Source organism: Arthrobacter sp. TJ-240, from assembly GCF_058269195.1.
On the sequence record NZ_JBZCNG010000003.1, the window covers coordinates 455,179 to 509,925 of the forward strand.

Below are 54,747 nucleotides of genomic sequence, written 5' to 3' on the forward strand. Positions count from 1 at the left end.
AGTTGGTGGTTCCGAGGTCAATACCTACTGCACGTGACATGCAATTTCCTTTCGACTGCCCGGGATTTGCGAGGCGCTCATCCGCCGGGCGCGTGGATTGAGCGTTCTGCACTCAAGTATAGTCGCGGCACGTCGAGGAGCAAAATGAAGTTGAGTCCCCTTGACTCAACCCCTGCTCCTCAGGTAGCGGGGACGGCAGTGATGAGGCCCTCCCGGAAGGCGTCGACGAAGAGGGCGTGATCCTGCCGCACCGTCTCCGCGTAGGCCTCGCCGAACCCCACGATGTCCTCGATGAACCCGTCACGGGAGTTCCCGACGGCGGCGAGGATGGCGGTCTCCGTGCGGAACGGCACGAGGTCGTGGTCGCTGTCCTCGTCCGTGGAGCAGTGGATCTTCGCCGTGGCCTGGCCGAGGGCCTCGAGCACGGGGGCCATCTGCTCGGGCTCGGTGAGGTCCTCCCAGGAGAGGTCGCGCTTGTACGGGGAGAGCTCCGACACCACGTAGGAGACGCCGCGGATCGAGGTGTAGCCGAGGAACGGGTCGGTGTGGGTCTGCAGCGAGCGCTGGCTGACGACGGCGCGGTGTCCGTCGTCGTCGAAGAAGCCACGCACGCGTTCGTCCTCCACGATGCGGCTGGGAGCGGCGATGTTCGACTGCTTCAGGGTGAGGATGATGTCGTTCTCCTGCGCCTCGTCGAAGCCCTCGATGAGCACGTTGTACGTGGGCAGCCCTGCGCTGCCGATCCCGAAGCCCTTCTTCCCGACGATCCCCTTGACCCGGTAGAAGACGCGGCGGCGTGAGCGCTCACCGTCGGGGATCGTACCGAGGTAGCGCCCGAAGGCGTCGGACACCTCCGCGTACTCGTCCTCGTCGAGGGGTCGGATGGAGCCGTCGTCGCGGAACCGGCGCTCGTAGTCCTCGATCTGTGTCAGGGAGTCGAGCAGGCGCGTCCGCCGTGCGGCGCGGGCCTGCTGCAGCACGCGGTGGATGGCGCCGTCCGTGTTGTCGAGCCCGAAGGCGAAGGCCGACTGCTCGTCCTCCACATAGTCCCCGACCCGCCCGAGGTAGGCCTCGAGGTACGTGCGCGCCAGCCCGCGGACCGCCTGTGACGGCAGGGCCTTCTGCCAGCACAGCAGGGTCAGCGAGGCGACGAACCGGCGCAGGTCCCAGGAGAAGTGGCCCACGTACGCCTCGTCGAAATCGTTGACGTCGAACGTGAGCCGGCCCTGGTTGCTCATGTAGGTACCGAAGTTCTCGGCGTGCAGGTCGCCGTGGATCCACACCCGGCTCGTGCGCTCGTCCGCCCAGTCGTCCTCGAGCTCGGCCATGTCGGTGTAGAACAGGGACGCACTGCCGCGGTAGAAGGCGTAGGGATCCGCAGCCATCTTCCGGAATCGTGCACGGAAGGCGAGGGGGTCGGCGACCATCAGGTCCTGATGGGCCTCGACGAGGGTCCGGACGATGTGCTGCTTACGGGAATCGGTGGCTGCCATCCGCCCACGGTACGCCTTCCCTCTGCACGGCTCCGGGCGCCCCGACCGCCTCAGCGCAGGGCCGGGACCGCATGCAGCGGCGCCGCGACGGAGGCCCGGCGTGCCTTCAGGAAGCCGTCCACCACGTCCCAGGCCGCGATCAGCACCGTCACGGCCGTGACGATGGCGGTGACGGTCCAGCCACTGCCGGTCGCAACCGCCGGATCCCAGCCGACGGCGTCGACGAAGTCCGGGTTGAGCAGTCGCCCTTCGGACCACAGGAGGATCGCCGGGACCGCGAAGGCGACATTGAGAAGGACGTTCACGACGGCGGCGCGCCAGGACCAGCCCCGCAGGTACAGCCAGACGGCGAACCCGGCCTCGAGGACGATCAGCGCCAGGAACCACGGGAGCCAGAAGGACCACAGGGCGGGGTCGAGCAGCGGGATCGCGCTGCCGTCGTCCGCACGGGCGACGGACCGGACCTGCTGCCACAGGATCGCCCCGGCGAAGAGCGCGAGGAAGACGAGGGAGGCGACGAGCTCGGCCAGGCGCCCGTCGCGCGTGCGGTCCGGCAGCTCGGGAAGGCGCTCGACCGTCCATTCCATGCCGGTGTCGGCGGTGCCGCTGCGTTCGAGGACCACGAAGAGCAGTGTGGTCCAGAAGCCGATGTGCACGGTCGTGGTGATCGCCGTCGACACCGCGCTGCCGATCGCTCCCCCGATGCTGCCCGAGGTGAGGAGCTGCACCACCAGCACTGCGACGGCGGTGATGGGGACCACGATGGCGACGAGCGTCCTGAGGAGCCGCAGCCAGTCGAGGTAGTAGCGCGGTCCGATGAGCGTGAGGGGCCGATCCACGTAGTCCGCCGCGAGACGCTCCGGGTCCCCCAGCTGGACCAGTGCCGAGCGCTCCGCGGCGGCAGGGTCCTCGCCGGAGGCGAGGCGGGCGTCGACGGCGTCGCCGATCATCTCCCTGATCTCGGGGTCGAGGCCGGAGCGCTGGGACTCCGGGACGGTCCGCATGGCGGCCCACACATAGCGATCGGTCAGCGTGGTCATGGCACTTCCCCTTCGGCGAGGCGATGGAGCGAGGTCGTCAGCCGATCCCAGTCGGCCGTGAGGGTGGTGGCGAGGTCGTCACCGGCCGGGCTCGTCCGGTAGAACTTCCGCGGACGGGACTCGGCAGTGTTCCACTCACTCGTCAGCAGGCCCTGCTTCTCCAGGCGCCGCAGGAGAGGGTAGAGCGTGTTCGCGTCGACCTGGATGCCCAGGCCGTCGAGCGCTTCGAGGAGCGCGTACCCGTAGTCGGGGGTGCGCAGCCGGGTGAGGCATGCGAGGACGACCGTCCCGCGCCGCAGTTCCTGCAGGTGTCCGGCAATCAGGTCGTCGTTGTTTGCCATGCGCGAAACTATAGTGTGCGACACACACTATAGCAACAGGCACAACGGTGTAGCGCGCTGCGATGAGATCGGCCCACCCGCGACGTCCACCCGTCATCGCATCGAACCAGGAGGCAGCCATGGACCCCCGGACCACAACGCCGACCGGCGGATCTCCCCCGCCGGCGCGGGCCATCCCCCGGGAGGAACTGGCCCTTCCGGGCAGCAGGACGCGCCGCTTCGACGGCGGGTCCTTCGGCTCCGCCATCTCCTACTTCTCGGTGGACAACGACCCGGGCGACACCGTGGCCCTCCATCGCCACCCGTACACCGAGACGTGGGTGGTTCTCGACGGGAACGTGCGCTTCACCGTCGGCACCGCGGTTCTCGAGGGGACGGCGGGTGACACCGTCGTGGCGCCGGCCCGCGTCTGGCACGGCTTCACGAACGACGGCGACGGCCCGCTGCGGATGCTGTGCATCCACGCCTCACCCCGCATCATCCAGGAGTGGAAGAACGACGGCGAGCCCGCGTAACAGCGAATCCGCCGCCACGACCGGGGCGCCGGGTGACATACTGTCCGGCATGGACCTCGAGGAATGGTGGAACGGCGTCACGCAGCAGACGCGGGACTGGCTGATGGCCCACAACGGTGAGGCACTGAGTCCCGAGGTGGTGGCGGACATCAGCAGGGCGGGCGGCCTCGTGGCGACCGAGTCCTGGTGGATGGGTGGGCGCGGGCCCGACGGCGTGTTCCTCTCGGACGCGGCGACGGACTGGATCGAGGAACGTGCCAACGCCGAGGAGTAGCCGCCCGCCGACGCGATCTGAAGGGGTAGCAGGGCCTCCTCCCGTTCCACGGAGCCGCACCATGGCTGCGGTGTGCCGGTCCTGTACCGGGGCTGGGCCTCAAGGTGCGCGGTCCTCCGTCGTCCCGGGTGCCGGGCCAGCGCTCGAACCCGGCCGCCTCGTACGCCTGGCGTGCCGGCCGGTGGCCCGGATCGTCGCCGGTCTCGACGAGGACCATCCGCATCCCGGCCTCCCGCCCCCGATCGAAGGAATGGCCCATGAGGGCCCTGGCCACACCCCGGCGCTGGAACTCCGGGTCCACGGCCAGCACGTAGATCTCGCTCATGCTGTCCTCGGGATGGAACCGCGTGCACACCCAGCCCACGGGCCGGCCCTCCTCGAAGGCCACGGCGACGTTCTGCGGTTCGCCGTCGAGCACTGCCGCCAGATCGCGTATCTGGCGTTCCCGCCATCCGTCCGGATAGAAGGACTCGTAGGCGAACGGCGCCATCGCCTCGCGGAACAGCGGGAACACCGGCTCCCAGGCCCGTATCGAGAGCGCGAGCAGCGCCGCCCGGTGGGCCGGCTCGTACTGCACGATCTGCATGGAAGGACCGTAGCGCCCGCAGGCGTCCGGCGCAGCCTTCGGCGGGCTCGCTTCCCTGCAGCGGGGAGGTGCCCGGCACGGCACGGACCGCTGCGTGCCCGCGTCACGGATGTGTCGGTCGGGGTTGCTAGTATCGTCGGGCGGGCAACCGCTCGTCGATAAGGGCAAACCCGGTGCGAGCCGGGGACGCAAAGCCACGGGACCCACGAGGTCAGCCGGGCCGCCGAAGAGAACAGGTCCACGAGTATGTCTCGGACAGTCCAATTCAATACAACTCCCGGATCGGCCGAAGGCGCTGTGCTCAGGCCCACCTCCCCCGCCACGCGGAATCATCGTGGGACGCCCCGCTATGAGTAGCTCCGGACCCGGCGAGGTCCGGGCGGCCGTCGTCATCGAGGACGATCTCGACATCCGCAACCTGGTCTCCGCCATCCTCGCCCAGGGGGGCTTCCAGGTGACCGGCGCGGCCACCGGCCGTGAGGGCGTCGACATAGTGCGCCAGGAGCATCCGGTCGTGGTGACCCTCGACATCGGGCTGCCCGACATCGACGGGTACGAGGTCCTCCGGCGGATCCGCTCCACCACGGACTGCTACGTGATCGTCCTGAGCGGTCGCGGGGACGAGCTGGATATCCTGACCGCCCTCCAGGCCGGCGCCGACGACTACGTCCTGAAGCCCTTCCGCCCACGGGAACTGCGGGCGCGCATCGACGCGATGCTCCGCAGGCCCCGCGCCGGCCAGATGGCACAACATGCGTCCGCACCGTCCGCGCAGTCCGCGCCGTCCGGGATTCCCGCTGCAGCTCCCGTCCTGTCCGGGGACGCGAGCCAGGAATCGTCCGACACGCTCCTGCGGAACGGAGTCCTCGTGGTGGACAGCGACGCCCGCACCGCGAGTTGCGCCGGCGTCGAGCTGCCACTGACGAAGACGGAGTTCAACCTCCTGCACGAACTGATGCGGAGCAACGGCGCGGTCCGGACCAAGGAGGAGCTCGTGCGGGTCTCGCGGGGTCGCGACTACCGCGGCTACAACTTCGTGAGCCGGACGGACGAACGGGCCATCGAGGTGCACATCGCCAACCTCCGCCAGAAACTGGCGCGGACCAAGGGTGACCCGGACCTGATCGTGACGGTCCGAGGCGTCGGCTTCCGGATCGTGCCGCGGAGCGCCACCTCGCGCTGAATCGGCATCAGGGGTGTTCGGAGGGCTCCTGAAGCGTCCGGACGGTGTCGTCGGCGCAGCCGCGCAGCAGGGTGAGGGTGCGCCTGGCGCCCTCCAGGTCGCCGGTCGTGATCAGCCGGAGGGTTGCGCGCCCGGCCTGGCCGAGGCGCAGTGCGCCCACCATCGCCGCGGAGGCCGTCACGCTGAGCACGGCGTCCTCGGCTCCCGCCGCGTCCCCCTCGGCGAGCCGGAGGTCCAGCCTGTCGATCTTCCCTGGCAGATCGACGCAGAAATCCCGCGCGAACTGCCGAACGGTCGCCGCGTCGGAGAAGTCCCGCCGCATGTCCCGGAGGACCGCCGGGTCCAGGAGCTGCGCTGTCTTCCCGGGCGCGACCGGGACCGTGACGGCTCCGACCCCGAGGGGTGCAGGGCCGTGGTCCTGGTGCTGGCCAGGGGAGGGCGGGGTGGAATGGATGGGCACGCTTCAAGGGTAGTGACGGTCCGCCCACCCGGAGGTGTCCCTCGATGTTATTGCGCAAAGCTTGCGGAAGGATGACATCTCGTGGTCGGGACAGCCCTGACCGGCCGCGGTCGCGGCCGATCAGCCTTGTGCGCCGGAGCTGCTGAGGGGCAGGAGAGGTCCTCCCCGAGCGGCCTCTCTAGGCCTTCAGCTCGTCCTTCAGTACCGCCGCCGTCCGCCACCCGGCACTGTAGTCGGCGTGTCCGGCCCACGGTAGCGCCAGCAGTCCGAGGACCTCCGCGCGCTGCTGGGCGTCGAGTTCGGCGACCGCGTACCGGAGGAGCTCCCGCTTGGCCCGGCATTCCGCGAGGACCCGCTGGGGGTCGAACCAGCCGCCGACGCCCCACACTTCCTCGGGCAGGCTTCCCCTGCGGGCCGCCTTCTCGTCCTCGGAGATACGTGCGTCAAGAAAGGCGGCGATGTCGTTCATAGGTAGAGAGTAGCGACCTTCAGCCCTCATGGGACCCCGCGCCACGGGCTCGGACGAGCCTGCATCCGGTCGAGCCGGAAGAGACACCGGTCGTCGCGCTCGAGGTCATAGGCGATGAGGTACCAGTACTGCTGCCTCCGCGGCGCGCACCTCCACGGGCTCGTCGGGCAGGTCGAGACTCCAGGAGTACCCGGCGCCGCGACGCGGGGAACGCTCGTCGTCTCGATCACGAGCCCGGTGAGGTCGACGTCGGACACCTCACCGGGCTGGCCCTCGTCCGAACGGGCGAACAGCAGGAGGTCCTCGACGAGGGAGGACATCCGCTTCGACTCGCTGTCCACGCGTTCGAGTGCGGACCTGCCGGACGGGCCCACCGTGGGTCACCGCGGGGACGGCACCTTCCCCAGTGCCGATGGCCACCAGATCCTCGGGCCGATGTCGTAGGCGAGCGCCGGGATGAGCAGCGAGCGCACCAGGAGGGTGTCCAGCAGCACGCCGAATGCCACGATGAACGCGATCTGCGCGAGGAACAGGATCGGGATCACGCCCAGCGCGGCGAAGGTCGCCGCCAGCACCACGCCGGCCGAGGTGATGACGCCGCCGGTCACGCCGAGTCCGCGGAGGATGCCGGGGCGCGTGCCGATGCGGAGGGACTCCTCCCTGACCCGGGTCATCAGGAAGATGTTGTAGTCCACCCCCAGGGCCACGAGGAACACGAAGCCGAACAGCGGCACCGACGCGTCCGCCCCCTCGAACCCGAAGATGTTGTTGAACACCAGCGCCGAGACGCCGAGGGCCGTCGCGTAGGAGAGCGCCACGCTGGCCACGAGGAGCACGGGCGCGAGCACCGAGCGGAGCAGGACGATCAGGACCACGAGGATGACGGCCAGGACGATCGGGATGATCTTGACGAGGTCGGCGAGTGCGGTGTCGTTCGTGTCGATCGCCACCGCCGTGACCCCGCCGACCAGCGCGTCTCCTCCGCCGGTCTCGTCGAGCGCCGTGCGCAGTTCACGCACCACGTCCTCGGCCTGCTCCGAGTCGGCCTGGTAGCCGAGCGTGCCGCTGATGAGGACCCGCCCGTCCTCGACGACGGCGGCGCCGCCCGGGTCCGTGGTCAGGGCTGCGTCGGAGATGCCCTCCTGCGCCGTGACGACGTCGAGCACCGCCTGCTGGTCCGCCTCGGGCGCGACGACGTAGACCGGACTTCCCGAGCCCGCGTCGAAGTGGCGGCCGAGCGCCTCCTGGCCGTCGACGGCGTTGGAGGGCGTGAGGATCACGGCGGACTGGGGGACGCCGTTCGCCTGCAGTTGGGTCAGCCCGAGGGCGCCGGCGACCAGGATGAGCAGGGACGCTGTCCACAGCACCCGCGGGCGGCGGGCCACGAGCAGCGCCACCCCCCGCCAGAGGCCCCTGAGCCCTTCGAGTCCTGTCTCCGGCCCGGCGCCGGTCGGCGCCGCGTGCTTGCCGTGGTGCGGGGCGACGACGGCGCCCGCCGCCGGGTTGAAGCGCGGGACCAGGGGCCAGAAGGCCGCCCTGCCCAGGAGGAGCAGGAGCGCGGGGAGGAGCGTGAGCGCTGCAGCGAGCGAGAAGGCGATGCCGATGGCGGCGATGGGTCCGAGGCTCCGGTTCGAGTTGAGATCCGAGAAGAGCAGGCACAGGAGGCCGAGGATCACGGTGGCGCCGGAGGCGAGGATCGGCTCGAACGAACCGCGGAAGGCCACACGCATGGCCTCCCACTTCGTCTCGTTCCCGACGAGTGCCTCCCGGAATCGGGCGACGAGCAGCAGCGCGTAGTCCGTGGCCGCACCGATCACGAGGATCGAGAGGATGCCCTGGCTCTGGCCGCTGAGCTGGATCAGATCGAGCTTCGCGAGAGCGAAGATCAGCAGGATCGACGTCGCCAGGGCGAACACCGAGGTCAGCAGGACGAGGAACGGCAGCACGATGGACCGGTAGACGGCGAGGAGGATGACGAACACGGCGCCGAGCGCGACGGCGAGCAGGATGCCGTCGATCCCGCCGAAAGCCTCCACGAGGTCGTTGGTGAGCCCTGCGGGGCCGGTCACGTAGCCGGTGACGCCGTCGGGCAGTTCGTCGTCGAGGATGGTGCGCAGTTCGCCCACCACCTCGGCGAGTTCGGCGTCGGAGGAGACGAACGCGACGTACTGGACCGCGAGACCGTCCTCGGACGGGATGGGCCCGACGACCGGCGGAGCACCCTCGGCCGCCGGCTCGAGCCCCTCGACCTCCCCGAGCATGGCGGCGAGATCCTCGTAGGGTCCGAGGTCCCGCGGGTCGATCGCGGTCTCCGATTCGGCCACGATGATCGCCGGGACGGCATCGGAGTCACTGAATCGCTGCTGCATCTCGCCCGCCTCCGTGGACTCGGCGCTGGCGGGCAGGAAGGACGCCTGGTCGTTGCTCGAGACCTCCTCGAGCCGCCCGAACGTAGGACCACCGACCGCCGCCCCGATCAGCCAGATCAGCACCACGACCGCGGGCAACAGCACCCTCAACCATCTGTTCTTCATGGAGTTCCTTACCCACTCGTACTTATCTCTGCAGTAGAGTATATCCATGGTGGAGATAATGTGCACGGGCTTAAACTGAAGGGAAAGGAGGCGAGGACCCATGGCCGCGAGGGAAGAACTCATGGCACTGCTGCGGCAGTTCACGGTCGAGACCGACCGCTATGTCGACGTCGCGAGCGAGCGGGACAGCCTCTACCGCACCGACCTCCATGCCCTGAGCATCATGATGGGCGCCGCTCGCGCCGGACTCACGGTGACCCCCGGATTCCTGCGGGAGGAGCTCAACCTGAGCTCGCCGGCCACCACGGCCCTGGTGGACCGCCTCGATTCGGCGGGCCACGTGACCCGGCGGCGCAGCGACGTCGACCGTCGGCAGGTGCACCTCGAGATGACGGAGAAGGCACGCTCCACGGGGGCGATGCTGTTCGCTCCCCTCGCCCGCCACATCGACGCCGTCTTCGACAGGTATTCCGAGGAGCAGCTGGAACTCCTGCGCGACATGCTCCAGGACGTCACCGATGCCACGGTCGCCGCGCGTGACGTGGCGCTGGACGGCGGCTGAAATGCTGACTGATGGGCCTCCCGCCGGTTAGCCTTCGGAGCATGAACGACGAGGTCTACTCCCACGGACACCATCCGAGCGTCACGGCGGCGCATGCAGCGCGGACCGTCGCGTCGTCGGCCGCCTACCTCGAGCCCTTCCTCGAAGCCGGCCTGGACGTGCTGGACGTCGGCTGCGGCCCCGGCAGCATCACGGCAGGGTTCGCGGATCTGGTGGCACCGGGCTCGGTGACGGGCATCGACAGCTCGGCGGACGTCGTCGCGCAGGCCGCGGAGGCGCACGCCGACCTCGCGAACGTCGAGTTCCGCGAGGGCAACGTGTACGACCTCGACGCCGCCGACGAATCCTTCGACCTGGTCCACGCACACCAGCTCCTGCAGCACCTGGCCGACCCCGTGGCGGCCCTCCGCGAGATGCGCCGCGTCGTCCGGCCGGGCGGGATCGTGGCGGCCCGCGAGGCCGATTTCGGTGCGATGACCTGGTTCCCGGCGGTCGAGGAACTCGACGAGTGGCGGGAGCTCTACCGCACGCTGGCACGCGGCAACGGCGGGGAGCCCGACGCCGGGCGCCGCCTCCCCGGGTGGGCGGCGGCGGCAGGTTTCGCGGCTATCGAGGTGTCGTCGACGAACTGGGTGTATGCCACTGCCGAGGACCGGCGCCTCCTCGCCGAGTCCTGGGCCGAGCGCGTGCTGCACTCGGCGTTCGCCGGGCAGACCCTCGAGCGCGGCCTCGCCGACCAGCGCACCCTCGACCGGCTGGCCGAGGGGTGGCGCAGGTGGTCGCGGCTGGACGACGGCGTGTTCCTGATGCCGAGCGTGGAGATCCTTGCGCGGGACTGAAGCGCGGTGCACGCGGTGGGGCCCCTCCCATCGTCGATCTGCATCGGCTGGAACGGTGATCCCGGACGAGGTCCGGCCGATCCGGGACGGGCACCGCAGCTAGGCTGGCGTGATGTACCGCATCGTCACCGTCTGCACAGGGAACATCTGCCGCTCCCCCATGGCCGAACTCATGCTGACCCACGCGTTCGGCCGGGCAGGCCTGGGGGACGACGTCGTCGTCGACTCCGCGGGCACCACGGACTGGGAGGCAGGCAGGCCGATCGACGAGCGTGCCGCGGCGAAGCTGACCGAGCTCGGCATCGAGAGCCACCTGCACCGGGCCCGGATGTTCGAGCCGGGCTGGTACCGCGAACGCGACCTCATCCTCGCCCTCGACCTGGACCACTACCGTGAGCTGCGCCGGGACGCGCCCGACGACGACGCTCGCGACAGGATCCACCTCCTGCGCGAGTTCGACCCGTCGACCACGGACACGGAGCTCGAGCACCTCGGCATCTACGACCCCTGGTACGGCGATGCGAGCGACTTCGAGGCCACCTGGAAGATGGTCGACGGAGCGGTGGACGGCGTCGTGCGGTTCGTGCGCCACGAGCTCGACGCCGACCGTTCGGACGACTGACGCGCGGCGCATACCATGAACGGGTGAATCCCTCCCTCTGGCTGGCGCTGCTGGGCGCCCAGACGCTCATCAGCTTCATGCCCGGCGCGGGCGCGGTGAACACGATGAGCAACGCGCTGGCCGTCGGGTTCCGCCGCTCCATCTGGGGCATCCTGGGCCAGCAGACGGCCCTGCTGGTGCACATCGGGATCGCCGGCGCGGGCGTGGGCCTCCTCGTCGCGAACTCGCCGCTCGCCTTCAACCTCATCCGGTACATCGGCGCCGCGTACCTCGTGTACCTCGGGGTGCGGAGGTTCCTCGCGAGACCCGACAACAGCGAGGTCCGTGCCCTGCAGGGCAGCGAGGCACCCCTTTCGATGTTCCGCCGCGGCGTGTGGGTGAACCTGCTCAACCCCAAGGCCATCGTGTTCTTCCTCGCGCTCATCCCCCAGTTCATCCGGCTGGAGGAGCCGTTGCTGCACCAGTACGGCGTGCTGACCGCGACCGTGATCGTCATCGACCTGCTCGTCATGTGGTTCTTCTACGCGGGCACCGCGCGGTCGTTCCGGCGCTTCACCGAGGACGAGCGCGGCCAGCGAGTCCTCAACCGCACCTTCGGGTCCCTGTTCGTCGGCGTCGGCGCCCTGCTCGCCCTGGCCTGAGCCGTGCCCGACACCCCCTGCACTCCGGGCAGCGCCGCCGCCCCCCTGCTCATCGCGATCGACGGCCGGTCCGGTGCCGGCAAGACGACTCTCGCCGTGGAACTCGCCGCCCTCCTGCGCGAGCACCACACCGTCGGCCTCTTCCACCTCGAGGACATCTACCCAGGCTGGGACGGGTTCGACGCCGGGATCACCCGCTACGTCGAGCAAGTCCTCACCCCCCTGCGGGCGGGACGGACGGCACGCTGGAGCGCCTGGGACTGGGTGCGGGGAGAGGACGGCGCGGAGCGCAGGACGCCGGCGGCGGAGATCGTGCTCCTCGAGGGCGTGGGTGCGGCAGCGGCGGCGGCGCGCGACCGGCTCGACGCCGTCATCTGGGTGGAGGCCGACGCGGAGGTCCGGCAGCGCACGGCGATCGAGCGCGACGGCGACGCCTACGCCCCGTACTGGCAGCGCTGGGCCCATCAGGAGGACCGCTGGCTCGCGGCAGACGACCCCGGCACCGCCGCGGACGTCGTCGTACAGGGCCACCAGGGGCCGCCGTCGCCGCAGGCCGTGCGCCTCGCGCTCACCGGGCTGCCCTCCTGCACCGTCCTGCTGGCGCCCGAGCGCGCGAGCCGGCGCGGACTGACGCTGGAAGCCGAGCGCCTCGAGGCGGTCCCGGACGCTGCGGCGCTGTTCTCGACGCTCTACGGCGACGCACCCGCGGCTGCCTGGCTGGACAGCTCCGACGCCGTGGTGCACCCCCCGACCGGGGCGCCCGGGTCGCCGACCGGCGAGCGCAACCGCTTCAGCATCATGGCCGACGCCGGCGGGGCCTTCGGGCAACTGGCCCTGCACCGCGGCGGCGTCACGGACATCGTGGCCGGCCCCGTGACCACCCGGATCCGCGAGCCCTTCTTCCGCTGGCTCGACGACGTCTGGGGGCGGCGTGCCGTGCGCGCGCCGGACGGTCTCGCCTGCGACTTCGGGCTCGGCTGGCTGGGGTACCTCGGCTACGAACTGAAGCGCGAGACGGGCGGCGCGGACATCCGGCCTGGGGCTGACCTGCCCGACGCCGCGCTCCTCTTCGCCGGCCGCGCCGTCGTCCTCGACCACGCCGACGGCGCCGTCTTCCTCCTGACCCTCTCCGACGGGCGGCCCGACGCCGACCGGGACGCCTGGCTGACGCGGGCGCGGGCGGCCGTGACCGCGCCCGATCCCCTGCCGGCGCCGCCACGGCTCGCGGTGCCGCGGTTCGGGGCACGGGACACGTGCACCGGGTACCTCGCGAAGATCCGGCAGGCGCAGGCCGAGATCACCGAGGGCAACACCTACGAGGTGTGCCTGACGACGTCGCTCGTGGCGCATCTGGAGGCCGGGGAGGCCCTCGATCCGCTGGACGCCTACCTCCGGCTGCGCACCGTGAACCCCGCACCGTTCGCCCATTTCCTGCGCTTCCCGGGCTTCGCCGTCGCGAGCACCTCGCCCGAGCGCTTCCTGCGGCTCACCACGGACGGGCACATGCGGGCGGAACCGATCAAGGGGACGCGGGGGCGCTCGGCCGACCCCGGCGCCGACGCCGCGTTGCTCGAGGACCTCAGGACGTCGGCGAAGGACCGTGCGGAGAACATCATGATCGTGGACCTCCTGCGCAACGACCTCTCCCACCACGCGGTGCCGGGCTCGGTCACGGTCAGCCGGCTGTGCGCCATCGAGACGTACGCCACCGTGCACCAGATGGTCAGCACCATCGATGCCCGGCTGCGCCCCGGGAGCGCGCGGGCCGGGGTCGTCGCCTCGGCGTTCCCCGCCGGGTCGATGACCGGGGCACCGAAGATCAGCACCATGGCCATCCTCGACCGGCTCGAGCAGGCGCCGCGTGGTCCCTACTCCGGCGCTGCCGGCTACTTCAGTCTCACGGGGGCCACCGACCTCGCCGTCATCATCCGCACCCTCGTGCTGCAGGAGGCCAGGGGTGCGGAGGACGAGGGCGCCACCCGCCTGATGCTCGGGGTGGGCGGGGCGATCACGGCCGATTCCGACCCCGAGGAGGAATGGGCCGAGGTGCGCACGAAGGCGCACGGCGTCCTCTCGGCCCTGGGTGCCGCGTTCCCCGGGCCCGCAGGTCCGAGCCGGTAGCCTTGCCCGAGGTGCCCGGCCCCGGCAGGGCCTCGGGCCCGGAGAGGAGCGCCCCATGACGGGCATCACGGTGATCGGTGCCGGCCTGGCCGGGGCCTCGGCCGCGTGGCGGCTCGCGCAGGCCGGGCACGACGTCGTCGTCCTGGAGCAGGACACCCCGGCCCACCGCCGGGGCAGTTCGCACGGCTCGGCGCGGATCTTCCGCTACGCCTATGCCGAGCGGCTCTATGTGGACCTGGTCCGGGAGTCGGCCCGCGGGTGGGCCGAGCTGGAGTCCGCCGGGACCGCCCTCCTCACGCGGACCGGCGCCCTCGACCACGGCGAGGGCCACGACCCCGTGGGCCTCGCCCGGGTTCTCGCGTCGGCGGGTGTGGAGCATGAGCTGCTCGGCGCCGCCGAGGCGTCCGCGCGCTGGGACCTGGAGTTCACGACGCCCGTACTGTGGCACCCGGGCGCAGGAGTGCTCGACGCCGAGGCCGCCGTCGTCGCCATGCTCGACCAGGCACGCGCCCACGGGGCCTCGCTGCAGCAGGGGTGGCGCGTGACCGGGGTGCGACGGCACGGGCGCGGGTACCGCGTGCACGCCGAGGACGGACGGTGGGTCGACGCCGAGCAGGTGGTCGTCGCGGCAGGCGGCTGGCTCCCCGAGCTGCTCGCCGACCTGGGCCTGCCGGAGGCGTTCGTCGCCGCGCTGCCTCCGCTGGAGGTGCGGCAGGAGCAGGCCTACCACTTCCCGTACGCGGGGGACGGGCACGGCTGGCCCACGTTCATCCACAGGATGGAGGACATGGTCGTCTACGGTCTGCCCGGCGGCAGGGACGCCGGCTGGTCGGGCCAGAAAGTGGCGGAGTACAACGGCGGCCGGCGTATCCGCTCGGCGGGGGCGCAGGACGGTGTGGTCCACGACGAGAACCGGCGGCGCGTGGTCGCCTACGTGGAGCGCCACCTGCCGGGCCTCGTGCCGGAACCGTACGCGGAGACCACGTGCCTGTTCACGAACACCCCCACGGAGGACTTCGTGATCGACCGGGCGGAGGGCGTCACGGTGCTGTCCGCCTGCTCGGGCCACGGCGCGAAGTTCGCGCCCCTGCTCGGCGAGCTGGCCACGGCGCTCGTGGAGGGGCGCGATACGGTCCCGGAGCTGTTCAGGCCCGGCAGGACGTCCTCCGCGCGCGACCGCCCCTGACGTCCTGCGTCAGCCGAGCGGCCCTCTCCAGATCTCCTCCTGGACGAGCTGGGCGAAGGACCGCAGATCGCGGACGTCGTTCTCCGTGAAGTCCCGCGGCTTGTCGTCCATCACGCACAGCGAGCCGATGCGCCACCCGTCGACGGAGGTCAGCGGGTGCCCCGCGTACAGGCGGACCCTCGGGCCGGCCTTGACGAGGGGGTGGTCCCGGTAGGAGGGATGCAGGAGCGCGTCAGGGATCACGAGGGTGCGGTCGGCGGCGACCGTCACTGCACAGAGGGAGAGCTCGAGCGGCAGGTCCTGGCCGATGGGCCCGGCCAGGGACTTGATCACCTGCCGGCCCTCCGCGATGAGGGCGATCGAGGACGAACTCACGTCGAACCATTCCCGGGTCCGCGCGGTCAGGCGGTCGAACCGGGCCTCGGCGCCGGAGTCGAGGAGGCCCGACCGGTAGAGGGCCTGCAGCCGCCGGAACTCCGGATCCTCCTTCAGATCGGCCGATCCGCCCGCCGGACCGCCCGCCGATCCGCCCACCGGCCCGCTGCCGGTCTGGGCGTCGGGCCGGAGCGCGCGGCGGTCGAATCCGTACCCGTCGGGATCGGTGACGAGCGGCCGCAGGTAGTCCTCGAAGCCGGAGGAGGTCGCCGCCCGGTCGGTACTGTAATGCGCACCGTCCGCCATGGACCCGGTGGTGTCGATGATCTCGTTGATGGCATGGGCGATCAGGTCCCGGTCGCGGCGCGGTAGCCGGGTGAGCCCGCGGAGGTACCCCTCCACGTCGAACCCGTCGTGGGTGCCGCCCAGCGCCGTGTAGCCCCTGGCTACCTGCTCGAGCGCTATGCCGGCCGCCCGCGTGGCCTCGAGGGCTGTCCATTGCTGGAGATACGCATCGGTCACTTCCGGTCCTCTTCCGTTCGTGGGCGAGCTCACGACGAGGAGCCATCAGCCGCCCCACGGCTGGCACTCATCGTAGGCCCCCGGAGGCACGGCGCACGGGATCGAGGGCGGCACCCGCGGGAGCTGGACAGGGCGACGAAAGCGCGCATGCCCGCGTCGGGCCCGGCCGGACGGCGGCCGGCCGCAACCTGCCACCCACTTCGATCACCGACGGCGGGGGCGCTGGCGCGAGCGACGACGGTGGGACAGGATGACGTCCATGGGCGAGGAGACCGGAAGGTGGAGCAGGGCGAGCATCTATCCCGACATGTGGGTGGACCCGGAGGACGATCCGCGCAACAGTGACGGGGTCAGCCCCGACGGCGAGGCGGCGACGCTGCGGGACTACCTGACGGACTACCGGCTGACGCTCCTGATGAAGTGCGAGGGCCTGGACGCCGGACAGCTGGCCCGCAGGTCCGTGCCGCCGTCGACCATGTCGCTGCTGGGCCTCCTCCGCCACCTCGCCGAGGTGGAGCGCGACTGGCGCGGCTGGATCACGGCCGATGAGCGGGCGCCCTCCCTGTACGGCGGGGACGGGGCCGATTTCGACGGCGCCGTCGCCGAGCAGGCCGTGGTCGACGCCGCCTACGCGGACCTGGAGCGCGAGCAGGCCGCCACCGACGCGCTGCTCGCCGCGTATCCCGACCTGGGCGAACGCGTGGGCGAGGATGGGATCGCCATCCGCGAACTGCTCGTGCACCGGGTCGAGGAGTACGCGAGGCACTGCGGGCACGCCGACCTGCTGCGCGAATGCATCGATGGCCGCGTGGGCCAGTGAGGCCGCCATCCGAGGCGAGGGTCGGACCATGAGCACCCTCCGACCGGTCACCCTGCGCGGCGCCCGCGTGCTCCTGGAACCCCTCGCTCCCGAACACCACGACGGGCTGGTCGCGGCCGCCGCCGACGGCGAGCTGTGGAAGCTCTGGTACACCTCGGTCCCGACGCCCGAGGGCATGCGGCGCGAGATCGACCGGCGGCTCACGCTGCAGGGCACGGGCTCGATGCTGCCCTTCACCACGAGGCTCCCCGCGGACGACGGCCGGCCCGGCCGGATCATCGGCATGACGACCTACATGAACATCGACCAGGACACTCCGCGGGTGGAGATCGGCTCCACCTGGAACGCCGCCTCCGTACAGCGCACCGGCACCAACACCGAGTCCAAGTACCTCCTGCTCCGCCACGCGTTCGAGGTGTTCGGGTGCCCCGCGGTGGAGTTCCGCACGCACTGGATCAACCACCAGTCCCGCGAGGCGATCGTCCGGCTCGGCGCGAAGCAGGACGGCGTGCTCAGAAGCCATACGCGGGCCAGGAACGGCGAGCTGCGCGACACCGTGGTCTACTCGATCCTCGCCCACGAATGGCCCATGGTGCGCGATCACCTCCTGCACAGGATGTCCCTCCACCCCTGACCGGCGACCCGCCGGGGCGCTGCCCGCCCGCCCCGCCACTGGGCTTTTGTCAACCGGATCCTGGCGATACCGCGCCCCCTCGGGACGGTGCAGGATGAAGGCGTCAGACTGCGGCAGCCACGGTGGGCCGCGGACCGGTTCGACTGAAAGAAGACTCTATGGCGGACATTGGTGGAATGGCTGACAAGGCCAAGGATTATGCACAGGACCATCCCGAGAAGGTGGACTCGGCCAAGGACAAGGCCAAGGGCGCCCTCGACGGCAAGGACAGCGATCAGAAGTAACTGATCCCCTACCGGAAGGCCGGACCGCGACCACGCGGTCCGGCCTTCCGTCTGTCACGGCGGCCGGCAGGGCGCCTGCGCCCGTGGCCGGGCCGGCTCCGACGCGCCGTAGATCGCTACCGGATTGTGGCCCCGAGCCCTTGACCCGCCATTTGTTACCGTTCACAATTGCCGCAGGGCTCCCCGCCCCTGCAGCAACGACGGTGCAGTTGCCCCCTTGCTGTGGTCCCGATTCCCAGGAGGCAGCAGTGTTCAGGAAATCCTTGGTGGCGGCCCTTGCCGCCACAACCCTCGCCCTCACGGCCTGCGGCGGCGGATCCGACTCCGGTGGCAGTGGCGGCAGTGGCGGCGGCGACGACACGATCACCATGGGCTTCGCCCAGGTCGGTGCGGAGAGCGGCTGGCGCACCGCCAACACCAAGTCCGTCCAGGACTCCGCGGAGGCGGCGGGCGTGGACCTGAAGTTCTCCGACGCGCAGCAGAAGCAGGAGAACCAGATCAAGGCCATCCGGTCCTACATCCAGCAGCAGGTGGACGTCATCGCCTTCTCCCCCGTGGTCGAGTCGGGCTGGGACACCGTGCTGAAGGAGGCCAAGGACGCGGAGATCCCCGTCATCCTCACCGACCGGGCCGTCGATTCCACCGACACCTCGCTGTACAGGACCTTCCTCGGCTCGGACTTCGTGGAGGAGGGCAAGAAGGCCGGCGAGTGGCTGGTCGAGGACTCGGCGTCCACCGAAGGTCCGGTGAACATCGTGGAACTGCAGGGGACCACCGGAGCCGCCCCCGCCATCGACCGGAAGGAAGGCTTCGAGGCCGCCATCGCCGCCGATCCGGACCTCACGATCGTCGAATCGCAGACCGGTGACTTCACCCGCAGCGGCGGCAAGCAGGTGATGGAGGCGTTCCTGAAGAACACCCCGGACATCGACGTGGTCTACGCCCACAACGACGACATGGGCCTCGGTGCCATCGAGGCCATCGAGGCCGCGGGCAAGGTGCCGGGCAAGGACATCAAGATCATCACGGTCGACGCCGTGAAGGACGGCATGACGGCGCTCGCGGACGGCAAGATCAACTTCATCGTCGAGTGCAACCCGCTCCTCGGCGAGCAGTTGATGGACCTGGCGGCCAAGGTGGTCGCGGGTGAGGAGGTCCCGGCCCGCGTGGTCACCGAGGAGACCACCTTCACGCCGGAGCAGGCCAAGGAAGTCCTCGCGAGCCGCGAGTACTAGGAACCGGACCCGGCCGTCCCTGCAGGGGACGGCCGGGTCACCAGGAGGCGGGATGCGGCGGGAGGACCCGCCGCATCCCCCGCACAGGAGGGCAGAGCCGTATGAGCGAGACCGTCCCCGTGGTGGACATGCAGGGCATCTCCATCGCCTTCCCGGGCGTGAAGGCGCTCGACGGCGTCGACTTCCGGCTGTTCCCGGGGGAGGTCCACGCCCTCCTCGGCGAGAACGGCGCCGGGAAGTCCACGCTCATCAAGGCGCTCACCGGCGTCTATGCGCTCGACGGCGGCACCATCACCGTCCTGGGGGCACAGCAGAGCTTCGGCACCCCGGCGGAGGCGCAGGCGGCCGGGATCAGCACGGTGTACCAGGAGGTGAACCTGTGCCCGAACCTCTCGGTCGAGGAGAACATCCTGCTGGGCCGCGAACCGCGCCGGCGCGGCGGCATCCACTGGCGGAACGTCCGCCGGAGGGCGCAGGAGGTCCTCGGGCAACTGCAGCTGGGCCACATCGATCCCCGCTCCATCCTGTCCTCGCACTCCATCGCCATCCAGCAGCTCGTCGCCATCGCGCGGGCCATGCAGGTGGACGCCCGGGTCCTCATCCTCGACGAACCCACCTCCAGCCTCGACGCGGACGAGGTCCAGCAGCTGTTCACCGTCATCCGGACGCTGCGGGACCGGGGCGTCGCGATCCTGTTCGTCTCCCACTTCCTCGAACAGGTCTACGAGGTCTCCGACCGCATGACCGTGCTCCGCAACGGCCGGCTCGTGGGTGAGTACCCGACCCGCGACCTGCCGCGCATGGGCCTGATCTCCAAGATGATCGGCAAGGAACTGGATGCCCTGACCGAACTCGAGGAGGCCGAGAGCCGGCGCCACCCGGACCGCACGCAACAGGTGCCGTTCCTGCAGGCGGACGGCCTGGGCAGGAAGGGCTCGGTGCGGGACGTCACGGTCACCGTCCACGCAGGGGAGATCCTCGGCCTCGCCGGGCTGCTCGGGTCGGGCCGCACCGAGACGGCGAGGCTGCTCTTCGGCGCCGATCGCGCGGACCAGGGACAGCTGACCATCAGCGGCACGTCCCGGACGCTGCGCACGCCGCGATCCGCCATCGACCGCGGCATCGCCTTCTCCTCGGAGAACCGGAAGGAGGAGGGACTCATCGGGGACCTGTCGGTCCGCGACAACCTGATCCTCGCGATGCAGGCCGGCAAGGGCTGGTGGCGACGCGTACCGCGCGCCACTCAGGACGAGCTGGCCGAGCGGTTCATCAGGGCCCTCGACATCCGCCCGTCCAACAAGGAATCGCTCATCCGGGACCTCAGCGGCGGCAACCAGCAGAAGGTGCTGCTCGCCCGCTGGCTCATCACCGACCCGAAGCTGCTCATCCTCGACGAGCCGACCCGGGGCATCGACATCGGCGCCAAGACGCAGATCCAGAAGCTCATCAGCAACCTCGCAGCCGACGGCATGTCCGTCATCTTCATCTCGGCCGAACTCGAGGAAGTGCTGCGCCTCAGCGACCACATCGCCATCCTCAAGGACCGGCAGATGGTGGCGGACATCCCCAACGACGGAGTCACCATGGAAGACGTCATGACGGTCATCGCGGGAACGAATCCATGAGCGCGCTGCTGAAGCACCGCCTCACCTGGCCCGTCCTCGCGCTGGTCCTGCTGCTCCTGCTCAACCAGCTCTTCCGCGCGGACTTCCTCTCGGTCCGCGTCCAGGACGGCCACCTGTACGGGAGCCTGATCGACATCCTGCGCAACGGGGCCCCGACCATCCTGATCGCGCTCGGCATGACACTCGTGATCGCCTCCCGCGGCATCGACCTCTCCGTGGGAGCGATCGCAGCCATCGCCGGTGCCGTCTCCTGCATGTACATCTACAGCTCCCCCGATCCCACCTCCCTGCAGACCGCTGCCACCGGGGTGGCGATCGCCGTCGTCGCCGGGCTCCTCCTCGGGGCGTGGAACGGATTCCTGGTCTCGGTCATCGGGATCCAGCCCATCATCGCGACGCTCGTCCTCATGACCGCCGGCCGGGGGCTCGCCCAGCTGGTCACCGACGGGCAGATCATCTCCGTCTCCAACGACTCCTACCGGGCGATCGGCGCCGGCTTCTTCCTGGGCCTGCCCATCTCGATCCTCATCGCGGCGGCCGCCTTCGGCGCCGCCGGCCTGCTCACGCGCCGCACGGCCCTCGGCACGCTCATCGAGGCCGTGGGGATCAACCCCGTGGCCAGCCGGCTCGCCGGGCTCGATGCCCGCACCATCACCTGGACCGTCTACATCTTCAGCGGACTGTGCGCGGCGGTCGCGGGCCTCATGATCAGCTCGAACGTCACCGCCGCGGACTCCAACAACGCCGGCCTCTACATCGAGATGGACGCGATCCTCGCCGTCGTCATCGGCGGCACGTCGCTGGCCGGTGGCCGCTACAGCCTGGTGGGGACGCTCGTCGGGGCGCTCATCATCCAGACCCTGACCACCACCGTCTACACGCTGGGCATCCCGCCCGAGGCGACCCTGGTGTTCAAGGCGCTCGTGGTGATCGCCGTCTGCCTCCTGCAGTCCCCCCGGGCCCGCACCCTCTTCGGGCGACGCAGGCCCCTTGTCCCCGCGCAGCCCCGGGTGGAGGTGGCCGCCTGATGTCCGTCCTCACCCGCACCTCCGCACCGCTCGACCGCTCCCGGATCAGCCGCCTCCAGGGCAAGGCACGGTACGCCCCCACGCTGGCGACCGTGGGCCTGTTCGTCGCGATGTTCGCCGTCGGCGCCGCCATGTACCCCGGGTTCCTGTCCGGGCAGGTCTTCCTGAACCTCCTGATCGACAACACCTTCCTGATCGTGCTCGCCGTCGGCATGACGTTCGTGATCCTCACCGGGGGCATCGACCTGTCGGTCGGGTCCGTCGTCGCACTGTCCATGATGATCGCCGCGGCACTCCTGCAGGCCGGCTGGAACCCGGTCGCGGTGATCCTCCTCGTGCTCCTGACGGGGGCGAGCTTCGGCCTCGCTATGGGCCTGGTCATCCAGGTCTTCGAGATCCAGCCGTTCATCGTGACCCTCGCCGGGCTGTTCCTGGCCCGCGGCCTCTGCTACGTCATCAGCGTCGACTCCATCACCGTGACCGACCCGTTCTTCACGTCGATGGCCCAGGCGAGGATCCCACTGGCGGGGAAGCTGTTCGTCTCTCCCGGCGTCGTGATCGCCCTGCTCGTCGTCGCCGTCGCGTTCTACGTGCTGCACCAGACGCGCTTCGGCCGCACCGTGTACGCGATCGGCGGCGGGGAGTCCTCCGCGGTGCTCATGGGCCTCGCCGTCCCGCGCACCAAGGTGCTCGTGTACGGGATCAGCGGCGTGTGCTCCGCGATCGCCGGGATCCTGTTCTCCTTCTACAGCCTCTCCGGGTACAGCCTGGCGGCCACGGGGCTGGAGCTCGACGCGATCGCCGCGGTGGTGGTCGGCGGCACGCTGCTGACCGGCGGGTACGGGTACGTGCTCGGCTCCCTCGCGGGAGTGCTCGTCCTCGGCATCGTCCAGACGTTCATCTCCTACGAGGGCACGCTGAGCTCCTGGTGGACGCGCATCGTGATCGGCGCCCTGCTCCTCGCCTTCATCCTGCTGCAGAAGCTGTTCACCCGGAAGGTCGGACTCACCTGACGTCGCGGACCCCCCGCTAGGCTGGGGCCCATGACGGTTCTCGTGTTCCTCGACCCCGACCACGACGACGGCAGGATCGCGGACGCCTCGCAGCCGCAGCTGATGATCACCGATCTCGGCGCCACCCGCGGCGACGGCGTCTTCGAATCCATGCTCGCCGTCGAGGGGACGCCCCGCAAGGAGCAGGCGCACCTGGCGCGGCTCGCGTCGTCGGCCGCGGCCCTCGACCTGGTGGTGCCGGAAGCGGACGCCTGGAGCCGTGCCATCCGGACCGCCCTCGGCGAGTTCGCGAGCGCCGAGCCGGACCTGGGCAGCGCCGTCGTGAAGCTCGTGGCCACCCGCGGCGTGGAGAGCGCGGGACGGCCGACGGCGTGGGTGCAGGTGGCGCCCGTCCCGGCGGCCACGCTGGCGCAGCGCGAGGCGGGCGTGAGGGTCCTGTTCCTCGAGCGCGGGTACGACAGCACCGTGGCGCAGCGCGCACCGTGGCTGCTCATGGGCGCCAAGACGCTCTCCTACGCCGTCAACATGGCCGCGATCCGCCACGCGAAGGCGTCCGGCGCGGACGACGTCATCTTCACCTCCTCCGACGGCAAGGTCCTCGAGGGGCCCACGTCCACCGTGCTGCTCGCCTACGTGCGCGACGGGCGGAAGACGCTCGTCACGCCGCAGCTCGAGAGCGGCATCCTGGCCGGCACCTCGCAGGCCGCGCTGTTCGCCGCGGCGAAGGAGCAGGGGTGGGACCTCGGGTACGGGCCGCTCGAACCGCACCACCTCCTCGACGCCGATGCCGTGTGGCTCATCTCGAGCATCCGGCTCCTCGTGCCTGTCCTCTCGCTCGACGGGCAGGAGATCCGCACCTCCTCCGCCCTCACCGGGGAACTGACCGCACTCGTGGACCGGTTCGTGTGAAGTCGGCCACACTCTGCCCGTGAACTGCCGGGATTCCGCGTCAAGGGGCGCAATATCCCCGATCCTGTTTTGACCGGACGCTCCGTGCTGCCCTAGCGTTTTGCTCAAATCAAGAGTTCCAGCCATCGGCCCTGGCCGGCTGGACAGCAACCCTCTCCCGTAGTGGGGTGCTCCAGGTGAAGATTCGGCCGCCGGGTCCAGTCCCCCGGTCGGCAAGTACGGCGTCGTGCGGTCCTTCCCCGGTGTTCGGCCCGGTCCGACCGCCACAGCGCGCACAGCCCAGAACAGCGAGCGTGTAACCCAGCAGCCAGCAGTCCTCCCGCCGGTCTCCGGCGTCCCAGCACCCCACCCAGCGCGCCCGTTCCCGGGCCCGCCACCACGAAGGACACCATGAACCTCTCCCGTAAGGTCCTCACGGCACTGACCGTGCCCCTGCTCGCCCTGACGGTCTCCTGCGGCAGCTCCAGCAGCAGCGAACCCACCGAGACCACCGATGCCCTGGCCGGCAGCGACCAGCAGTCGCTGGACAAGTACACCACCGAGACCACCACCCCGGTCGAGGAGATCGATCCGGCGGACCTCGGCCTGATCACCGACGGCACGCTGCGCGTCGGCACGCTCTCGGACGCCCCGCCGAACATCTTCCTGGAGGACGGTGTCTTCACCGGCTACGACAACGAGCTGCTGCGCGCCATCGGCGACAAGCTGGGCCTCGAGGTGGAGTTCGCGTCCACGGACTTCTCCGCGCTCCTCGCGCAGGTGCAGAACAAGCAGTACGACGTCGGCTCCTCCTCGATCTCCACGACCGAGGCCCGCCGGGAGAACGTCGGCTTCACCAACGGCTACGACTTCGGCTACATGGCCGTCGTCGCGAAGACCGACTCCTCCGTCACCGGCTTCGACTCCCTGTCCGAGAGCACGCGCGTCGGCGTGGTCCAGGGCACCGTCCAGGACGACTACGTCACCAACACCCTGGGCCTCGAGCCCGTGCGCTTCCCGGACTACAACACCGTCTACGCCAACGTGAAGAACGGGCAGGTGGACGCCTGGGTGGCACCGTCGCAGCAGGCCACCGGCCAGGTGAAGGAGGGCGACGACACCACGATCGCCGAGACGATCATCAACACCGAGAACTTCACCGCGTACGCCGTGAACAGCGAGAACCAGCCGCTCATCGACGCCCTGAACGCGGGTCTCGACGCCGTCGTCGCCGACGGCACCTGGTCCGAGCTCACCAAGGAGTGGTACCCGGACCGCGAGATGCCCACCGACTGGAAGCCCGGCAGCAAAGCCGTGGAAGTAAAGTAGCGGTCCCTGCATGGACGCCCTGGAACAACTCGGAAAAACCTTCTTCGACTGGGAGGCGATGGCCGCCGTCCTGCCGGACCTCCTGACCGTCGGCCTGCCGAACACGCTCATGCTCGCGCTGGCCTCGGGGATCATCGGGACGATCGTCGGCATGATCCTCGCGATCATGGGGATCTCCCGCAACCGGGTGCTCCGCTGGATCGCGCGCATCTACACGGACATCTTCCGCGGGCTCCCCGCCGTCGTGATCATCCTGCTCATCGGTCTGGGACTGGGTCCGATCCTCCGGGAGATCACGGGCAGTACCAGTCCGTACCCCCTGGGCATCCTCGCCCTCTCGCTGATCGCCTCTGCCTACATCGGCGAGATCTTCCGCTCCGGCATCCAGAGCGTGGAGAAGGGACAGCTGGAGGCTTCGCGCGCCCTGGGCTTCAGCTACAGCGCGTCCATGCAGCTCGTGGTGGTCCCCCAGGGCGTGCGGCGCGTGCTGCCGGCCCTGGTGAACCAGTTCATCTCGCTGATCAAGGAGTCCTCACTGGTCTACTTCATCGGCCTCGTGGCCAGTGAGCGTGAGCTCTTCCGGGTCGGCAACGACGCGGCGAGCAACACCGGCAACCTGTCACCGCTCATCGCGGCCGGGCTGTTGTACCTGTGCCTGACCATCCCGCTGACGCACCTCGTGAACTTCATCGACAACCGGCTCCGCGTGGGCAGGAAGCAGAAGCCCGAGCCGGACGAACTGGCCGCGAAGATCGGCGAAGGAGCGAAGGCGTGAAGATCCAGGAATCCGGGACCCTGACCGGCAAGGACCTGCACCTGTCCTTCGGCTCCAACCACGTGCTGCGCGGCATCGACCTGCACGTGGACCAGGGCACGACGGCGTCCGTCATCGGCCCGTCCGGCTCCGGGAAGTCCACCCTGCTGCGGGTCCTGAACCGGCTGATCGAACCCGACCAGGGCGACATCCTGCTGGACGGCCGGTCCGTGCTCAAGGACAACCCGGACGAGCTGCGCCGGCGCATCGGCATGGTGTTCCAGCAGTTCAACCTCTTCCCGCACAAGACGGTGCTGGACAATGTCTCGCTGGCCCTCCGCAAGCTCCGGAGGATGTCCGCGGACGAGGCCCGGGAGAAGGCCCTCGCGCAGCTGGACCTCGTGGGCCTGAAGCACAAGGCCGATGTCCGGCCCGGCAACCTCTCCGGCGGCCAGCAGCAGCGCGTCGCCATCGCCCGGGCACTGGCCATGGACCCCGAGGTGATGTTCTTCGACGAGGCCACCTCGGCCCTGGACCCGGAACTCGTGAAGGGCGTCCTCGCGCTCATGGCGGACCTCGCGGCCGGGGGCATGACCATGGTGGTCGTCACCCACGAGATGGGTTTCTCGCGCAATGTCTCGGACACCGTGACGTTCATGGACGGCGGTGTGGTGGTCGAGACCGGACCGCCGGCCGCGATCTTCGACGACCCGCAGACGCCGCGCCTGAGGTCGTTCCTCTCGGACGTGCTCTAGCACTGCGTCGGTTCCACCACGGGGGCCCGCTTCGGCGGGCCCCCGTTCGCGTCTGCCGCGGGTCCCGCCCGGGACGCCGGGCGCTCGGAGAGCCACGGCCCGGGCCGTCCGGTCAGGACAGCAGGAAGCTCCACGTCCCCGCAAGCACGGCCGCCGTCACCGCGCCCGCGGCGATGAGCAGCCCGACGACGGCGACGACGGCGTCGAGGCCCGAGAAGGTGCTCGTCCGGGCCCAGGTGCGGGTTCCGCCGCCGAAGCCGCGCGCCTCCATCGCCGTCGCGAGCCGGGTGGCCCGTCGGATGGCCTGCACGATCAGCCCGAAGGACTGCCCCAGCAGGTTCCGGGTGCGGGCGAGGACGGAGCCGTCCGAGCCGATGCCGCGGGCGTGCCGCGCGAGGCCGAGGGTTTCCCACTGCTCCACGAGGAGGCCCACGAGCCGCAGCGCCGCCAGCCCGCCGAGGACGAAGCGGTGCGGCAGGTGCAGCTTCTGCGCGAGGGCGTCGGCGAGGTCGGTGGGGTCGGTGGTGAGGAGGATGAAGATGCCCGGCAGCGCCAGCCCCAGCCCCCTCAGCCCGACGGCGATGCCCGCGGCCACGGATCCCTCGGTGAACAGGAACGGCCCGACGTCGAGCAGGACCGCCCCGGTCTTCTCGGCGAGCAGGGCGGTTCCGTAGGCGCCGACCCCGGCGGCGACGAGGAGCGGCCAGATGCGCCGGGCGAGGCCTCCGACGCTGATGCCCAGCAGCGGCATGAGGGCGAGCTCGCAGGCGAGGACCACCGCGGCGCTCACCCAGTCGATGCTGGACAGGAGCGCCAGTGTGATCACCGCGGCGGCGAAGAGCTTGGACACCGGGTTGGCCCGCAGGAGCGTCCTGCCCGTGAGGACCGGGGTCAGGTAGTCGCCGCTCATCGGGCCACCAGCCGTCCTGCCCCGCCGGAGATGTGGAGGGTCGCGCCACCGAGGGCGGCGATGAACTCGGCGTCGTGCGTCACCGAGAGGACGGCCACGCCGTCGTCGACGAGTTCGCGCAGCAGCGTCACGAGTTCGGCCCAGGTCAGGGCGTCCTGGCCGAAGGTCGGCTCGTCGAGGATGAGGACGCGCGGGGCCGTGGCCAGCATCGTCGCGACGGACAGGCGCCGCTTCTCCCCGCCGGAGAGCGTGAACGGGTTGGCCTTCAGCAGGTGGGTGAGGCGCAGCCGCTCGGCCACGGACCCGATGCGCGCCGGATCGACGACCCCGGCCTGCCGCGGGCCGAACGCGAGCTCGTCCGCGACGGTCGCGGTGAGGAACTGGTGCTCGGGTTCCTGGAAGACGGTCCCGATCCGCCGGACCAGCTCCGCCGACCGCCACCGGAACGGGTCGCTGCCGGCCGTTCCCGCCAGGGCCGGTGCGGCGGAGAGGTATCCTGCGCGCGGGCGCAGCAGGCCCCCCAGCGTCAGGGCCGCCGTCGACTTCCCGGCACCGTTGGGTCCGGTGATGCTCAGGCCCCCCCCGGACCGCACCTGCAGATCCAGGCCGTCGACGGCAACCGGGCCGCGGCGGGTCCGGGCGACGCCCAGACCCTCCGCCGACAGGAGGGTCCCGCCCCCGGGCCCGGAGGGCATCGTCCCGCCCACGGCCGGTGGCCGCCCGGGCACCCACACGCCGGCCGAGGCGAGGCGCGCCCGGGTGTCCTCCTGCACCAGGACGGTGGCGGGCGGGCCGTCGGCGAGGACGCCACCGTCGGCGTCGAGCACGATCACGCGGTCCACGACGTCCGCCCACACGGCCACGCGGTGCTCGACGACGACGAGCGTCGCACCCGTGCGCTCGAGGACGCGGACCACGGCGTCGCGCACCTCCAGGACGCCGTCGGGGTCGAGGTTCGCCGTGGGTTCGTCGAGCAGGAGCAGGCCGGGTTCCATCGCGAGGACCGAGGCGAGGGCGAGGCGCTGCTTCTGCCCGCCGGACAGCGCGGTGGTGGGGTGGTCGAGCGGGAGGTCGAGGCCGACGTCGTCGAGCGCCCGCCCCACACGCTGCCAGATCTCCTCCCGCGGCATGGCGAGGTTCTCGGCGGCGAAGGCCACCTCGTCGCCCACGCGGGCGAGGACCACCTGCGTCTCGGGATCCTGCAGCACGAGCCCGGCCCTCCCCCGCACCGTGGCGGGGTGGGCGCCGTCGAGCAGCAGCTCGCCCTCCTGCTCGCCCTCGTCGTGGCTGCCGAGCAATCCTGCCAGCCCGTGCAGCACGGTGGACTTGCCCGCGCCGGAAGCACCCAGGAGCAGGACACGCTCGCCGGGCTGGAGCTCGAGGTCGAGATGGCGCGCGGCGAAGGCCCTGCGGCCCGCGTGGCGCCAGCCCCATCCCCGGGCGCGGACATGCACCGCACCCGGGGACGGTCCGTCGGCTGCGGTCACACGTCCGCCGTCCGGCCGGCGGCGAAGGCGGACAGCGCGCCCGTCCTCGCGAGTCCCCGCATGGCCAGCCAGGACAGCAGGCCCGCGATGACGACGCCGGAGATCCCGGCGAACAGCACGTAGAGCAGCTGGAACTCGATGCTCCAGAGCGCGTTGTAGAGGATGTTCTCGCTGATCGCGAGCGCGAGGCCCGCTCCGAGGCCGGCGAGGAGCGCGACGGACAGGTTCCACTTCCGGTAGAGGAAGAGCAGGAAGACGAGCTCCGCCCCCGCGCCCTGGATGGCCCCGGAGAGCAGGACGCTGAGCCCGAACTGCGTGCCGATGAGGGCCGAGACCGCCGCCGCGAGGGTCTCGCAGTAGATGGCCGCGCCCGGCTTGCGGATGATGAGCCCACCGAGCACGCCGGCGATGAGCCAGCCGCCCGTGTACAGGCCACCGAGCGGCGGGAAGCCTGCGGCGAGGATGCTGATGCCGGAGTAGCCGGCGGACCAGACGAAGAACAGCACGCCGACGGCGACGGCGATGACCGAGGCCACCACGATGTCGACGACGCGCCATTGCCTGGTGGGTGTCGGGGTGCCCGGTAGGGCTGTTGATGATGCCATGGGATTCCTCCTGGGATGCAGGAGGGGAGGGTGGCGGGCCTTCGCCGAAGCGACGTCCGTGCACCCTGAGAACTCGACTCCCTTCGCCGGTACTAGCCGGATCAGGTTCGAGGGTCTGCGGCGGTCCGCACTCTCAGCGCCCGCTCCGGCAGCATGCTGCGGATCGGCGCTCCCCTGTCGTTGTTGGTTGAGCGCTACCGATCCTACACCGGCGCGTCGCGCCGCCATGCGCCGGTTCCGCCGGTCGTCCCGACCTGCCGCTCCCTGCGGAAGGGCGCGGAGCACGACTAGGCTAGGGCAAGGACTATTCGGACCAGAAGGAGAAACCATGACCCTGGTGTTCAAGTTGCTCGGCGTCGGCATGAGCGTCGGTGCGGGCTTCGTCGGGACGAAGCTCGTCGACTTCCTATGGGAGAAGATCACGGGGGAGGCACCCCCGAAGAGCAAGGACGGGCTCGAGAACACGTTGCGCTCCGCCCTGATGTTCGCCATCATCTCGGGTGCCGTGAGCACCACGATCCAGGTGCTCACCAACCGCTCCACGCAGAAGGCCATCGACCGGTTCTCGAAGACCCGCGACCTGACCTGATCCGCCGCGTGAAGGGGAGGAGGGAAACCCGCTCCGGGCATCCCTCCTCCCCTTGGTCGTCCTACTCCGCGCCCTCGATGTGCAGCCCGGGTGTCACCGCCTGCACGATGCGGTACAGGCTCATGGCGATCGCGGCGGCCGCACCGAAGGGCACGTCCCGGGTGGACGACTCGTAGGCCGCCGAGGCGAGAGCCTGCAGGCTCTCCTCCGCCGCGCGGAGGGTTGCGGCGTCGTCCTCCTCGACCGTCCAGAGGTCGAGGACATCGCCCACGGCGGTGAAGGCCCGTTGGAGGGACGGCCGGACCGCCGCCGGGATGGGGTGCTCCCGGGACGTCCCATGGAGCCCGTCCTGCAGCATATTGGTGATGTTCAGCGTGTGGGCCGCGACGACCTCGAGGACCTCGACGTGCCGGTAGTCGCGCCGGACGTCGTGAGGGTGGAAGCGCCGCCGCACGTTGCCCTTGCGGCTCTCGTCCGCGTACTGCAGGGCGTCCCGCGCGTTCCGGGCGGACGCCGTGAGGTCGTCCCGCCGTTCCGACCAGCGCGGGTCGTCCGCGTCCCAGCCCTCCTCCAGGGCCTCGCCCATCTCCTGCAGCTGCCGGGCGGCCGTCCTGCGGAGCCGGCTCATCTGGCCCACGGCGTCGTCCAGGTGGAGCGGCGGCAGGATCAGCGCGCTCACCGCGAGCCCGACGCCCACCCCCACCACCGTCTGGACGAAGTAGCCCAGCGAATAGCCGAGGTTGTCGTTGCCGATGATGAGGACGAACAGTCCGGCGGACGCGATCCCCGAGCCGCCGCCCGCCGTCCTCCTCAGGGCTCCCGCGAGCAGCACGCCCACCCCGACGACGAAGGCGATCGTCCCCCAGCTCGGCTCTCCGGCCCAGACCGCGATGTGGGCCAGGACGATCCCGATGGTGAGGCCGATGACCGTCTGCAGACCCGACTTCAGCGTTCCCGCGACCGTCGGATAGATCGCGAGCAGCGCACCGAGCGGCGCGTAGTAGGGGTACCGGGAGGCCTCCCCGGGGATGGCGAGCGCGATGGTCCAGGCGAGGGCGGCGGCGAGGGCTGCCTTCGCCGCGAGCAGGAGCTGGGGGCTGAGCACCGCGGACCGAAGGCGGTCCTTCAGGTCGTCGTCGAGGCGGGCGGCGAGGACGCCACGGCCGCCGGTGATCCTGTTCTTGGCCATCGGAGCAGTATCGCAGCCGCTCCTGACCGGACCCAACATGCCGGGGTCGCCATCATGGGTCGCCATCATGGGTCGCCGTCACGGGGATGACCGTCACGGGGATGACCGGCGGCAGGCCCTTTCCCCCTCAGGGATGACGCGCCGGAGAGCGTACATCCCTACGCTTGACGGGTCGAGGGAAGGAGCAGGCGTGCGATTCGTGCAGAGCAGAGCCCTCTGGTTCGTGGCCACCATGCTGGTGGTGACGCCGATCCTCGTCGCCGCCCATACCGAGACCGGCCGGGGGCTGCAGGCAGCCGTCCTCCTCAGCCTCGTGACGGCTGCCGCGATCGGGGGCCTCAACGCGGCCCTCCTCGGCCGCCGCGAGCGCGGGCCGGCGCACGGCCGGGACGCACGAAGGACCGCCCCGAGCGGGACGGCCCTTCACCGCGATCACCGGGACTAGGGGCGGGCCGTGCGCACGGCCCGTTCGCTGCGCACCAGGGCCCTGTGCTCCTCGATGCGGGCCTGCTGCAGGGGCGTCTTGCGGTTCAGGAACCACGCGGCGCCGAGCAGGATGAACCACAGCGGGGCCACGAACAGCGCCAGGCGGGTCTCCTCCGCCTGGGCGAGGGCGACCAGCATGAACAGGAAGAACGCGAGGACCACGTACGGCATGAACGAGGAACCTGGCATCCTGAACGACGACGCCTCGTGCAGTTCGGGCCGGCGACGGCGGAATGCAAGGTAGCTGAGGAGGATCATGGACCACACGAACATCGTCAGCACCGATGCGACCGACGTGACGATCGTGAAGGCGCCGATCACGGAGTCGCCCGAGTAGAGCAGGATCAGCCCGGCGAGCAGGAAGATGCAGGAGAACAGCAGGGCGTTCTGCGGCACCTTGCGAGAGCTGAGCCTGCCGAAGGACTTCGGTGCGTTGCCGTCCTGCGCCAGTCCGTAGACCATGCGCGACGTCGAGTAGATGCCCGAGTTGGCACTGGAGGCGGCCGAGGTCAGCACCACGAGATTCACGACGACGGCGGCGATCCCGAGGCCCGCGAGGGTGAACATCCCGATGAACGGGCTGTTGGCGGCGTCGATGGTGCGCCACGGGTTGACGGCCATGATGACGGTGAGGGCGCCCACGTAGAAGAGCAGGATGCGGACGGGGATGGAGTTCACGGCGCGGGGCAGCGTCTTCTCGGGGTCCTTCGTCTCCGCGGCCGCGGTACCGACGAGTTCGATGCCGGCGAACGCGAAGATCGCGATCTGGAAGCCGAGGATGAAGCCGAAGAGGCCGTGCGGGAACATGCCGCCGTCGTTCCAGATGTTGGCGAGGTCCGCCACCTGGCCGCCCGGTGACTGGAAGCGCGTGGCGATCATGACGATGCCGGTGACGATCAGCGCGAGGATGGCGACCACCTTGATGATGGCGAACCAGAACTCGGCCTCGCCGAACGCCTTCACGGTCGGGAGGTTGAGGAGCACCAGCACCACGGGGGTGGCGAGAGCCGGGATCCACAGCGGGGTCCCGGGCGCGAGGATGTCCACGTAGCCCGAGATGGCCACGATGTCCGCGACGCCGGTGACCACCCAGAAGAACCAGTAGGACCAGCCCGTGAAGAACCCGGCCCAGGGGCCGAGCAGGTCGCCGGCGAAGTCGCTGAAGGACTTGTACTCGAGGTTGGAGAGCAGGAGCTCTCCCATGGCGCGCATGACGAAGAACAGCATGAAGCCGATGATCATGTACACGAAGATCACCGAGGGGCCGGCGAGCGAGATGGTCTTGCCGGAGCCCATGAAGAGGCCGGTGCCGATGGCCCCGCCGATGGCGAGCAGCTGGATGTGGCGGTTGCTCAGGGACCGGCTGAGGTGCGGGGGCTGGTGCTGGTCACCGACGGCACGGGCCGCCGAGACCTGCACCGGGGAAGCGGATTCAGGCATGGGGGATGGATTCCTTCCGCGGTCGCAGGACCTGTGGTCGAACTGCGAGCGCGTGGTTGGAGCGATGAGGACAGACCTAAAACCCTGAACGGTGGGCGGGCGTGAGTCAAATCACGCGCCTCGACGCCTTCGTCCCGGCAAGCCCGGGCGGTCCTCTTCGAGGGCGGGCGCCTGGTACCTGCCCAGCACCTCGATGAACTCGTCGGCCCGGGCGAGTGTCTCGACCATCTTCGCCCGGCGCTCCTCCGCGCTGCCCCGGAACACTGCCAGGCGTGATCGCAGGTCCCGGACCGACTCCTCATCGTCCACCTCGTGCAGGGCATCCAGGATCACGAGAAGGTCCTTCATCTCCTCCAGCGTGAAGCCCAGGGGCTTCATCCGGCGGATGACCATCAGCCGCTCGAGGTCGTTCTCGGTGTAGACGCGGAAGCCGCCGTCGGTGCGGGCCGTCGCAGGCAGGATGCCGACGTCGTCGTAGTGCCGGATCGTCCGTAGTGAGAGACCCGTGCGTTCGGCGAGTTCACCGATATGCATCGTCCGGGTGCGGGCGCCCTCCACCGCGCTCCCGGTGGCCGGGCCGGAAGCCACGGACGCCGGCCGCCCCTGCACCTCCACTTGCGCGTCGCTCATCGCTGCTCCACCTCTCCCTGATCCTGTCCGCCCACAACTCAACCGTAACGTCAGGGTAGAGTGGTCATCGTACTGTGGATGACCACCGGTTCCTGCACGACGACGCAGGGCCGGTTGCCCACGTCCAGCGGTGGCCTCTTCCCGCCCGCGCCTGTCCCTGCACCCGTGACGCACGAAGGACCCCTCCATGTCAGCAGCCGCGCCTACCGCGACACACGAACTCACGCCCGTCGAACGCCAGTCCGTCACCCGGACCCTGCGGAATCCGCGCCTGCTGAAGACGGAGGTCCTCGCGGGGCTCGTCGTCGCCCTCGCCCTGATCCCGGAGGCGATCGCGTTCTCGATCATCGCCGGCGTCGACCCGCGCCTGGGCCTGTTCGCCTCCTTCACCATGGCCGTGTCCATCGCGTTCCTCGGCGGCCGCCCGGCGATGATCTCCGCCGCGACCGGAGCCGTTGCCCTGGTCATCGCGCCGCTGGTGGCGAGCCATGGCGTGGACTACTTCATCGCCGCCGTCATCCTCGGCGGGATCTTCCAGGTGATCCTCGGCGTGACCGGCGTCGCACGGCTGATGAGGTTCATCCCCCGCTCGGTCATGGTGGGCTTCGTCAACGCCCTGGCCATCCTGATCTTCCTGTCCCAGGTGCCCGAACTGTTGGGCGTCCCGTGGCTGGTGTACCCGATGGTCGCCGTCGGGCTGCTCATCGTCTTCGGCTTCCCGCGTCTGACGACGGTGGTTCCCGCGCCGCTCGTCGCGATCGTCGTCCTCACCGTGTTCGCGGTCCTCGCCGACGTGCTGGTACCGACCGTCGGCGACAAGGGCGACCTGCCCGAGAGCCTGCCGTCCCTGTTCTTCCCGAACGTGCCGCTGAACCTCGAGACCTTCCAGATCATCGCTCCGTTCGCGCTGGCACTGGCCGCCGTCGGACTCCTCGAGTCCCTGATGACGGCGAAGCTCGTCGACGACATCACCGACACCCGCTCGAACAAGACCCGCGAGTCCTGGGGCCAGGGTGCGGCGAACATCATCACCGGCTTCTTCGGCGGCATGGGCGGCTGCGCGATGATCGGCCAGACCATGATCAACGTCAAGGCCTCCGGCGCCCGGACCCGCATCTCCACCTTCCTCGCCGGGGTCCTCCTGCTCGTCCTCGTCGTCGCCCTCGGCGACATCGTCGCCCTCATCCCGATGGCGGCCCTCGTCGCCGTGATGATCTTCGTGTCCATCGCGACCTTCGACTGGCACAGCATCCGCCCCTCGACCCTGAAGCGGATGCCCAGGAGCGAGACCACCGTCATGCTCGCCACCGTGATCGTGACCGTCTGGACGCACAACCTGGCGATCGGCGTCGGCGTCGGCGTGCTGGTGGCGATGGTGGCCTTCGCCCGGCGGGTCGCGCACTTCGTCACCGTCGAGCGCACGGAGGACACCGTGGACGGCGACCGCCACGCCACCTACACCGTGAACGGCGAACTCTTCTTCGCGTCCTCGAACGACCTCTACACCCAGTTCGAGTACGCCACGGATCCTCACCGCGTCACCATCGACCTGCAGCGATCCCACCTGTGGGACGCCTCGACCATCGCGACCCTCGATTCCATCCAGGAGAAGTACCGGACCCACGGCACCGAGGTGAGCATCGTGGGCCTGAACGAGGCCTCCACGCTGATGCGCGAACGCCTCGGCGGTAAGCTCGGCGCCGGCCACTGATGCCCCTCCCGCGCCGTGTCCACTCCTCGGGCATCCCCATGGACACCTACCCCCGCGCTGTCGGACGCTGTGCGGCCGGGAAGGCGGGGGCCCGGGGAGGAATCAGCGGGTCTCGCTGAGGACGCCGGCGAGGGCGTCGACTCCGATCCGCGTCGGCGCGACGGCCACCGAAGGCCCTTCTCCAGCCCCTGCGTCCGCGCCATACTTGCCGCATGACGATCCTCAGCACCCAGGACATCCTCGACGCCGGGCTCGACGACTGGCGGAAACTGACGCAGGCACTGCACGCCCGGTTCCGGACCGGTGACTTCGCCACGGGACTCGCGCTCGTGACCGCCATCGGCGAGCTCGCGGAGGAGGCGGGCCACCACCCCGACGTGACGCTCACCTACCCGCACGTCGACGTGAAGCTCCTGAGCCACGACGCGTCCGGCGTCACGCGGCGCGACGTCGAGCTGGCCCGCCGCATCAGCGGAGCCGCCGCGGAGCGGGGCATCAGCGCCGATCCCGATGCGCCCACCGTCGTCGAACTCGCTCTCGACACCGCCGACGCGGCCGGCATCGGCCCCTTCTGGGCGGCCCTGCTGACCGGCGACGCCGGTGCTGTCGACGGGGACGACGTCGTCGACCCGACCGGCCGCGTGCCGCTGCTGTGGTTCCAGCACACCTACGCGCACGAGACGCCGCGACAGCGCTTCCACCTCGATGTATGGGTGCCCCACGATGCGGCGGAGGCGCGTATCGCCGCGGCCGTCGCGGCCGGCGGCACCGTGGTCGACGACGACGCCGCACCCTCCTTCACGGTGCTGGCGGACCCCGAGGGCAACCGGGCCTGCGTCTGCACCATCCTCGAACGCTGAACGGACCCGGGAGGCGGCATGACGGACGAGAGCGCGGCACCGGAGGACGTCGAGGTCCTCGTCGTGGGAGCGGGCCCCACGGGCCTGATGCTGGCGAACTGGCTGGTGAAGCTGGAGCGGCGCGTCGTCCTGATCGACGCCAAGGACGGACCGACGGTGGAGTCCCGGGCGCTCGGCGTGCACTCGCGGTCCATGGAGATCTACGACCAGCTCGGCGTCGTCGACCGCGTGCTGGCCGAGGCCGTGCACGCCGAATCCGTCCGCCAGGGGTACGGGCGCCGCGCCTTCACGCCCATCCCGCTGTCGGGGCTCGGGCGGGGGCTCACCCCCTACCCTGGCATCTACATGCTGGAGCAGAGCGCCAACGAGCGGATCCTGGGCGACCACCTGCAGGTACTGCGAGGGTCCGTCCGATGGCGGCACCGGCTGAGCGCGCTCACCCGGACGGACGACGGCGTCCTCGCCGTCGTCGGCGGCCCGGACGGGCGGACGACGCTCAGCGCACGCTTCGCGGTCGGTTGCGACGGTGCCTCCTCCACCGTCCGCACCTTGAGCGGGACGGCCTTCGAGGGGACCACGAGCCGGCAGAGCTTCTACCTCGTGGACGCGGTGGGTGTCAGCGGACTCACGCCCGCGTCCGTCAACATCCGCCAGGGCGCCACGGAGTTCCTGCTCGCGTTCCCCATGCGTCCCGCCGAGGACGGCCGGAACGGGCAGCGCCTGATCGGCGTGGCGGGCGACGAGACCCCCGCGATCACCGAGGACGCCGCACGTCGGCGCCTGGCCGAGGTCTTCGGCGTCACGTACGAGGACTACCGCTGGTTCTCCACCTACCGCGTGCACCACCGCATCGCCGCGCACTTCCGCACGGGTTCCGTGTTCCTCGCCGGAGACGCCGCCCATGTCCATTCGCCGGTCGGTGCGCAGGGCATGAACACCGGCCTCCAGGACGCCCACAACCTCGCATTCAAGCTCGACGACGTCCTCGCCGGGCGCGCCCCCGAGTCGCTCCTCGATCGCTACGAAGCCGAGCGACGGCCCGTGGCCGTGCGCCTCCTGAAGACCACGGACACGGTGTTCCGAGGGCTCACGTCCGGCTCCAGGGCGGCGATCCTGATCCGCCGTTACGTGCCGCGGGTGGTGCTGCCCGTCGCCATGGCCGTGCTGCCGCGCCTGCCGGTCGGCCGCCGCCTGGCGGGGTACCTCGGCCAGCTCCGCATCCACTACCGGATGGACGGCGCGGGCGATGGGCGACGCCGGGACGCCGTCGTCGGACGCCGCCTGCCGTGGACCGGCGACAACTTCGAGGTACTCCGGGCGGCCGTTCCGCAACTGCACCTGTACGCCGCGGATGCCGGTACCGCGCGGGAGGCCGCGCTCGTGGCCGGTGAGCTCGGACTCCCCCTCCACACCTTCGCGACGACCGGCTCGACGCCGCTCCGGCCCGGCCTGCTGTACCTCGTGCGGCCCGACGGGTTCGTGGCAGGTTCAGCCTCTCCCGCGGACGCCATGACCGCGTTCCGGGCGGCGCCGGAATTCTCCCCCCAGGAAGGACGACCATGACCGAAGCCATCGACACCAGCATTCCGCCCTCCGGCACCGGCTGCAGGGACTGCGACGATTCGGGCGGCTGGTGGGTGCACCTGCGCCGCTGCGCCGCGTGCGGCCAGGTGGGGTGCTGCGACAGTTCACCGGCCCGGCATGCCTCCGCGCACGCCGCGGCGGCAGGGCATCCGGTGGCCATGTCCTTCGAGCCGGGTGAGGACTGGTTCTGGGACTACGGCACGCAGCAGTTCGTCGACGGACCCGACCTGGCGGAGCCCACCAGCCGCCCGGAGGACCAGCCCGTACCCGGCCCGGCGGGGCGCGTGCCGGCCGGCTGGCGTCGCCTCATCCACTGATCCGACGCCGCGGCTCCCCCTGCTGTCCGCATCGACGATGTCGTGCCGTCCGCGTCTTCCGCGCCCTGCCCTGGGTGTCGGAACGAGCCTGCAGGTCCGGTCACGGGATGGCCCCTGCCGGCGCCTTGACACTGCCGGACCGCCGGTATTAGCTGGGCCCACACGGATCGAGTCGACCCGGACGGAAGGTGTCTCAGCGAGTTCTCGTGGAGACCGGCGGGCACCTTCGCGGGGACCTGCAGCGTTCGCACGGCTTCCGCTGCCGCGCCCGTCGTCGGCGGCCGGATGGTCGCCCACGAGCGCTGCCGCAGTGGGAGTCGACGAGGTGATGGTGCCGGACAGTCCCGCCATTGCCCGGACGGGCAGGAGCAGGTCATGGTCGTGCTGCACACGGTGATAGCCATCGTCGTCATCATCCTGCTCATCATCAGGCTCAAGGTGGACCCGGTGATCTCGTTGATGATCGGCTCGCTCTACCTCGGTCTCGCGACCGGCGTGGGCTTCACGGCGACCATCACGGCGATCGCCACCGGGTTCGGCGAGATCATGGGCGAGGTGGGCCTGCTCATCGGGTTCGGGGTGCTCATCGGAGCGATGCTCCATGCGATCGGCGCCTTCCAGAAGATGGTGACCAAACTCGTGAACGGCGTCGGTGCACGACGGCTCCCGTACGCGCTGACGGCCGCCATGTCCACGATCTTCCCCTCGATCTACGTCGACGTGCAGGTAGTGCTCGCCTCTCCCGTGGCACGCTCGAGCGGGCCCTTCATCGGCCGCACGGGTCTGCCGCACATGGCCGGTGCGCTCGGAACCGGGATCTTCGCCGGCTACGTCTTCGTGATCCCGGGACTGGCAGCGGTGTCCATCGCGGGTCTCCTGGACATCCCCCTGGGCGTCTGGCTGATCTATGGTCTGGTGCTCGGGCCGCTGACCGCCATCCTGACGACGCTGATCTTCCGAATCCTCCTGCGCGGCCGCTACTGGAAGGCGGCGAAGGATGAAGAGGTCGATGAGGCGATGGTCGAACTGGAGACCACCGAGCTGGTCGAGGCGGACAGGTCCACCCCTCCGTTGCTCGTGTGCCTGCTGCCCATCCTCGTGCCGCTGGTCATGATCGCCTTCGGCGCCTTCGCGGACCTGTTCGGATTCTCCAACGACTTCATCGCGTTCCTCGGGGACGCCAATCTCGCGCTCTTCGTCGGCCTGCTCGGTGCCTATGTACTGTGCCGGCGCACGCTGGGCTCGAAGGGCACGGACACGGCCATGAGCGAGGGATTCCATACCACCGGCGAGATCCTGCTCATCACCGGCATCGGCGGTTCCCTCGGCGCCGTCATCGGGGAGACCGGCCTCGACACGATCCTGGCCGACCTCTTCACGGCCGACGCGAACGCGCCGGTCATCCTCAGCATCCTGCTCGCCTGGGTCATCGCCGCGGTACTGCACCTGGCCATCGGGTCGGTGTCGGTGGCGGCCATCACGGCCGCCGGGATCATCGGTCCGGTGGTCGGGTCGATCGATGTCCCGCCGATCGTCATCGGCCTCGCCATCGCCTCGGGCGCCATGTTCGCGCTCCAGGTCAACAGCAACTTCTTCTGGATGTTCAAGTCGCTGCTCGGACTGTCCACCCAGGGGACGTTCAAGACGCTGACGATGGTCACCTCGATCGCCTCCGTGGTCTCGCTGCCGCTGGTCATGGCGGTGGCGCTCTTCGCCTAGGGCTTGATCATCGAGGCCTACCTGCTACGCGGCGCCCTGAAGGGGCAGGACGCCGTCGAGGTAGGCGCGCAGGGCGCGCGGGCTGAAGGGCTTGGCCATGAAGTGGTCCGCGCCGGCGGCGAGGCACTGCTCCTCCGTGAGCTGGGGAGGCCGCGCGGAGATGGTGAGGATGTGCGCGTCCGAGCGTGCCCGGAGCCGCGGGCACAGGTCCAGGCCGTCCATGTCCGGCAGGTTGAGATCCAGCGTGATGAGCTGCGGGCGGGCCGTCTCGACGAGACGCTGTCCCCCGGCGCCCGTGCCGGCCTCGTGCACCGTGAAGTTCCGCCCCGACAGCACGATCACGAGCAGTCGGCGGATGTCGGCGTCGTCCTCGATGACCACCGCGCTACGCTGCAGCAGCTGCATTGCCGAACCCCACTCCAGTACCGTGCCTCGACCTGCCACCCTACCGTCGGACCCCGGGAGGCACCGGGGCTACGGCGCTCCCGGGGTGGCGGCTTGACCGGCCGGCGACGGCACCGGTCCAGGTTGCCGAGGCCGTAGGAGCCCAGGTCCCTCGTCATCCTCTCCGGCTGTCGCCCTCCCGGCCCGTGCCGCCGGTCCGGTCGGGATGCGGCGGCCGGGACTCCACAGCCCGGGCGACGACGTCGTCGAGCTCGTCGAGGGTGAGCAGGTCGCGACGCACATGGCGCGTGCGGTAGCCCGCGCGGCCCACCATGTGCGCCGAGACGGGACTGGTGAGCAGCTGGAACACCCAGCACAGCACGAGGACGGGCACCAGGATCCAGCTCTCGTTCTCCACGGCGAGCGCGAGCAGGAACAGCAGGAGCCCGAGGACCTGCGGCTTGGTGGCGGCGTGCATCCGGGAGAGCAGGTCGGGGAAGCTGACGAGGCCGATCCCCGCGGCGAGGGACATGAGGGCCCCGCCGATCAGGAGCGCCGAGACGACGACGTCGTTGACCATGGCGCTACTTCCTGTCCGTGACGAAGCGGGCCACTGTGACCGAACCGATGAAACCGACGAGCGAGATCGTCACGAGGAGGACCAGGTTGTCGAGGTGCCGGTTGACCACCATGTTGAGCACGAGCGCCGCCCCGATGATGGCCAGGACGACGTCGAGTGCCAGCACGCGGTCGAGGATCGATGGCCCGCGCACCGCCCGGTACAGCGCCAGGGCAGCCGCCACAGTCAGTATTCCTCCGACGACATACGTGACGACGGTCATGGGCGTGCCCCCTCGGCGCGGAGCGCCGCGAGGTCCCGCGCGCTGCCCATGACGCGGATGAGCCAGGCCTCCGTGGCCCGGACGTTGCGGCGGATGGCCTCGGCGTCTTCGGCGCTCCGCACATTGAGGCAGTGGAGGTACAGCGTGGAGGTGGAGCGGTCCACCTCGAGCACCAGTGATCCCGGGATGAGGGAGATGGCGTGGCCGGTGGCGGTGACGAGGAAGTCGGAGTGGCTGCGCAGGGCCACGGCCACGACGGCGTTCCGGAGCCTCGGCCCCCGGGTCACCGCGAGCCAGAAGACCTCAACGCTCGCGGTCACCAACTGGAGGAGGAACCGTCCGATGAACGGCACCAGCCAGAGCACGTTGAAGCGGCCCGTCAGCTCCACGGGCGGCAGGTAGAAGAAGTTGACGACGACGTAGGCGATGACGGCTCCGAACAGAAGGGTGCCCGGGCTGAAGTCCTGCCAGAGGGCGCCCCACACGAGCACGAGCCAGATGACGAGCGGGAGCTCGGTGATGAGGGGGATGTGCCGGCGGGTCATCCGTCGGCTCCCGGCCCGAGTACGGCCTCGATGTAGGGGGTGCGGTCGAGCATCTCCTGCGCCGCGTCGTCACTGAGGGCGAAGAGCGGGCCGGCGAGGACCGTGAGGGCGAGGCCGAGTGCCACGAGGCCGATGGTGGGGCCCGTCATGGTGCCGGGCAACAGGGTGACGGGATCCTTGCCGGCGAACTTCCCGGTGTCGTCGCCGGTCACGTGGCGCGACGTCCCCACACGGGAGCCGTCCGCCTTGCTGGCGAGCAGGATGGGGTCGGGGTCCTCGGCGTCGGCCGGGCTACGCCAGAACGCGCGGTTCCAGACGCGTGCCATGACCAGGAGCGTGAGCAGGCTCGTGAGCACGCCTCCGGCCACCAGCACGTAGGCGAGCGGCGTCCCGAGCTCCACGCCGGCCTGGATGAGCCCGAGCTTGCCGAGGAACCCGGAAAAGGGCGGGATGCCCGCGAGGTTCATGGCCGGCAGGAAGAACAGGAGGCCGAGGAGCGGCGACAGCTTCGCGAGGCCGCCCAGCCGGTCCACGTTCGCCGTGCCACCCCGGCGCTCGATCAGCCCTGTCACGAGGAACAGGCTCGTCTGCACGGTGATGTGGTGCGCCACGTAGTAGACCGCAGCTCCGAGCCCGATCCGCGAGGAGATGGCCAGCCCGAACACCATGTACCCGATATGGCTGACGAGGGTGAAGGACAGCAGCCGCTTGATGTCGGACTGGGCGAGGGCGCCGAGGATCCCCACGACCATCGTCAGCAGCGCGACCACCATGAGGAGCGAGTTGATGCGGTCGCCGGGGAACAGCAGCGTCTCCACCCGCACCATCGCATACACGCCCACCTTGGTGAGCAGGCCGGCGAACACCGCGGTGACGGGTGCCGGGGCCGTGGGGTAGGAGTCCGGGAGCCAGAAGGAGAGCGGGAAGACGGCGGCCTTGATGCCGAAGGCCACGAGCAGCATGAGATGGAGCACCATCTGCGTCGCCGGGTCCACGGACTCCAGTTTCACGGCGAGGTCGGCCATGGTGACCGTCCCGGTGGCGCCGTAGATCATGGCGATCGCGATGAGGAACAGCATCGAGGACACCACGCTCACGACGACGTACGTCACGCCCGCGCGGATGCGCGGCGCCGTGCCCCCCAGGGTCATGAGCACGTAGCTGGCGGTGAGGAGGATCTCGAAGCCTACGTAGAGGTTGAACAGGTCGCCGGTGAGGAAGGCGTTGGACACGCCCGCCACGAGGATCAGGTACGTGGGGTGGAAGATCGACACCGGGCCGTCCTCGTCGCCGTCGGCCATGCCCTGGCCCGCGGCGTAGATGAGCACCGCGAGGCTCACGGCGGACGAGACCACGAGCATGAGGGCCGAGAACTGGTCCACCACGAGCACGATCCCGAACGGCGGTTCCCAGCCGCCGAGCCGTACCGCGTGCGTCCCGGCGGACGGCGCGGCGAGGAGCATGACGACCTCGATGAGCAGGGTGACGCTGAGCGTCGTGATGCTGACGGCACGCTGCGCCCGCGAGTGGCGGATGAGCAGGAACGTCACGGCGGCGCCGAGGAACGGCAGGACGACGGCGAGCGGGGCGAGGTCGGCGGCGATCATCGGGCATCCCCCGGCCCGTCCGGGCGGGTCCCGCTGGGCACGGGCGTCCCGGCCGGGCCGGGAGTGGATCCGTCGTCGGAGAATTCGGTGGTGTCGGCGGCGATGTCGGCGTCGTCCTCGTAGTCGTAGCTGGGCTGGTCCGCGACGCGGCGGTCCTCGGGGTCGTCCTGGACCTCGTCCCGGCGACCGAGCACCCAGGACCGGTAGATGATGCCCAGCATGAACGCCGTGACGGCGAACGTGATGACGATCGCCGTGAGGATCAGCGCCTGCGGCAGGCTGTCGGTGTAGTCCTCGGCGGGGGTTCCGGAGACGTAGAGCGGGGACTTGCCCCCTCCCCCGCTCATGGCGAGCAGGAGGATGTTCGCGCCGTTGCCGAGGAGGATCAGCCCGAGCAGCACCCGGGTGAGGCTGCGCTCGAGCAGGAGGTAGATGCCGGCGGCGAAGAAGACGGCCATCAGCACGATCAGGGTGGTGTCGACGGTCATGGCCGGATCCCCTCCGTGGCGGGCGGGACGAGGGCGTCCGCCCCCGCGTCCTCCTCGACGGGATCGTCCGCCTCGCTGCGCTCGTCGATCTCGGAGCCGAGACTCCGGAGGACGTCGAGGACCAGCCCGACGACGATGATGTACACGCCGATGTCGAAGACGGTCGACGTCACGAACTTCACGTCCCCGACCACGGGCAGCCAGAATTCCAGGATGTAGCTCTCGAGGATCGCACCGCCGACGAGGAGCGGCGCCGCAGCGGTCAGGGACACGATCGCGAGCCCGGCGCCGAGCAGGGCGCCGGCGCTCACGGGGCTCGCCTCGGCGAGTTCGAACCGGCCTCCCGCGAGGTAGCGGACGGCCAGGGCGATGCCGGCGGTGAGCCCTCCGGCGAATCCGCCACCGGGCAGGTTGTGCCCGGCGACGAGCAGGTAGAGGGACAGCATGATGATGGTGTGGAAGAGCAGCCGCGTGACGACCTCGAAGACGATCGACCGGCGCTCGGGGGCGAGGGTCCGCCCGGCGACGAGCCAGGGATCGCGCGGGACATTCGCGAAGCGGGCCGCGAGCGCGAGTGCGGCGCCCGATCGGCCGCGGGCGCCGAGGAGCTCCTGTCCTCTGTCCACCGACCCGTCCTCGACGCCGTCGGCCCGGCGCCGGTGGTCGCTGCGGCCCCGGATGAAGATGAGGCTGGCGACCCCGGTCGCGGCGAGGACCAGCACGGTGATCTCACCGAAGGTGTCCCACGCACGGATGTCGACGAGCAGCACATTGACGGCGTTCGCGCCGCCGCCCTCTTCGTAGGCCAGTTGCGGGTAGGCGAGCGAGATCGGGGCGGCGTTCCGGGAGGCCATCGCGGACATGGCGATGACGGCCATGATGCCGCCGAACGCTATGCCCAGCCCTGCGCGCAGCAGGCGGTGCCGGCTCTCGGCGCGGTTCCACAGCCTTGCGGGCAGCGACCGCAGGGCGAGCACGAAGGCCACGAGCACGATCGTCTCGACGAGCATCTGCGTGAGCGCGAGGTCGGGTGCCCCGTGCAGGGCGAACACCGCCGCCATGCCGTACCCGGTGATCCCAACCATGAGCACCGCCATGAAGCGCTTGTTCGAGCGCAGCGCCGCGACGATCCCCACGATGATGGCGGCCGCCACCACGACCTGCGCCGGGGACTGCGCGATCCGGAAGGCGGTGGGCAGCGGGGCGTCGAAGATGATGAGGGCGGTCAGCGGCGTGACGACGGCGGTGGTGAGGATGACGAAGAGGTAGAAGGCCAGGGATCCGCGCTGCGTCCGTCCCGTGATCCAGACCGCGACGTCGTCGAGCACACCGATCACCGACCGGTAGACCACTTCCGCCTCGCGCATCGACGGCAGGCGCGCCTGGAACCGCTCGAGGGGCCTGCGGAGGAGGTAGAGCGCCGCGCCGGCCGCCAGCGTGAGCCCCGAGAGCAGCAGCGGGAGCCCGAAGCCGTGCCAGAGGGCCAGGTGCGGGGCCGGGCCGTCCGGCGCGAAGAGGGTGGCGTACGGCTGGACGACGCGATCGAGCGGTGCCGGCCAGAGGCCGAACACCACCGAGGCGACGGCGAGCAGGGCGGGTGCCAGCACGAAGGAGACACGGACGCGCTTGAAGGTGGTCCGCGCCCGGCCGTGCTTGAGCGCGAAGGCGCCCCACACGAACCGGGCGCTGTAGGCGACGGTGAGGATCGATCCGAGCACCATGCCGCCGAGCAGAAGAGTCCCGGCGATCCCGCCCTCCGCCCGGTGCACGAGCGCCTCGAACACGGATTCCTTGGCCACGAACCCGAGCAGCGGCGGGACGCCGGCCATGGAGCCCGCGGCCACGAGGGCGACGGCGAAGAGCACGGGCGCGGTGGCTCCCACGCCGGACAGGACGCGGAGGTCGCGGGTGCCGGACTGGTGGTCGATGATGCCGACCACCAGGAAGAGCGTCGCCTTGAAGAAACCGTGGGCGAGGAGCAGGCCCAGGCCGGCGACCGCGCCGTCCTGCCCGCCGAGCCCCACCACCATTATGAGGAAACCGAGCTGGCTCACCGTCCCGTACGCGAGCACGAGCTTGAGGTCGAACTGCCGCAGCGCCCGCCACCCGCCGAGCAGCATCGTCGTCATGCCGAGCACGAAGATCAGGGGGTACCAGAACGCCGTCTCGCTGAAGCCGGGGGCGAACCGGGCCACGAGGAAGACGCCTGCCTTCACCATCGCCGCTGCGTGGAGGTACGCGCTGACCGGGGTCGGCGCCGCCATGGCCGCGGGCAGCCAGAAGTGGAACGGCACCAGCGCCGACTTCGTGACGGCTCCGACGAGCACCAGGGCGATCGCGACGTCCACGAGCGTCCCGCGCGCCACGAGGCCCTCGGCCTCCGCAAGGATCGCCGAGATGCGGTAGGTCCCCGCCTCCTGCCCCAGCAGCACCAGTCCCACGAGCATCGCGAGCCCACCGAAGGTCGTGATGATGAGGGCCTGCAGGGCGGACCGGCGGGCGGACAGCCGGTGCCGCGAGTAGCCGATGAGCAGGTACGAGAGGATCGTCGTCAGTTCCCAGAAGATGAACATCAGGATCAGGTCGTCCGCGATCACGAGGCCGAACATCGCGGCCGCGAAGGCGAGGAGCTGCGCCCCGAAGGCGCCGACGTCGGGGTCGTCGTTCTTGAAGTACCGCGCGCAGTAGAAGAGCACGAAGGCACCGACACCGAGGATCAGGAGGCACAGCACCGCAGCCAGCGCGTCGAGCCGGAAGGCGAGCTCGAGCTGCAGGCTGGGGATCCAGGGGATCACGAGCGAGGGCGGGGCACCGGGCGCACCGGTCGGAGCGGCCTGGTCGGCCGCGAGGACGCCGGGCAGCTCGACGAGGAGCCATACGAAGGCCGCCGCCGGCGCCGCGGCGAGGACGAAGAAGGCGGATCTGCCGAACCGGGCGAAGAGAACGGGCGCTCCGAGTGCCAGCGCGAACAACGCGATCAGCACGGTGAGCATGGGAGTCTCGATCTTCCGCTGGGGGACGGTCGGGCTCCCACCAGTCTATCGAAGGAATGGCTTCCGCTTTTCACCGATTGCGATCGGCGCCCGCCCCGACGCGGCCGGAGCGGCCGGGCGTGACGCGCGTCATGCGGCGTTAGCATGTGCCCTATGAGTACGCATCAGCAGGTCCCTCCGCCCGCGGAGGCCCCTGCACCCCTGCCGGTCGTGGGTTCCGGCCGCATCTTCAGCAGGCCCGTCCTCGCCTGGGCGTCCTGGGACTGGGGCTCGGCCGCGTTCAACGCCGTCATGACCACGTTCGTCTTCACGGTCTACCTCACGTCGGAGCCGTTCGGCGGGGAGGAACGGGCCTCGCAGGTGCTCGGCTGGGGCCTCGCCGTGGCCGGCCTGCTGATCGCGCTCCTCGCGCCCGTCACCGGGCAACGCTCCGACAGCGGCGGCCGGCGGAAGCTCTGGCTCGGTGTCAACAGCCTCGTGGTCGCCGTCCTCACTGCGCTGTGCTTCTTCGTGTTCCCGAGCCCTCAGATGCTGATCCTCGGTGTCGCACTGATCGCCGCAGCGAACATCTTCTTCGAGTTCGCCGGGGTCAACTACAACGCGATGCTGACCCAGATCTCCACGCCGTCCACCATCGGGCGCGTCAGCGGATTCGGCTGGGCCATGGGCTACGTGGGCGGGATCGTGGCCCTGGTGGTGGTCCTCGTGGTGTTCATCCAGCCGGTGGTCGACTGGCCCGGCGCCTCGAGCGAGAACGGTCTGAACATCCGCCTGGTCGCCGTCTTCTCGGCGCTGTGGTTCGCGGCGTTCGCGATCCCGGTGATGTTCACGGTGCCGGAGGTCCCGCGCCGCGCCCGGGCCGCGCAGCTGGGCTTCCTCGCGTCCTACGGACTGCTGGTGCGCCGTGTGAGGACCATCTACCGGGAGAGCCCGCACACCATCTACTTCCTGCTCGCCAGTGCCATCTTCCGCGACGGACTCGCCGCCGTCTTCACCTTCGGCGGGATCCTCGCCGCGGGCGCCTTCGGCTTCTCCGCGAGCATGGTGATCGTCTTCGCCATCGCCGCCAACGTCATCGCCGCCGCGGGCGCCGTCATGGGCGGCTTCCTCGACGACCGCGTGGGACCCAAGCGCGTCATCATCGGCTCCCTCGTCGGGCTCCTGGTCGCCGGGACGGCGATCCTCCTGCTGGGCACCGAGACGCATTCCTTCTTCGGCATGGAATGGACCTCGGACACCACGTTCTGGGTCTTCGGCCTGCTGCTGACCCTCTTCGTCGGCCCCGCCCAGGCGTCCTCACGCGCCTACCTCGCGCGCCTCGCCCCGGTGGGCGACGAGGGCGAGCTGTTCGGCCTGTACGCGACGACGGGCCGCGCGGTGAGCTTCCTCGCCCCGACCCTGTTCGCGCTGTGCATCGGGATCTTCGGTTCGCAGCTCTACGGTGTGATCGGCATCCTCGTGGTCCTGCTCGCCGGGCTCCTCGTGCTGCTCCCGGTCAGGCCTCCCGGGCGGGTGACGCGCGCCGTCGTGCCGGAGGCCTGATCCCCTAGATCCGGGTGCGGTGGAAGTTCAGGTGGCTGCGCGACGCCGTCGGGCCCCGCTGGCCCTGGTACCGGTTGCCGTACTCGCCGGAGCCGTAGGGGTGCTCGGCCGGGGAGGTGAGCTTGAAGAAGCACAGCTGCCCGATCTTCGAGCCCGGCCACAGCTTGATCGGCAGGGTGGCCATGTTGGACAGCTCGAGGGTCACGTGGCCCGAGAACCCGGGGTCGATGAACCCGGCCGTGGAGTGCGTGAGGAGCCCTAGACGGCCCAGCGAGGACTTTCCCTCGAGGCGCGCGGCGATGTCGTCCGGCAGCGTGACGGTCTCGTAGGTGGAGCCCAGCACGAACTCGCCGGGGTGCAGGATGAACGGCTCGTCGGGGGCCACCTCCACCAGCCGCGTGAGTTCCGGCTGGTCCTCGGCGGGGTCGATGTGCGCGTACTTGTGGTTGTCGAACAACCGGAAGTAGCGGTCGATACGCACGTCGACGCTCGAGGGCTGCACCATCGCGGGATCATGCGGGTCGAGGACGATCCGCCCGGCGTCGAGTTCTGCCCGGATGTCGCGGTCTGAGATCAGCACCGTTCAAAGCTACCAGCCCGGCAGCGCGCTGCCCGCGTCCTCGTCAGCACCCGTGTCAGCACCCGTGTCAGCACCCGTGTCAGCACCCGTGTCGGCACCCTCGCCGGCGAGCTGGTCAGTTCCCGATCTCGGTGCGCACGGCGAACAGCTCGGGGAAGAACGTGAGCTCGAGCGCGCGCTNTGTCAGCACCCGTGTCAGCACCCGTGTCAGCACCCGTGTCGGCACCCTCGCCGGCGAGCTGGTCAGTTCCCGATCTCGGTGCGCACGGCGAACAGCTCGGGGAAGAACGTGAGCTCGAGCGCGCGCTGGAGGAACCCGACGCCGGACGAGCCGCCCGTGCCCGTCTTGAACCCGATGGTCCGCGCGACGGTCTTGAGGTGACGGAACCGCCAGAGCTGGAAGTTGTCCTCGAGGTCCACGAGCTCCTCGCACGCCTCGTAGATGTCCCAGTGCCCGGCGGCGTCCTCGTACACCTGCTTGTAGACGGCGACGAGCGCGGGCGCGAACTCGTGGGCCACGCTCTTGTCGCGGCCGAGCAGGTCCGCCGGGATCGCGTAGCCCCGCCGCGCCAGCAGCGCGATGAACTCGTCGTACACGCTGCTCTGCGCCAGGAGCTCGGTCAGCAGGGCCTGGGCCGCCGGGTCGGAGCCGAACACCGGGATCATCGCGGCGTTCTTGTTGCCGAGCAGGAACTCCACGGCCCTGTACTGGTAGGACTGGAAACCGCTCGAGGAGCCGAGGTCCCCACGGAACTCGGCGTATTCGGACGGGGTGAGGGTCGCCAGCACGGACCACTGCTCCGTCAGCGAGCGCTGGATGTGCTTGATCCGGGCGATGCCCTTCATCGCCGCCCGCAGGTCGTCGGCGCGCAGGTGGAGGCGGACGGCGCGCAGCTCGTGCAGCACGAGCTTCAGCCACAGCTCCGAGGTCTGGTGCTGGATGATGAACAGCATCTCGTCGTGGTGCTCCGGGGAGCTCACCGGATGCTGGGCGTCCAGCAGGCGGTCCAGGTCGAGGTACGAGCCGTAGCTCATCGTGTCGGAGAAGTCCCGCTTGATGCCCTGCTCCAGGTTGCGGGTGTTCCGCTCCACGCTCATGCGGCAAGCCTACGCGGCGCCCATTCCGGCCGGATGTCGGCCCGCCCGTCTACGGTGGGACCAATCCGAGGAGGTCTCCATGCAGCCGATCCGCTGCAGCATCATCCCGCCCCACCTGCTCACCCGCCTCGCGGCCCTGCAGGACGCGCGGTTGTCCGTCGCGTCCGAGGCGGCCCGCCACGCACTGCTGGAAATCGAGCCCTTACTGCAGCACCGTGCGGAGGCGCTCCAGGCCCCGGTGCGGCAGGGGTCCGCCGTCATGGGGACGCTGGCCCGCCGGATCTCCGACGCCGGCGGCCGCGAGGAGCTCCCCGGAACCCTCGTGCGCCGGGAGGGGGCGCCACCCACCGGCGATGCCGCCGCGGACGAGGCCTACGACGGGCTCGGCGCCACCTACCGGCTCTTCAGCGAGGAGTACGGGAGGTCGTCGGTGGACGGCGCCGGCAGACCCCTCGAGGCGACGGTGCACTACGGGGCCAACTACGACAACGCGTTCTGGGACGGCGAGCGCATGGTCTTCGGCGACGGCGACGGAGAGGTCTTCGGACGCTTCACGGCCTCCCTCACCGTGATCAGCCACGAGCTCACGCACGGCTTCACGCAGTACTCGACCAACCTCGAGTACCAGGGCCAGTCGGGCGCCCTCAACGAGTCGCTGTCGGACGTCTTCGGCGTCCTCGTGGAGCAGCGCGAACTCGGCCAGGACGCCGCCACAGCGTCCTGGCTCGTGGGCGCGGGCATCTTCACGGCGGCGGTGGAGGGCACGGCGCTGCGTTCCCTGGCCGCTCCGGGCACGGCCTACGACGACGACGTCCTCGGCAGGGACCCGCAGCCCGCCACCATGGCCGACTACGTCGTGACGACCTCGGACAACGGCGGCGTCCACATCAACTCCGGCATCCCCAACCACGCCTTCTACCTCGCGGCCACGTCGATCGGCGGCCGGGCCTGGGAGAGTGCGGGCCGCATCTGGTACGACGCCGTCCTCAGCGGCAGCATCCCCCCGGACTGCGACTTCCCCACATTCGCGCGCGCCACCCAGGAGTCCGCGGAGAAGCGGTTCGGGCCCGGCAGCCCTGAGGCCGGCGCGGTCGCCGAGGCCTGGACGCAGGTCGGCGTGCTGCCGTGAGGATCGAGATCACCCGGTCGGGCGGCTTCGGCGGACACACCCGGACGTGGAGCATCGAGGTCAGCCGGACGGAGGCCGAACAGCGCTGGCTCCCGCTGGCGGAGGCCGAGCAGACGGAATCTCCGGGCGGGAGTCCGGCCGGAATCCAAGCCGGAACCCAGGCCGGGAGTTCCGCCGAGACCGCCGCTCCGCGGGGAGGTAGCCGGCAGCGGGACCGCTTCAGCTACCGGATCGCGATCGGCTACACGGAGGTGAATCTCTCGGAGAGCCACCTCGGCGATCAGTGGCGGGAGCTGATCGACCGGGCGAGGGCCGGGGCGGTGACGCCCGATCCCGGGAAGCCGGAAGAACTGTTGTAAGGTGATGGAGCGGTTCAAGCACCGTGCGGGCGTAGCTCAATGGTAGAGCGCTAGCTTCCCAAGCTCGATACGCGGGTTCGATTCCCGTCGCCCGCTCCTGTTCCCTCCGGCGAGACCCACCCGGTGTGCCCAAGGACACCTCACCCCGCCCGCCTCCGGGCCCGGTAGCGGCAGTATCCTTGAGGCGATGAATCGCACAATGTTCGCGTCGAAGATCCACCGCGCCACGGTCACCCATGCCGACCTGCACTACGTCGGGTCGGTCACCGTGGACCTCGACCTGCTCGACGCCGCGGACATCCTGCCCGGGGAGCTCGTCTCGATCGTCGACATCACCAACGGGGCCCGGCTCGAGACCTACACCATCGCCGGAGAGCGTGGATCCGGCGTCATCGGCATCAACGGGGCGGCCGCACACCTCGTGCACCGCGGCGACCTCGTCATCCTCATCACCTACGCGCAGATGACCACCGAGGAAGCCCGCGCATTCGTCCCCACCGTGGTGCACGTCGACGCCGACAACCGGATCGTGGAGCTCGGCTCCGATCCCGCGGAGGCCGTGACCGCCGGCGTCGAACGCCCCCCGTTCGCTCTGGACCATTCCGCCGTCTCCTGACGTCCCGCCGGGACGCGTCCGCGCGTTGCGGGATCGTAAGCAGCCTGTCTAGCGATTTACCGCGCCAAGGCATAGGGTCGAAAAAGCAAGGTTGCTTAGGCTGCCGATTCGACCGAACCGTCAGTCGGGTTGTCTACAAGGATGTGGAGGCTCGGTACGAATGCCCAGTAGTCGACGAACACGCACCGCCGTGAAAAACCGTCCGAGAGGCACCGTCCTGGCGGGCCTCGTCATGGGAACCCTGGTGATGAGCGGCTGCGGCCCCGCGCAGGCGGACAACTCCCTCACCTGGTACATCAACCCGGATGCCGGCGGCCAGGCCGCCATCGCGCAGAAGTGCAGCGACGAGTCCGGCGGCCGCTACAGCATCGAGACCTCGCTCCTCCCGAACGACGCCGCCTCGCAGCGCGAACAGCTCGCACGCCGCCTGGCAGCGGGCGACGCGTCGCTCGACATCATGAGCCTCGACCCGCCGTTCATCCCCGAACTCGCCGAACCGGGCTTCCTGGCGCCGGTCCCCGAGGACGTCGCCGAGGCCACCACGGAGAACGTCGTCGAGGGCGCCATCGCCGGTGCCACCTGGAAGGACGAGCTCGTCACGGTCCCGTTCTGGGCCAACACCCAGATCCTCTGGTACCGCAAGTCGGTGGCGGAGGCGGCCGGCCTCGACATGTCCGGGCCCGTCACCTGGGAGCAGGTCATGGAGGTCGCGCGGACCCAGGAGAAGACCCTCGGGGTGCAGGGCGCGCAGGCCGAATCCATGACGGTGTGGGTCAACGCCCTCATCGAGTCGGCAGGCGGTTCGATCATCGTTGACCCCGAGGCCACGGCCGACACCATCGAACTGGGGCTGGACACCGACGCAGGCATCGCGGCGGCCGATGTGATCGCTACCATCGGCAAGGACGGCCTGGGCGGTCCCGGCCTTCCCACGCAGGCCGAGAACGAATCCCTCATCGGCTTCCAGGGTGACTCGGGCTCCTTCATGGTCAATTGGCCCTTCGTCTGGCCCGCCACGGTCGCCGCGGTCGAGGCCGGCACGCTGGACCAGTCCGTCCTCGACGACATCGCCTGGGGCATCTACCCCCGGATGTCGGAGGACCAGGAGGCGGCCCCGCCGCTCGGAGGGATCAACCTCGGCGTCGGGGCAGCCAGTGACAACCCCGAACTCGCCTACGAGGCGGTCCAGTGCATCGTCTCCGTCGAGAACCAGTCCGAGTACTTCCTGACCAACGGCAACCCGCCGGCGAACACCGAGGCCTACGAGGACCCCCGGATCGAGGAGTCCTTCCCGATGGCCGAGACCATCAGGGATTCCCTCCAGGTCGCGGCACCCCGTCCGCAGACCCCGTTCTACAACGAGGTCTCCACCGGCATCCAGCAGACCTGGGCGCCACCCTCCGCCGTCGACCCGGACAGCACGCCGCAGTCGTCGAGCAACTTCATCATCTCGGTCCTCAGAGGGGAGCAACTCCTGTGACCTCCGCCATCCCAGCGAGAACAAAGACGGCGTCACCCACCGAGCCCGGTCCGAAGCTGGACGCAGGCAATAGCAAGGGCAGCGGCAACGGGAAGAAGCAGCGGATACAGTACAGCGACCGCACCCGCGCGGAGCGGCGGCTCGGCTGGATCCTTGCCGGTCCGGCGTTCGTCATCATGCTGCTCGTCACGCTGTACCCGATCCTCCAGGCCATCTACGAGTCGCTGTTCCGCTTCCGGCTGACGGCGCCCGATGAGCGGGCCTTCATCGGCCTCGAGAACTACATCGTGATCCTGTCGGATCCGGTCTGGTGGTCCGGGCTGTGGACGACGGTCCTGATCACCGTCGTCACCGTCGTCGTGGAGCTCGTCCTCGGGTTCGCCCTAGCGCTCGTGATGCACAAGGCACTGAAGTCGGTCCGAGGGTTGCTGCGCACCGCGATCCTCGTGCCCTACGGCATCATCACCGTGGTCTCCGCGTTCGCCTGGTTCTACGCCTTCGACATCAACTCGGGCTACGTCAACAGCTGGTTCGCCTGGCTGCCGGGCATCGACGAGAACCTCAACTGGTTCGCCCAGGGCCCCACCGCCCTGTTCGTCATCATGGCCTCCGAGATCTGGAAGACCACGCCGTTCATCTCGCTGCTCCTCCTCGCCGGCCTCGCGCAGGTACCGGATGAGCTCAGCGAGGCGGCGAAGGTCGACGGCGCCACCTGGTGGGAGCAGATGCGCAAGGTCATCATCCCCAACATGAAGGCGGCGATCATGGTCGCCGTCCTCTTCAGGGCCCTGGACGCCTTCCGCATCTTCGACAACGTGTTCATCATGACCAACGGCGCCTACGGCACGGAGGTGCTGTCGCTGCTCGCCTACCGGCAGTCCATCAGCAGACTGGAGATCGGGCTCGGCTCTGCCGTGTCCGTGCTCCTGTTCCTCTGCGTCCTGCTGATCTGCTTCGTGGCGATCAAGCTGTTCAAGGTCGATCTCGCCGGATCGCAGGGAGGAAAGTAATGACGAACACCAGCACCAGGAACAAGGTCCTCTGGGCGGTCGCCACGGTCCTCGTCCTCGTCTACGCGCTCTTCCCGGTCCTGTCGATTCTCGCCACGTCCTTCAAGTCCCCGAGCGACCTGACGAACGGGAAGTTCCTCCCCTCGTCGGGCACCGCAACGACGAGCAACTACGAGCAGATCCTCGTGGGCGACGCCCAGGGGCTGTTCCTCTCGGCCCTGCGCAACTCCATCGGCATCTCGCTCATCGCGACGTTCATCGCCGTGGTGCTGGCGACGCTGTGCGCCTACGCGATCGCCCGCCTGGACTTCCCCGGCAAGAAGCTCATCCTGACCACGGCACTGGCCGTCTCGATCTTCCCCGTCATCTCGATCGTGACGCCGCTGTTCAACCTGTGGCGCACCATCGGCCTCTACGAC

The 54,747-nt window shown here is 70.0% G+C and carries 57 protein-coding genes, 1 tRNA gene, 1 pseudogene and 3 riboswitches (2 of these 62 cut by a window edge); of the genes and pseudogenes, 34 read left to right on the top strand and 25 right to left on the bottom strand.

Features of this window, described 5'->3' with window-relative positions; translation table 11 throughout:
• The 4 genes from dnaK to AC4D2C_RS10395 all read right to left on the bottom strand — a co-directional run.
• Window positions 1-40 carry the 5' end (the start) of a molecular chaperone DnaK gene (gene dnaK, locus AC4D2C_RS10380; protein WP_490906664.1) on the bottom strand. Its footprint begins 1,832 nt before the window's first position, so 40 of the gene's 1,872 nt are visible here — the first part of the coding sequence; the start codon lies at window positions 38-40; its stop codon lies beyond the left edge, outside the window.
• A gap of 139 nt (window positions 41-179) precedes the next feature.
• The gene (locus AC4D2C_RS10385; RefSeq protein ID WP_490914636.1) at window positions 180-1,493 is read right to left on the bottom strand and encodes a DUF2252 domain-containing protein; all 1,314 of its coding nucleotides are present in this window, start codon (window positions 1,491-1,493) and stop codon (window positions 180-182) included.
• 50 nt (window positions 1,494-1,543) lie between these two features.
• Complete coding sequence (locus tag AC4D2C_RS10390) at window positions 1,544-2,533, bottom strand: permease prefix domain 1-containing protein (RefSeq protein ID WP_490914637.1); 990 nt, start codon at window positions 2,531-2,533, stop codon at window positions 1,544-1,546.
• Window positions 2,530-2,874, bottom strand: coding sequence for a PadR family transcriptional regulator (locus AC4D2C_RS10395; RefSeq protein WP_490914639.1), 345 nt, complete (start codon window positions 2,872-2,874; stop codon window positions 2,530-2,532). The genes AC4D2C_RS10390 and AC4D2C_RS10395 overlap by 4 nt, the downstream gene beginning before the upstream one ends.
• Before the next feature lie 119 nt (window positions 2,875-2,993).
• Between AC4D2C_RS10395 and AC4D2C_RS10400 the strand changes: the two genes are divergently transcribed.
• Window positions 2,994-3,389 carry a cupin domain-containing protein gene (locus tag AC4D2C_RS10400; protein ID WP_490914641.1) on the top strand — a complete coding sequence of 132 codons (396 nt, stop codon included), beginning with the start codon at window positions 2,994-2,996 and terminating at the stop codon, window positions 3,387-3,389.
• Window positions 3,390-3,438: 49 nt separating this feature from the next.
• The gene (locus AC4D2C_RS10405; protein WP_490914643.1) at window positions 3,439-3,663 is read left to right on the top strand and encodes a hypothetical protein; all 225 of its coding nucleotides are present in this window, start codon (window positions 3,439-3,441) and stop codon (window positions 3,661-3,663) included.
• A 151-nt stretch (window positions 3,664-3,814) separates the two neighbouring features.
• On the opposite strand, the pseudogene AC4D2C_RS10410 reads toward AC4D2C_RS10405, so the two are convergent.
• A pseudogene (locus AC4D2C_RS10410) lies at window positions 3,815-4,249 on the bottom strand (GNAT family N-acetyltransferase); the annotation flags it as partial.
• Window positions 4,250-4,402: 153 nt separating this feature from the next.
• A riboswitch (cyclic di-GMP riboswitch) is annotated at window positions 4,403-4,477 on the top strand.
• Window positions 4,478-4,598: 121 nt separating this feature from the next.
• Here AC4D2C_RS10410 and AC4D2C_RS10415 point away from each other — a divergent pair.
• Window positions 4,599-5,432: a response regulator transcription factor gene (locus AC4D2C_RS10415; RefSeq protein WP_490914644.1), complete on the top strand. Its 834-nt coding sequence runs from the start codon at window positions 4,599-4,601 to the stop codon at window positions 5,430-5,432.
• Window positions 5,433-5,439: 7 nt separating this feature from the next.
• Here AC4D2C_RS10415 and AC4D2C_RS10420 read toward each other — a convergent pair whose 3' ends face one another.
• From AC4D2C_RS10420 to AC4D2C_RS10435, 4 genes are all read right to left on the bottom strand, one after another.
• A complete protein-coding gene (locus AC4D2C_RS10420; RefSeq protein WP_490914646.1) occupies window positions 5,440-5,892 on the bottom strand; it encodes a hypothetical protein in 453 nt (150 codons plus the stop codon).
• 178 nt (window positions 5,893-6,070) lie between these two features.
• A complete protein-coding gene (locus tag AC4D2C_RS10425; RefSeq protein ID WP_490914648.1) occupies window positions 6,071-6,361 on the bottom strand; it encodes a DUF6221 family protein in 291 nt (96 codons plus the stop codon).
• 26 nt (window positions 6,362-6,387) lie between these two features.
• A complete protein-coding gene (locus AC4D2C_RS10430; RefSeq protein WP_490914650.1) occupies window positions 6,388-6,702 on the bottom strand; it encodes a WYL domain-containing protein in 315 nt (104 codons plus the stop codon).
• Window positions 6,703-6,741: 39 nt separating this feature from the next.
• A complete protein-coding gene (locus AC4D2C_RS10435) occupies window positions 6,742-8,895 on the bottom strand; it encodes an MMPL family transporter (protein WP_490914651.1) in 2,154 nt (717 codons plus the stop codon).
• A 100-nt stretch (window positions 8,896-8,995) separates the two neighbouring features.
• On the opposite strand from AC4D2C_RS10435, the gene AC4D2C_RS10440 reads away from it, so the two are divergent.
• The 6 genes from AC4D2C_RS10440 (at window position 8,996) to AC4D2C_RS10465 (ending at window position 14,866) form a co-directional block, all read left to right on the top strand.
• Window positions 8,996-9,457, top strand: coding sequence for a MarR family winged helix-turn-helix transcriptional regulator (locus AC4D2C_RS10440; protein ID WP_334211001.1), 462 nt, complete (start codon window positions 8,996-8,998; stop codon window positions 9,455-9,457).
• A 41-nt stretch (window positions 9,458-9,498) separates the two neighbouring features.
• A complete protein-coding gene (locus tag AC4D2C_RS10445; protein ID WP_490914652.1) occupies window positions 9,499-10,296 on the top strand; it encodes a class I SAM-dependent methyltransferase in 798 nt (265 codons plus the stop codon).
• Window positions 10,297-10,408: 112 nt separating this feature from the next.
• A complete protein-coding gene (locus AC4D2C_RS10450) occupies window positions 10,409-10,918 on the top strand; it encodes a low molecular weight protein-tyrosine-phosphatase (RefSeq protein ID WP_490906649.1) in 510 nt (169 codons plus the stop codon).
• Between the two features lie 23 nt (window positions 10,919-10,941).
• On the top strand, window positions 10,942-11,559 hold the full coding sequence (locus AC4D2C_RS10455) for a LysE family transporter (protein WP_490914653.1): 618 nt from the start codon (window positions 10,942-10,944) through the stop codon (window positions 11,557-11,559).
• A 3-nt stretch (window positions 11,560-11,562) separates the two neighbouring features.
• On the top strand, window positions 11,563-13,680 hold the full coding sequence (pabB, locus tag AC4D2C_RS10460; protein ID WP_490914654.1) for an aminodeoxychorismate synthase component I: 2,118 nt from the start codon (window positions 11,563-11,565) through the stop codon (window positions 13,678-13,680).
• 55 nt (window positions 13,681-13,735) lie between these two features.
• Entirely contained in the window at window positions 13,736-14,866 is a 1,131-nt protein-coding gene (locus AC4D2C_RS10465; protein ID WP_490914655.1) for an FAD-dependent oxidoreductase, read from the top strand.
• A gap of 9 nt (window positions 14,867-14,875) precedes the next feature.
• On the opposite strand, the gene AC4D2C_RS10470 is transcribed toward AC4D2C_RS10465, so the two are convergent.
• A complete protein-coding gene (locus AC4D2C_RS10470; protein WP_490914656.1) occupies window positions 14,876-15,763 on the bottom strand; it encodes a GAF domain-containing protein in 888 nt (295 codons plus the stop codon).
• A 259-nt stretch (window positions 15,764-16,022) separates the two neighbouring features.
• Between AC4D2C_RS10470 and AC4D2C_RS10475 the strand changes: the two genes are divergently transcribed.
• The 10 genes from AC4D2C_RS10475 to AC4D2C_RS10520 all read left to right on the top strand — a co-directional run bounded on the left by AC4D2C_RS10475 (window position 16,023) and on the right by AC4D2C_RS10520 (window position 26,128).
• Entirely contained in the window at window positions 16,023-16,583 is a 561-nt protein-coding gene (locus AC4D2C_RS10475) for a DinB family protein (protein ID WP_490914657.1), read from the top strand.
• 28 nt (window positions 16,584-16,611) lie between these two features.
• Entirely contained in the window at window positions 16,612-17,217 is a 606-nt protein-coding gene (locus AC4D2C_RS10480) for a GNAT family N-acetyltransferase (protein ID WP_490914658.1), read from the top strand.
• Window positions 17,218-17,749: 532 nt separating this feature from the next.
• Window positions 17,750-18,736, top strand: coding sequence for an ABC transporter substrate-binding protein (locus AC4D2C_RS10485; protein ID WP_490914659.1), 987 nt, complete (start codon window positions 17,750-17,752; stop codon window positions 18,734-18,736).
• Between the two features lie 101 nt (window positions 18,737-18,837).
• Window positions 18,838-20,361: a sugar ABC transporter ATP-binding protein gene (locus tag AC4D2C_RS10490; RefSeq protein WP_490914660.1), complete on the top strand. Its 1,524-nt coding sequence runs from the start codon at window positions 18,838-18,840 to the stop codon at window positions 20,359-20,361.
• A complete protein-coding gene (locus AC4D2C_RS10495) occupies window positions 20,358-21,389 on the top strand; it encodes an ABC transporter permease (protein WP_490906635.1) in 1,032 nt (343 codons plus the stop codon). The genes AC4D2C_RS10490 and AC4D2C_RS10495 overlap by 4 nt, the downstream gene beginning before the upstream one ends.
• Entirely contained in the window at window positions 21,389-22,402 is a 1,014-nt protein-coding gene (yjfF, locus tag AC4D2C_RS10500) for a galactofuranose ABC transporter, permease protein YjfF (protein ID WP_490914661.1), read from the top strand. Before AC4D2C_RS10495 ends, yjfF begins: the two co-directional genes overlap by 1 nt.
• A gap of 30 nt (window positions 22,403-22,432) precedes the next feature.
• Window positions 22,433-23,311, top strand: a complete 879-nt coding sequence (locus tag AC4D2C_RS10505) for an aminodeoxychorismate lyase (RefSeq protein WP_490914662.1) — start codon at window positions 22,433-22,435, stop codon at window positions 23,309-23,311.
• Window positions 23,312-23,418: 107 nt separating this feature from the next.
• Window positions 23,419-23,536, top strand: a riboswitch (SAM riboswitch).
• A 165-nt stretch (window positions 23,537-23,701) separates the two neighbouring features.
• A complete protein-coding gene (locus AC4D2C_RS10510) occupies window positions 23,702-24,619 on the top strand; it encodes an ABC transporter substrate-binding protein (RefSeq protein ID WP_490914663.1) in 918 nt (305 codons plus the stop codon).
• 10 nt (window positions 24,620-24,629) lie between these two features.
• Window positions 24,630-25,394, top strand: coding sequence for an amino acid ABC transporter permease (locus AC4D2C_RS10515; RefSeq protein ID WP_490914664.1), 765 nt, complete (start codon window positions 24,630-24,632; stop codon window positions 25,392-25,394).
• Window positions 25,391-26,128, top strand: coding sequence for an amino acid ABC transporter ATP-binding protein (locus AC4D2C_RS10520; RefSeq protein ID WP_490914665.1), 738 nt, complete (start codon window positions 25,391-25,393; stop codon window positions 26,126-26,128). The genes AC4D2C_RS10515 and AC4D2C_RS10520 overlap by 4 nt, the downstream gene beginning before the upstream one ends.
• 112 nt (window positions 26,129-26,240) lie before the next feature.
• Here the strand turns inward: AC4D2C_RS10520 and AC4D2C_RS10525 are convergent, their stop codons facing one another.
• Genes AC4D2C_RS10525 through AC4D2C_RS10535 form a run of 3 tightly spaced genes read right to left on the bottom strand, consistent with a single transcriptional unit; the run spans window position 26,241 to window position 29,130 of the window.
• The gene (locus AC4D2C_RS10525; RefSeq protein ID WP_490914666.1) at window positions 26,241-27,038 is read right to left on the bottom strand and encodes an energy-coupling factor transporter transmembrane component T family protein; all 798 of its coding nucleotides are present in this window, start codon (window positions 27,036-27,038) and stop codon (window positions 26,241-26,243) included.
• Entirely contained in the window at window positions 27,035-28,525 is a 1,491-nt protein-coding gene (locus AC4D2C_RS10530; RefSeq protein ID WP_490914667.1) for an ABC transporter ATP-binding protein, read from the bottom strand. Before AC4D2C_RS10530 ends, AC4D2C_RS10525 begins: the two co-directional genes overlap by 4 nt.
• Window positions 28,522-29,130, bottom strand: coding sequence for an ECF transporter S component (locus AC4D2C_RS10535; RefSeq protein WP_490914668.1), 609 nt, complete (start codon window positions 29,128-29,130; stop codon window positions 28,522-28,524). The genes AC4D2C_RS10530 and AC4D2C_RS10535 overlap by 4 nt, the downstream gene beginning before the upstream one ends.
• Before the next feature lie 61 nt (window positions 29,131-29,191).
• Window positions 29,192-29,316, bottom strand: a riboswitch (TPP riboswitch).
• Between the two features lie 142 nt (window positions 29,317-29,458).
• On the opposite strand from AC4D2C_RS10535, the gene AC4D2C_RS10540 reads away from it, so the two are divergent.
• A complete protein-coding gene (locus AC4D2C_RS10540; protein WP_490906623.1) occupies window positions 29,459-29,719 on the top strand; it encodes a DUF4235 domain-containing protein in 261 nt (86 codons plus the stop codon).
• Window positions 29,720-29,780: 61 nt separating this feature from the next.
• On the opposite strand, the gene AC4D2C_RS10545 is transcribed toward AC4D2C_RS10540, so the two are convergent.
• On the bottom strand, window positions 29,781-30,908 hold the full coding sequence (locus AC4D2C_RS10545) for an FUSC family protein (protein WP_490914669.1): 1,128 nt from the start codon (window positions 30,906-30,908) through the stop codon (window positions 29,781-29,783).
• A gap of 190 nt (window positions 30,909-31,098) precedes the next feature.
• On the opposite strand from AC4D2C_RS10545, the gene AC4D2C_RS10550 reads away from it, so the two are divergent.
• Entirely contained in the window at window positions 31,099-31,353 is a 255-nt protein-coding gene (locus AC4D2C_RS10550; protein ID WP_490914670.1) for a hypothetical protein, read from the top strand.
• Here the strand turns inward: AC4D2C_RS10550 and AC4D2C_RS10555 are convergent.
• A complete protein-coding gene (locus tag AC4D2C_RS10555) occupies window positions 31,350-32,834 on the bottom strand; it encodes an amino acid permease (protein WP_490914671.1) in 1,485 nt (494 codons plus the stop codon). The two genes, AC4D2C_RS10550 and AC4D2C_RS10555, sit on opposite strands and share 4 nt — an antisense overlap.
• A 111-nt stretch (window positions 32,835-32,945) precedes the next feature.
• Window positions 32,946-33,464 (bottom strand): MerR family transcriptional regulator, encoded by a 519-nt coding sequence (locus tag AC4D2C_RS10560; protein WP_490914672.1) that lies wholly within the window; start codon window positions 33,462-33,464, stop codon window positions 32,946-32,948.
• Window positions 33,465-33,651: 187 nt separating this feature from the next.
• Between AC4D2C_RS10560 and AC4D2C_RS10565 the strand changes: the two genes are divergently transcribed.
• The 5 genes from AC4D2C_RS10565 (at window position 33,652) to AC4D2C_RS10585 (ending at window position 39,655) form a co-directional block, all read left to right on the top strand.
• Window positions 33,652-35,175: a SulP family inorganic anion transporter gene (locus tag AC4D2C_RS10565; protein WP_490914673.1), complete on the top strand. Its 1,524-nt coding sequence runs from the start codon at window positions 33,652-33,654 to the stop codon at window positions 35,173-35,175.
• Window positions 35,176-35,387: 212 nt separating this feature from the next.
• The gene (locus tag AC4D2C_RS10570; protein ID WP_490906617.1) at window positions 35,388-36,035 is read left to right on the top strand and encodes a 4a-hydroxytetrahydrobiopterin dehydratase; all 648 of its coding nucleotides are present in this window, start codon (window positions 35,388-35,390) and stop codon (window positions 36,033-36,035) included.
• 18 nt (window positions 36,036-36,053) lie between these two features.
• Window positions 36,054-37,598 (top strand): FAD-dependent monooxygenase, encoded by a 1,545-nt coding sequence (locus AC4D2C_RS10575; protein WP_490914674.1) that lies wholly within the window; start codon window positions 36,054-36,056, stop codon window positions 37,596-37,598.
• A complete protein-coding gene (locus AC4D2C_RS10580; protein WP_490914675.1) occupies window positions 37,595-37,936 on the top strand; it encodes a UBP-type zinc finger domain-containing protein in 342 nt (113 codons plus the stop codon). The genes AC4D2C_RS10575 and AC4D2C_RS10580 overlap by 4 nt, the downstream gene beginning before the upstream one ends.
• Before the next feature lie 375 nt (window positions 37,937-38,311).
• Window positions 38,312-39,655 (top strand): GntP family permease, encoded by a 1,344-nt coding sequence (locus tag AC4D2C_RS10585; RefSeq protein ID WP_490914677.1) that lies wholly within the window; start codon window positions 38,312-38,314, stop codon window positions 39,653-39,655.
• 24 nt (window positions 39,656-39,679) lie between these two features.
• On the opposite strand, the gene AC4D2C_RS10590 is transcribed toward AC4D2C_RS10585, so the two are convergent.
• The 7 genes from AC4D2C_RS10590 to AC4D2C_RS10620 all read right to left on the bottom strand — a co-directional run bounded on the left by AC4D2C_RS10590 (window position 39,680) and on the right by AC4D2C_RS10620 (window position 46,514).
• Window positions 39,680-40,060 carry a response regulator transcription factor gene (locus AC4D2C_RS10590; protein ID WP_490914678.1) on the bottom strand — a complete coding sequence of 127 codons (381 nt, stop codon included), beginning with the start codon at window positions 40,058-40,060 and terminating at the stop codon, window positions 39,680-39,682.
• Between the two features lie 154 nt (window positions 40,061-40,214).
• Window positions 40,215-40,619: a monovalent cation/H(+) antiporter subunit G gene (gene mnhG / locus AC4D2C_RS10595; protein ID WP_490914679.1), complete on the bottom strand. Its 405-nt coding sequence runs from the start codon at window positions 40,617-40,619 to the stop codon at window positions 40,215-40,217.
• 4 nt (window positions 40,620-40,623) lie between these two features.
• The gene (locus AC4D2C_RS10600) at window positions 40,624-40,881 is read right to left on the bottom strand and encodes an MrpF/PhaF family protein (protein ID WP_490914682.1); all 258 of its coding nucleotides are present in this window, start codon (window positions 40,879-40,881) and stop codon (window positions 40,624-40,626) included.
• Window positions 40,878-41,426, bottom strand: a complete 549-nt coding sequence (locus tag AC4D2C_RS10605; protein ID WP_490906606.1) for a Na+/H+ antiporter subunit E — start codon at window positions 41,424-41,426, stop codon at window positions 40,878-40,880. The genes AC4D2C_RS10600 and AC4D2C_RS10605 overlap by 4 nt, the downstream gene beginning before the upstream one ends.
• Complete coding sequence (locus AC4D2C_RS10610; protein WP_490914684.1) at window positions 41,423-43,033, bottom strand: Na+/H+ antiporter subunit D; 1,611 nt, start codon at window positions 43,031-43,033, stop codon at window positions 41,423-41,425. Before AC4D2C_RS10610 ends, AC4D2C_RS10605 begins: the two co-directional genes overlap by 4 nt.
• Window positions 43,030-43,521 (bottom strand): Na(+)/H(+) antiporter subunit C, encoded by a 492-nt coding sequence (locus AC4D2C_RS10615; RefSeq protein ID WP_490914685.1) that lies wholly within the window; start codon window positions 43,519-43,521, stop codon window positions 43,030-43,032. Before AC4D2C_RS10615 ends, AC4D2C_RS10610 begins: the two co-directional genes overlap by 4 nt.
• Complete coding sequence (locus tag AC4D2C_RS10620; protein ID WP_490914687.1) at window positions 43,518-46,514, bottom strand: Na+/H+ antiporter subunit A; 2,997 nt, start codon at window positions 46,512-46,514, stop codon at window positions 43,518-43,520. Before AC4D2C_RS10620 ends, AC4D2C_RS10615 begins: the two co-directional genes overlap by 4 nt.
• Before the next feature lie 144 nt (window positions 46,515-46,658).
• Between AC4D2C_RS10620 and AC4D2C_RS10625 the strand changes: the two genes are divergently transcribed.
• Window positions 46,659-48,056: an MFS transporter gene (locus tag AC4D2C_RS10625; RefSeq protein ID WP_490914689.1), complete on the top strand. Its 1,398-nt coding sequence runs from the start codon at window positions 46,659-46,661 to the stop codon at window positions 48,054-48,056.
• Between the two features lie 4 nt (window positions 48,057-48,060).
• On the opposite strand, the gene dcd is transcribed toward AC4D2C_RS10625, so the two are convergent.
• Together dcd and AC4D2C_RS10635 are read right to left on the bottom strand one after the other, a co-directional pair.
• Window positions 48,061-48,636: a dCTP deaminase gene (dcd, locus tag AC4D2C_RS10630; protein ID WP_104051780.1), complete on the bottom strand. Its 576-nt coding sequence runs from the start codon at window positions 48,634-48,636 to the stop codon at window positions 48,061-48,063.
• Between the two features lie 243 nt (window positions 48,637-48,879).
• Entirely contained in the window at window positions 48,880-49,734 is an 855-nt protein-coding gene (locus tag AC4D2C_RS10635; RefSeq protein ID WP_490914691.1) for a tryptophan 2,3-dioxygenase, read from the bottom strand.
• Window positions 49,735-49,813: 79 nt separating this feature from the next.
• On the opposite strand from AC4D2C_RS10635, the gene AC4D2C_RS10640 reads away from it, so the two are divergent.
• The 7 genes from AC4D2C_RS10640 to AC4D2C_RS10670 all read left to right on the top strand — a co-directional run.
• Window positions 49,814-50,863, top strand: coding sequence for a M4 family metallopeptidase (locus AC4D2C_RS10640; protein WP_490914693.1), 1,050 nt, complete (start codon window positions 49,814-49,816; stop codon window positions 50,861-50,863).
• A complete protein-coding gene (locus tag AC4D2C_RS10645; protein WP_490914695.1) occupies window positions 50,860-51,222 on the top strand; it encodes a protealysin inhibitor emfourin in 363 nt (120 codons plus the stop codon). Before AC4D2C_RS10640 ends, AC4D2C_RS10645 begins: the two co-directional genes overlap by 4 nt.
• A 25-nt stretch (window positions 51,223-51,247) precedes the next feature.
• A tRNA-Gly gene (locus AC4D2C_RS10650) sits at window positions 51,248-51,318 on the top strand.
• Window positions 51,319-51,409: 91 nt separating this feature from the next.
• Entirely contained in the window at window positions 51,410-51,838 is a 429-nt protein-coding gene (gene panD / locus AC4D2C_RS10655) for an aspartate 1-decarboxylase (RefSeq protein WP_490906595.1), read from the top strand.
• A 160-nt stretch (window positions 51,839-51,998) separates the two neighbouring features.
• On the top strand, window positions 51,999-53,318 hold the full coding sequence (locus AC4D2C_RS10660) for an extracellular solute-binding protein (RefSeq protein WP_490914697.1): 1,320 nt from the start codon (window positions 51,999-52,001) through the stop codon (window positions 53,316-53,318).
• Window positions 53,319-53,422: 104 nt separating this feature from the next.
• Window positions 53,423-54,328 (top strand): carbohydrate ABC transporter permease, encoded by a 906-nt coding sequence (locus AC4D2C_RS10665; RefSeq protein WP_490907487.1) that lies wholly within the window; start codon window positions 53,423-53,425, stop codon window positions 54,326-54,328.
• Window positions 54,328-54,747 carry the start of a carbohydrate ABC transporter permease gene (locus tag AC4D2C_RS10670; protein ID WP_490906591.1) on the top strand. The gene runs 429 nt beyond the window's last position, so 420 of the gene's 849 nt are visible here — the first part of the coding sequence; the start codon lies at window positions 54,328-54,330; its stop codon lies off the right edge, out of view. The genes AC4D2C_RS10665 and AC4D2C_RS10670 overlap by 1 nt, the downstream gene beginning before the upstream one ends.

Excerpts from the sequence above, each read along its gene's own strand:
- AC4D2C_RS10440 (WP_334211001.1), top strand. The coding sequence starts at position 8,996 with ATGGCCGCGAGGGAAGAACTCATGGCACTGCTGCGGCAGTTCACGGTC.
- AC4D2C_RS10605 (WP_490906606.1), bottom strand. The coding sequence starts at position 41,426 with ATGACCCGCCGGCACATCCCCCTCATCACCGAGCTCCCGCTCGTCATC.
- yjfF (WP_490914661.1), top strand. The coding sequence starts at position 21,389 with ATGTCCGTCCTCACCCGCACCTCCGCACCGCTCGACCGCTCCCGGATC.
- AC4D2C_RS10555 (WP_490914671.1), bottom strand. The coding sequence starts at position 32,834 with ATGCCTGAATCCGCTTCCCCGGTGCAGGTCTCGGCGGCCCGTGCCGTC.
- AC4D2C_RS10490 (WP_490914660.1), top strand. The coding sequence starts at position 18,838 with ATGAGCGAGACCGTCCCCGTGGTGGACATGCAGGGCATCTCCATCGCC.
- AC4D2C_RS10395 (WP_490914639.1), bottom strand. The coding sequence starts at position 2,874 with ATGGCAAACAACGACGACCTGATTGCCGGACACCTGCAGGAACTGCGG.
- AC4D2C_RS10495 (WP_490906635.1), top strand. The coding sequence starts at position 20,358 with ATGAGCGCGCTGCTGAAGCACCGCCTCACCTGGCCCGTCCTCGCGCTG.
- AC4D2C_RS10390 (WP_490914637.1), bottom strand. The coding sequence starts at position 2,533 with ATGACCACGCTGACCGATCGCTATGTGTGGGCCGCCATGCGGACCGTC.
- AC4D2C_RS10425 (WP_490914648.1), bottom strand. The coding sequence starts at position 6,361 with ATGAACGACATCGCCGCCTTTCTTGACGCACGTATCTCCGAGGACGAG.
- AC4D2C_RS10590 (WP_490914678.1), bottom strand. The coding sequence starts at position 40,060 with ATGCAGCTGCTGCAGCGTAGCGCGGTGGTCATCGAGGACGACGCCGAC.
- AC4D2C_RS10615 (WP_490914685.1), bottom strand. The coding sequence starts at position 43,521 with ATGACCGTCGACACCACCCTGATCGTGCTGATGGCCGTCTTCTTCGCC.
- AC4D2C_RS10445 (WP_490914652.1), top strand. The coding sequence starts at position 9,499 with ATGAACGACGAGGTCTACTCCCACGGACACCATCCGAGCGTCACGGCG.
- AC4D2C_RS10585 (WP_490914677.1), top strand. The coding sequence starts at position 38,312 with ATGGTCGTGCTGCACACGGTGATAGCCATCGTCGTCATCATCCTGCTC.
- AC4D2C_RS10545 (WP_490914669.1), bottom strand. The coding sequence starts at position 30,908 with ATGGCCAAGAACAGGATCACCGGCGGCCGTGGCGTCCTCGCCGCCCGC.
- AC4D2C_RS10625 (WP_490914689.1), top strand. The coding sequence starts at position 46,659 with ATGTGCCCTATGAGTACGCATCAGCAGGTCCCTCCGCCCGCGGAGGCC.
- AC4D2C_RS10535 (WP_490914668.1), bottom strand. The coding sequence starts at position 29,130 with ATGGCATCATCAACAGCCCTACCGGGCACCCCGACACCCACCAGGCAA.
- AC4D2C_RS10415 (WP_490914644.1), top strand. The coding sequence starts at position 4,599 with ATGAGTAGCTCCGGACCCGGCGAGGTCCGGGCGGCCGTCGTCATCGAG.
- AC4D2C_RS10540 (WP_490906623.1), top strand. The coding sequence starts at position 29,459 with ATGACCCTGGTGTTCAAGTTGCTCGGCGTCGGCATGAGCGTCGGTGCG.
- AC4D2C_RS10515 (WP_490914664.1), top strand. The coding sequence starts at position 24,630 with ATGGACGCCCTGGAACAACTCGGAAAAACCTTCTTCGACTGGGAGGCG.
- AC4D2C_RS10450 (WP_490906649.1), top strand. The coding sequence starts at position 10,409 with ATGTACCGCATCGTCACCGTCTGCACAGGGAACATCTGCCGCTCCCCC.
- AC4D2C_RS10400 (WP_490914641.1), top strand. The coding sequence starts at position 2,994 with ATGGACCCCCGGACCACAACGCCGACCGGCGGATCTCCCCCGCCGGCG.
- AC4D2C_RS10560 (WP_490914672.1), bottom strand. The coding sequence starts at position 33,464 with ATGAGCGACGCGCAAGTGGAGGTGCAGGGGCGGCCGGCGTCCGTGGCT.
- AC4D2C_RS10385 (WP_490914636.1), bottom strand. The coding sequence starts at position 1,493 with ATGGCAGCCACCGATTCCCGTAAGCAGCACATCGTCCGGACCCTCGTC.
- AC4D2C_RS10510 (WP_490914663.1), top strand. The coding sequence starts at position 23,702 with ATGAACCTCTCCCGTAAGGTCCTCACGGCACTGACCGTGCCCCTGCTC.
- AC4D2C_RS10660 (WP_490914697.1), top strand. The coding sequence starts at position 51,999 with ATGCCCAGTAGTCGACGAACACGCACCGCCGTGAAAAACCGTCCGAGA.
- AC4D2C_RS10580 (WP_490914675.1), top strand. The coding sequence starts at position 37,595 with ATGACCGAAGCCATCGACACCAGCATTCCGCCCTCCGGCACCGGCTGC.
- AC4D2C_RS10525 (WP_490914666.1), bottom strand. The coding sequence starts at position 27,038 with ATGAGCGGCGACTACCTGACCCCGGTCCTCACGGGCAGGACGCTCCTG.
- AC4D2C_RS10565 (WP_490914673.1), top strand. The coding sequence starts at position 33,652 with ATGTCAGCAGCCGCGCCTACCGCGACACACGAACTCACGCCCGTCGAA.
- AC4D2C_RS10480 (WP_490914658.1), top strand. The coding sequence starts at position 16,612 with ATGAGCACCCTCCGACCGGTCACCCTGCGCGGCGCCCGCGTGCTCCTG.
- AC4D2C_RS10475 (WP_490914657.1), top strand. The coding sequence starts at position 16,023 with ATGGGCGAGGAGACCGGAAGGTGGAGCAGGGCGAGCATCTATCCCGAC.
- AC4D2C_RS10575 (WP_490914674.1), top strand. The coding sequence starts at position 36,054 with ATGACGGACGAGAGCGCGGCACCGGAGGACGTCGAGGTCCTCGTCGTG.
- AC4D2C_RS10600 (WP_490914682.1), bottom strand. The coding sequence starts at position 40,881 with ATGACCGTCGTCACGTATGTCGTCGGAGGAATACTGACTGTGGCGGCT.
- AC4D2C_RS10635 (WP_490914691.1), bottom strand. The coding sequence starts at position 49,734 with ATGAGCGTGGAGCGGAACACCCGCAACCTGGAGCAGGGCATCAAGCGG.
- AC4D2C_RS10465 (WP_490914655.1), top strand. The coding sequence starts at position 13,736 with ATGACGGGCATCACGGTGATCGGTGCCGGCCTGGCCGGGGCCTCGGCC.
- AC4D2C_RS10620 (WP_490914687.1), bottom strand. The coding sequence starts at position 46,514 with ATGCTCACCGTGCTGATCGCGTTGTTCGCGCTGGCACTCGGAGCGCCC.
- AC4D2C_RS10640 (WP_490914693.1), top strand. The coding sequence starts at position 49,814 with ATGCAGCCGATCCGCTGCAGCATCATCCCGCCCCACCTGCTCACCCGC.
- AC4D2C_RS10505 (WP_490914662.1), top strand. The coding sequence starts at position 22,433 with ATGACGGTTCTCGTGTTCCTCGACCCCGACCACGACGACGGCAGGATC.
- panD (WP_490906595.1), top strand. The coding sequence starts at position 51,410 with ATGAATCGCACAATGTTCGCGTCGAAGATCCACCGCGCCACGGTCACC.
- AC4D2C_RS10610 (WP_490914684.1), bottom strand. The coding sequence starts at position 43,033 with ATGATCGCCGCCGACCTCGCCCCGCTCGCCGTCGTCCTGCCGTTCCTC.
- AC4D2C_RS10570 (WP_490906617.1), top strand. The coding sequence starts at position 35,388 with ATGACGATCCTCAGCACCCAGGACATCCTCGACGCCGGGCTCGACGAC.
- AC4D2C_RS10405 (WP_490914643.1), top strand. The coding sequence starts at position 3,439 with ATGGACCTCGAGGAATGGTGGAACGGCGTCACGCAGCAGACGCGGGAC.
- mnhG (WP_490914679.1), bottom strand. The coding sequence starts at position 40,619 with ATGGTCAACGACGTCGTCGTCTCGGCGCTCCTGATCGGCGGGGCCCTC.
- AC4D2C_RS10435 (WP_490914651.1), bottom strand. The coding sequence starts at position 8,895 with ATGAAGAACAGATGGTTGAGGGTGCTGTTGCCCGCGGTCGTGGTGCTG.